This window comes from Massiliimalia timonensis, from assembly GCF_900186585.1.
Taxonomy (GTDB): domain Bacteria; phylum Bacillota; class Clostridia; order Oscillospirales; family Ruminococcaceae; genus Massiliimalia; species Massiliimalia timonensis.
Genome location: NZ_FYDD01000003.1, coordinates 346029 through 403699, shown reverse-complemented (window position 1 = coordinate 403699; position 57671 = coordinate 346029). Strand labels below are relative to the sequence as shown.

Genomic DNA, 57671 nt, shown 5'->3' with positions numbered 1-57671 from the left:
TTTTCTTCCAAAAGGAATGAACTATATTTCCAATCCAAAGCCGCCACTCCGTTTTTCCAATTTGCAGATGCAAGCAACGCCTGTAAAATTTCTGACTGCTTTGGAGAAGTACATTGAATCCTCAGACAAAGCGACTGTATGACATCAGATGGATGGCCTGAAAGTGTTTTTTGAACTGCATAAATCCGATGTTTTTCTTCTTCCAGCGTCAGCCATACTGTTTCTTGTGAAAAATCCGCCGTACCGAAGAGATCGATTTTCCATCTGGTATAAAGTAAGGTAAGATACCCTCCAAACATTTGCCAAAAATCCTCTTCTGCAAATACAATATCATCATACCGTACATAAACTGTATCGGTTTGGGGATGCCCGCGGCGATATATGAAAGGTTCGGCCTGAATCCATTCACTGATCTCATACAAGAATGCAAAAAGATTCTGTGCCGTTACTGCTGTTTCACCGTTTGGAGATGAAATTTCAAGCTGCTTCGCTTTTTGAAATATGTGCATCTCCATCATAGTAAACAACCTCCTCTAAATTATAAAATCCCCATGCTTTGCGCAATTTCAATGTTTACTTCCAGTACATTGACTCTATCTTCACCAAAAATGCCCCAAACCTTTCCCTGCGTATGGTTTTCCACGATCTGACGCACTTCGTCCTCGCTCAGACCAGAAGCTTTTGCAATTCTAGGGACCTGTACTTCAGCGGATTCCGGGGTGATATGAGGATCCAAACCGGATCCAGACGCAGTTAATAAATCCGTGGGGATATCTTCCCGTTTTACATCAGGATTCTTCTCTAAAAATGCTTCAATGTCTGCTTCCACACGTTCAGTCAGCGCAGGATTGGATGGCGCATAGTTATTGGAGCCAGAACCAATTCCAGGGAACTCCGTTCCATCGTTATAATATTGATTTCCGTTTTCATCTTCGGTATAGACATTATAATGGTAAGCGGAAGGACGGCTCCACATATAGTAATCTTCGGTAAATTCCTGTCCTACATGTTTTGCACCAACTGTTTGGCCGTTTACGGTAATAAGGCTTCCGCCCGCTTGATCTGGAAAAATCAAAGCGGACAATCCAGTTAATAAGCAGGGAAATAAGAGCCCACAAATTAACATTAACACAACTGTGACTAACACTGCCTGACGCGTACCGTGCAGCAAATGTTTCACTGATTCTTTCATAGTACAAGCATCCTTTCTTAAAACCCAAGTCCCAGTCCCATCAAAGACAGAAGAGGCGCAATTATCATATCTATGATTTTAATTCCGATAAAGGGAGTGATCACGCCGCCCAATCCATAGATAAGCATATTTCTTGCGAGAAGCTTTCCAGAAGACATAGGGCGGTATTTTACACCTTTCATAGCCAACGGGATCAGGCAGGGGATGATAATGGCGTTAAAGATCAGCGCGGACAAAATAGCACTGTACGGTGTTGTCAGATTCATGATATTCAAAATTTTCAGCTGTGGAATAGCCATCATGAACATGGCAGGAATGATCGCAAAATATTTCGCAATATCATTGGCAATGGAAAACGTAGTAAGGCTTCCGCGTGTAATGAGCAGCTGCTTCCCGATTTCTACAACCTCCAAAATCTTTGTAGGATCGGAATCCAGATCTACCATGTTGGCAGCTTCTTTTGCAGCTGTTGTCCCACTGTTCATCGCCAATCCAACATTTGCTTGGGCCAGCGCCGGGGCATCGTTTGTACCGTCCCCAGTCATGGCCACAATTTTCCCCTCAGACTGCTCTTTCTTGATCACGTCTATTTTGTCTTCCGGCTTGCATTCTGCAATGAACCCGTCTACACCTGCTTCTTTGGCAATAGTAGCTGCTGTTAACGGGTTATCGCCGGTACACATGATCGTTTTGATCCCAATAGCACGAAGCCGTTCAAACCGCTCTACCATGCCGGGTTTTACGGTATCTTTTAGATAAATCACACCTAAGATCCGGTCATCCTCGCAAACAGTCAGCGGGGTACCGCCTAAGCTGGAAATTTTTTCGACCTGTTCATGAAGATCTTCGGGGATCATGCCGCCAAGTGATCTCACATACTGTTCAATAGCTTCTGCGGCGCCCTTACGGATCTTTGTCCCATCGGGAAGATCAACACCGCTCATCCGGGTTTGGGCAGTAAATTCAATAAACTCTGAACCTGAAATGTCTTTGCTATTATCTCCCAAACGACGAGCAAGTTCCAGCGTGGATTTTCCTTCAGGGGTCTCATCATGCAGGCTGGTCAAAGCCGCACAGCGGATCAGATCGCTGCGGTTTGCGCCGCCTACCGGGAAGAAATCAGCCGCGAGTCGATTTCCGTATGTAATCGTACCAGTTTTGTCAAGGATCATTGTATCCACATCGCCGCAGGCTTCCACAGCCTTACCGGACGTGGCAATGACATTGAAACGGGTGACGCGGTCCATACCGGCAATACCAATAGCAGAAAGCAGTCCGCCAATCGTGGTAGGAATCAAACAAACAGCCAGTGCGATCAATGTAGAAGTCTGCAGCTGTACGCCGGAATAAATTCCGATAGGATATAAGGTGACGATCACGATCAGGAAAATGATGGTCAAAGACACCAGCAAAGTGCTCAGCGCAATTTCATTCGGGGTCTTTTTACGAGAAGCGCCCTCAACCAATGCGATCATACGATCCAGAAAGCTATTGCCGGCATCTGAAGTAATTTGAATCTTCAACCAGTCGGATACGATCGTAGTACCGCCCGTTACTGAGCAGAAATCCCCGCCGGATTCACGTACTACCGGAGCAGATTCACCAGTAATAGCAGACTCATCTACAGAAGCGATCCCTTCAATAACTTCGCCGTCACCGGGGATAATTTCGCCAGCGGAGACCATAACGATATCTCCCTTTTTCAGCTCGCTGGACAGAACGATCTTTTCTGTACCGTCCTCCATAAGCAGGCGGGCTTTGGTATCCTTCTGCGTTTTTTTCAGGCTTGCCGCCTGCGCCTTGCCGCGGCCTTCTGCAACAGATTCGGCAAAGTTCGCAAATAAAACTGTAATAAACAAAACTATGCAGACAATGATATTGTAAAGTCTCAAATTGGTCCCTTGGCTGACATCTCCGAACAGTCCCGGGAAAAAGGAAAGGATCAGGGTAATAAAACAGCCAATCTCCACCACAAACATGACAGGATTTTTCATCATGTAGACGGGATTTAGTTTGGTAAAGGAACCGATAATTGCCTGACGAAATATTTCAGGCGTAATCAGCTTCTGATTTTTTTTGCTCATATATGTTCCTCCTTATGCCCAAAGGGTTAAATGTTCCGCGATGGGGCCAAGCGCAAGTACCGGGAAAAATGTCAGCGCTGCAAAGATATAAACAACAAACACCAGAATCACCGCAAAGCTGAAACTATCAGTATGCAGAGTGCCGGCAGATTCATTCACAAAACGCTTTTTCATTAAAGAACCTGCGATCGCCAGCTGAATTACAATGGAAAGATAACGCCCGAAGAACATAGCAAGTCCTGCAGTGATATTCCAGAATAAAGTGTTATCCGCAAGTCCTTCAAATCCGGAACCATTGTTTGCAGCAGAAGAAGCGTACTCATAAAGCACCTGAGAAAGCCCATGGAAATCTGGGTTTGTGATCCCTGCTAATCCAGCCTGCGTTCCAACCGCCAAAGCAGAGAACGCCAAGATCAATAGCGGATGAATGATGATACAAAGGGCGGTCAGCTTCATTTCCCGGCCTTCGATTTTTTTACCCAGATATTCTGGGGTACGGCCTATCATCAAGCCGCAGATAAATACCGCTAAAATTGCATACATGATCATGTTCATAAGGCCTACGCCCTTGCCGCCGAACACAACGTTCAGCATCATATGCAGTAAGGGGATCATACCGCCCAATGGGGTCAAGGTATCATGCATGTTATTTACGGTACCGGTGGTAAAGGAGGTTGTGGTGGTTGTGAACATTGCAGACTGCGCAATGCCAAAGCGCACTTCCTTTCCTTCCATGCTCCCCATGGATTGACTTAATCCGACATCAGCAAGTGCGGGATTGCCTTGGCTTTCGGACCAGAAGCAAACACTCAGGCCGATGACAAAGATGATCCCCATTGCCGCAAAGATACTACGGCCCTCACGGCCGTACATCCAAACGGTAAAGCTTCTGCGTACTTTCCCCATCCCTGCAAGTTCGGATTCTGCTTCACCGCCGTTTTTCGCTGCTGCGATCTCGCGTTTACGGTCTCTGACCATTTTACCAAAGGTAATTACGCACGCTCCTGGCAGCAGCATCATGGAATAAAGCTCTATCAAATTTGAAATAATGGTTGGGTTTTCAATTGGAGTACTGGAGTTCGCGCCTAAAAATCCACCGCCGTTTGTTCCAAGGTGTTTGATGATTTCCAGCGCTGCAACAGGACCCATCGCAATGACTTGTTTTACGCCTTCGATGGTGTCCACAACAACATTTCCCGAAAAATTCTGCGGAACGCCCTGCCAAACCAGCAGCAATCCGCCGATAATAGAAAATGGGAGCAATACACGCGTTGTAATGCGAACAAGGTCAGCGAAAAAGTTCCCGACATTATCTTTGGTTTTCCCGGCCAATCCACGGATGAACGCAACGCAAGCCGCATATCCGCTGGCAGCGGAAACGAACATCATAAACGTAATGACTAACATTTGGGATAAATAGGATAACCCAGATTCGCCGGAGTAATGCTGGAGGTTCGTATTCGTCATAAAACTGATGATCGTATTAAACGAAAGGGATTCCTCCATATTTCCGATCCCGTTGGGATTAAAAAGGGCAATACTTTGGATCCGCAGAATTATGTATCCCAAGAGGATCATAACGGCATTGGTCCCAAGCAGCGCCAATGCGTATTTTTTCCAGTTCATCCCGTTTTGCGGCTTAATACCGCTGATCTTGTAAATGACGCCGTCTACACGGTCAAATACCGGATCCGCAAATGTATGTTTTCCGGCTGCGATATGGTAAACATAAATACCTACCGGAATTACCATTATCAGATACAGGATAATGGTTACTATAATTTGTAGCATGATAAATTCCTCCTGCTGGTTTTAAAATTTTTCCGGGTGTACCAATGCATAAACCAGATACGCACCCAGCAGTAAAACAATAATTCCAAGAACAACCATGTTCTTTCCTCCTTATTCATTTCGATCTACTTGCTTCTGGCACCAGCTGATCAGCAAAAAAACAAGCCCAACACAGCCTGCCAGAATTGCTATCATGATAAAATCCATCATAACGATACCCTCCTCTTCGGTTTTACATGAAATATTGTAGCAGGTTTACCGTGAATTTGGTCTTAGCGTTTTTTATATCAGATAAAGATTGCATTAAGAAAGCGCCGGACTCCAATGCGTTCGGCGCTTTCAGCCTTTAAGGGCAGTCACTTATTTAAGATTCGCAGTGCCATCTCATAGATCCCCCGCCGATATAAAACAAGGAGGACTTGTATTTCCGGATGTCTTTCTTCAAATTTTTGTATTGCCTGCCCGGCAATGCCAATAGATTCAGCACGGGGCATATGGCAGACGCCGGAAAAAATCAACGGGACCGCAATGCTTTTGCATCCGATCAGCCAGCCTTTCTGCAAAGCATTCAGATAACACTGTTCCATTAACATTCTTTCCCTTTTTTTCCCGCCATACCATCCTGCGCCTGCTACATGAATGATATATTTCGCTGAAAGCCCGCACGAGGAGGTCGCCACCGCGTGCCCGATCCTGCAATGTCCGATCCTTTTACAAAGCATTTTAAGTAATTCACCGTCTGCCGCCGCGTAAATAGCGCTGCTTATTCCCGGCTGTGGCATCAAATCAGCAGAAGCGGCGTTGACAATGGCATCCGCCTTTATTTTTGTAATATCGCCAAGTATTATTTTCATATAAAGTTCTCCCATAAGGTCACATTAGAAAACCACACGCCAAATAGCCTGTCGCTGCAAATCCCGCGGCACACATTGCATACGGAAGCTGTGAAAGCGCATGATCCATATTGTTCATTTTACAGCAGCTAGAAGTTAACACTGTTGCGTCAGAATAAAAACAGGCATGGCTTCCCAATGTGGCTCCCGAAACGATCGCGCCCATGATCAACAAAGGGTTTGCTCCAATGGAAAAGGCCAGCGGAATAATGATGGGGCTAACGATCGCGGGGATCCCCCATGCGCTGCCCGTACCAAAGTTAAGCACAGCAACAAGCAAAAACGTAATGACAGGCAGCAACGGCGCGCTAATAAGCGGCTGTACGGCATGAACGACATAATCTGCGATTCCAATATCACTCATCCCCTCCTGCATCAAAAACACAAAAAAGATAATGGCAACGGTTGGGATCATATTACAGAAACCGTGCATGGCTAAATCGCAAAAATGAGAAATTGTCATCTTTTTGCGAGGAATATACAAAAGGAAACAAACCGCTATTGATGCGATCAAAGCTAAAAACAATTCGCCAAGGATAATAGTCAGCGCGATCAATACGCCTATTGGGAATATGAAATCCCAAACATTCCCCTTTATGTTAATATCCTCCGCTTCTTCTTCGTCTAAGTTCAGATCTTTGCTCTCGGAGGAATATACTTTTCCAGTGTCCTTTACCCGCTCATATGCTTTGCGCATTTTTCCCCATTTAGGAAACATTCCAAACCCAAACAACGGAACAATAAGCACAGCTGCTATGGCGTAAAAGATAAAAGGAATGATATGATAAAAAGTATCGATCGCACTGCCATAGCCTAATTCTGGGATCCCTGCCTCCGCATAGAATAAACCCGCAAAGAATACCGCCCATGTAGAAAAAGGAAGAAGGGCACAGACCGGCGCCCCTGTAGAATCAATAACATAGGAAAGGGCTTCGCGGGGAACCTTATGTTTATCGGTCAGCTTTCTCATACACGTGCTCAAGGTCATGATATTCAGATAATCATCCACGAAAATCAGAACACCCATGATCCATGTTACAAGCATTGTCGACTTTTGTCCCCGGCAGAGTCTTCCAAGCAGTTTTGAAAAACCAAGCGTTCCATGAGATGCTCCCAGCAGGGCGATCAGGCTGCCGAACAAAGCGCACACTAGTATCACCCACTGATGGTCTCGATTCGTCGCTACCCGGAAGAACGCCTCCATCCATCCTGATGCAAAATCAAACCCATCAACGATGATATAAGTGATAAATGTTCCAATGATAAGTGACTCCAAAATCCTTTTGGTAATAAGAGACAACCCAATAACGACCATGATCGGAAACAATGTTAAAATACCATATTCCATATGATTTCCTCAGTTCTATGAAAATCTGCCCCTATTATATCTCTAATAGAATTAGAGGGAGATAAAGCTCTGCTTACAGGCATTAAAATTCCATTAGCAGAATGGTGGTCCCTATTTCCGGCGGCTCTCAACTGCTTTGCATCATAAAAATAACACTGCTCACCTATAAAAAGGTGAGCAGTGTTATTTAGAGGGATCTATAGATTTCTTTCTCTTATTGGCGTATCATGCGATACCCCACGCCAATGTGGGTCTGGATATACTTGGGCATAGAAGGATTTTGTTCGATTTTTTTTCGCAGAGTCGCCATAAATACCCGCAAGGATGGCGTGTCAGACGCGGCGGCATTTCCCCATACCTCTTTTAAAATATAATTGTGTGTCAAGACCTTCCCGGTATTTTTGGCAAGAACACAAAGCAACTTGTATTCAATGGGAGTTAAATGAATTTCCTTTTCATTCATATAAGCACAGCCAGCGGCAAAGTCAATGGTTAAGTCACCATTATGGTAGACACTGGCCTGCGCCTGGGAAACAGTTTCATCCGTCCTGCTTCTGCGCAACGCGGCACGGAGACGGGCCAAAAGCTCATCAATGCTGAAAGGCTTGGTCAAATAGTCGTCTGCCCCGGCATCCAAGGCTTCTACTTTATCCTGATCCTCGCTTCTTGCGCTTACCACAATAATGGGCACATTGCTCCAGCCCCGGACTTTTTGGATAATTTCCACTCCATCCATATCCGGAAGTCCCAAATCCAAAATAATTACATCCGCATTGTAGGAAACTGCATCCAAAAGTGCACCCGTCCCGTTTTTCGCAGTATGATACTGGTAATTCTGTGTATCCAGCGTTGTCCGTATTAGGTTTGTGATCGCAGGGTCATCCTCTATCACAAGAATTTTAGGTTTATACATGATCAAAATTCACTTCCTCTAAAGGTAATGTAAAGGAGAATACCGCGCCATGCGGCTGATTATCACTGACTGAAATTTCCCCTCCATGAGCGTCTACAATGGATTTGCATAAGCTTAAGCCCAGTCCCAGCCCACGACGGCTGTCTGCTTTGCCAATATCCGCTGTGTAAAACATATCAAATAGATGCAACTTGGCTTCATCTGAAATACCCGGTCCGTCGTCCGCAATGCGGATCTGCACCATATTGTTCTGCTTTTGGGCTGATAAACAGATACAGGAGCCCTCCGGCGTGTATTTAATGGCGTTATTTATAATATTGATCATGACCTGAACGATCAAACGCACATCCATTTTTGCCATCAAAAGATCATCGGCAAGCTCTACCGATATTTTATGCTCCGAGGCCTTCCGATCCACATGAGAGATCGCCTCTCGAAACACATCGTCGATCAGCTCTGCATTCATCCGGAGGTGCATCGTTCCATTTTCGATTCTTGTAATGGACAGAAGATTCTCTGTCAGGTTTACAAGCCACATAGAATCGTCATAGATAGAACTGTATATCTCCTGTTTTTTGCTTTCATCTAATAAAATACTTTTTTCCATTAAGACCCCGGCATTCCCGCTGATACTGGTCAACGGCGTGCGAAGGTCATGGGAGATCGCCCGCAGCAGATTAGAACGAAGACGCTCTCGCTGTGTTTCCATTTCAATTTCCTGCTTTTCAGCCCGAAGCCTTCGGCGTTCCAAGATCAATCCGCATTCATTTAAAAGGGCGATCAGCAAATTTTTCTCAAACACATCCAACGGCGGATAATATTTTGCCGGAATCCCTATTACCCCCATAACTTCCTGATTTCCTCTGACAGACAGGTATAAATTCTGCGCATGAGAGAGCGTATTGGTGGTTGCTCCTGCGTGCTTATTGTTTTTTACCACCCAGTCCGCAACACCTATTTCCTCCGCATTCATCGTCCCGATCAATTTATTCGTTTCTGTATAGGGACAAACCTGAAACTCCAAATCTTTTCCTTTCATTGCTAAAGAATATAAAATAGGTCGGTCCAGAAGCGCCCTTACCTGTTCTGCCGCAAGAGCGATAATTTCCTGCTCGTCACGTCCCTGCTGCATTTTCTGGCTGCTGTTCATCAAAAGTTCCATATAATAAGCTCTTTGGGCAGATTGGCGCGCCTGTTTTTTTACACGGGTAGCCAACGTGCTGGAAATAATACTTGCGGCCAGCATGATCAGAAACGTAACCGGATAATCGGGATCTGTAGCCTCTAATGTAAACCTTGGAGCCGTGAAAAAGAAATTAAATGAGATAACACTGAGCAGTGAGGCCAGCGCCCCATACAAATGGCCGTGTGTCCAGATCGCAGTGAGTAAGACCCCCAAAATATATACAGTAATAATATTTGCTTCCCGAAAGCCGGCCATATAGAATCCAAAACTGATAACAGTTACCGATAGAGTGATCAGCAGTACCTTCAAAAGATCAGTCCATCTAAATTTCTGATCTTCTTTTCGCAGCAAATTAAATTTTTTCTTGTAAAAGGGCTGGGCATCCGGAATGATATAAATATCAATATCACCGGCCAATTTAGTCAGCTTATCCGCTAGTGTCTTGCTCCTTAAAAATATTGTGGATTTATGATTCGTCCTCCCCAAAACAATTTTAGTAATACCGCTTACCTTAGCATATTCAGCAATTTGTACAGCCGGGTCATCTCCGTAAACAGTTGCAATTTGAGCGCCTAGTTGTTCTGCCAGACGAAGATTATCCCTTAACCGTTTTAAGCTGTCGCCTTTCAGCTCCTTGGTTTCGGGTGTTTCAACAAATAAGGCTGTAAACCCGCTGTGAAAGGCCTCTGCCATGCGGGCGGCAGTCCGGACGACCTTAGCATTGGACGGAGAACTTGAAAGGCAAATCAAAATATGCTCCCCTGCTTTAGCCGCAGTTTCATTTCCGCTTTTCTGAGCGTTCCGGCTTAATCTGTCTGCAGTACGGCGTAAGGCAATTTCACGAAGCGCAGCTAAATTATCCTTTGTAAAAAAATGATCGAGCGCTCGGGAAGCCTGGTTTTCGCGATATACCTTTCCCGATTGCAAACGTGCAATCAAGTCATCCGGCTCTATATCCACCAGTTCGACCTGATCTGCAGAGTCAAATACAGAATCGGGAATTCGTTCACTGACAGCGATTTTGGTAATAGAGGCCACTAAGTTATTGAGAGATTCCAAATGCTGAACATTAACCGTTGTATAAACGTCGATCCCTGCCCGCAGAAGCTCTTCCACATCCTGATACCGCTTGGCATGCCGGCAGCCCGCCGCATTGCTGTGGGCCAATTCATCCACAAGTATTATTTGCGGATGGCGCTTAAGCGCAGCGTCCAAATCAAATTCTTTTAGCTTGATCCCTTTATAATCAATCTCTTTATTCGGAAGTTTTTCTAATCCTTCAAGCAGCGCAAGGGTATCTGGCCTGATATGTCGTTCAACATACCCAACTACAATATCGATCCCTTGTTTTTTTGCCTGATGCGCAGCTTCAAGCATTGCATAGGTTTTGCCAACGCCTGCCGCATAGCCAAAGAAGATTTTCAAGTTCCCTTGTTTTTGACGATTTTCCTGTGCATAGTAAGCAGTTTCCCTATTTTCCAATGTTGTATCACCCAATCTTTTTACTCTTTTTTATTATACCATATTCTATCTTTTTATGATGTAAAGAAGGTATCCGTTACATTAAGATTGTATTAAGAATATAGATCTTAACCTCTTGTTAATGGCGCTTAATATCCTCTAACACCATCTTTTCATGATCTATGCTATACTGCGAAACAGAAAAAGTTGATAAAGAGGTAATTGAAATGATAACCAAACAGTTACACAGTATACATCACTGCAGCAAAAGCAGTTTTTTTGATAACCGGCTGATTTTTCCATCAAAAAGTAAGCAGGTAAAATTTGAGGAAAAGCTGGAAACCTATTTCATCAACCATCCGCTTGCATTTTGGATCGCTGCTATTATTGGCTTCCCGATCGGAATGCTACTAGCTGTTGGGCTTGTGGCCGCAGTACTTGGGCTGATATTTTTAGGGGTCTCTTCTTTCATGTGACCCCAAGATCCTCCCCTGCGATACGATTAGATCTCATGATAGTATCACCAAGCGCATTCGCTGATAAACGAATGCGCTTTTATTTTTATTATTTTCAGGTCTACAGTCCATTTTTTGTATCCTGTGGAAAAAACAAAGTCACAGTTCATATTTAACAGACAGTACAGGCCATTGCTTACAGTACAAAAACTATTCCTGCAATTAGAGCATATATGCCTGCAAAAACAGGCGGCATCGGGGATTTCGATCCTGATGCCGCCTGTTTTCATATCACAGCTTGAAGATAGCTGTTAAATACAGCCAAACTTATCCGCAATTTCTAAAATATAGTAGGAGGTTTCAATCAGCCTGCCAATACAGGGTAGCCATTTTGACAGGCAGGCCTTTACATTCCCCATATTTTTTGCTTCTACTGCCTTTTCCGCTTCCAAAGCAAATTGTTTGACAGACGCATCAGAACTGCTGCTTAAAGCATGAAGCTCTTGCTCAAGCTTGTTCCAATCAAGCTGCTTCCCACTGTCCGCAGCGTTATGAACGATCTTATTTTCGGCATAGCCGCCTGTGCTGATAATTCCATCATTTTGCTGTACATTTATATACATCTTTGCCTCCTGGTCAGCTCCTGTTTACAGTGTTCTTGGTATGGTCTCCCAAGCTGACTACCCCTTCGTTTGTTTCCACTTCAATATGATTGTCCACCATATTGAATGTCACTGTTTCCCGCAAAACATCGGATTTATTGATCTGGTCGCGCAAGGATCTCAAAGCATCTCTCCCCATATCGTCAACAGCGGTAAAAACAACAGAATTTCCGGAATTCAGTTCAATAAATAGGCCGTGTGTATCCGGAAAAGGTTCCTTTTGCGGGGGCTCTTGTTTATATGCCGTGTTCTTTCTGGAAAAGATCACAGCGAAAATCAAAAAAATACACGCTGCCACGATCAAGCTAGTGCCAGTAAATTGAGGAAACGAAATGATCTTTTGATAAGGGATAACAACTGCTGCCAGCAAGCAGACGACCGCAAGAACAATACATCCGATCACACGATTCCTTTTTTTCTGCTTTTCATTATCTTCATGCCACTTTTTATGGTATTCGTACCGGCTCAATGCCTCGTTATATTGATGCTTTTTCTCATTATAAAATTTTGTGATGTACATTCTGGAGATATTTGAAATTTTGATAATATCGTCATGGTAACGAACACAATTTTTTTCAATGTAAATCCTATCATCCTGCATATCAAAAAAGCCCCCGATCCTGCAAACGGAAAAATTTTCCTGATTTATCTAAATTATAGTATAATCAGACAAAATATTCAACTATTACAGTTTTTATCAAACTCTGTGATCAGGCGGTGTCTTTTCTGTCAGCCCAAGGTCATTTTTACAAAATTGTTTTTTCTCCCATTTCAAATAACAGGTCGTCCAATTCTTGGATGGAAAGCTCCTTTTTCAGACCGAAAAGGATGATACTGTCTCGCTTCAGCCTTGGGTAAAGCTCGCTGACCCCGCCGATACGCAGCAGGCGCTGTGCGTCCTCCAGGCAAAGCGGAAACCCGAAAACCAGTGCGATCAGCTTATCCCGCGACGGCTTTTTGGTCCCGGCAAAGATCTGATAGGCATAGATCTGATTTAGCCCAGAACGGGATACCACCTCGTTTTTCATGGCCTGATATTGAACTAAAAGCTGATTCAGATATGCCTCCAGCGAAAAATCCAGCAGTTCATCCTTGTTTGCCGTCCAATAGCCCTCCAGCGTTTCTTCGGTATTGAGTATCTTCATCAATTCGTCTGTCCGTTTATTCATATCATATCCTCCTGCAAAAAGACACTTGCTATTGAAAAGTCTACCATGATATACTATCCTATACAAAGTTTTTTTGCAAGGGGGACTTTTCCTTTGAATTGGAGTGAACGGTACCAAATCCTTTCTCCTCTTAATGAGAGCTTTAAAGGTGCCCTGTTTCTGGCGCAAAACCAGCAGACGCTTCAAACCGTTGTGTGCCGGGTTTTGTACCATACAACAGCGGAATATTATCAAACGCTTCAGCATCTTTCCAGTCCTCATGTGCCGCAAATTTTTGAGGTAATACAGGATCAAGAGGATACGATCATTATCGAAGAATACATCCATGGCGAAACTCTGGCCAGCTATTTGGAAAGAGGCGGTATATTTTCCCTGCAGGATACTGTTTCTGTCCTGTTGCAGCTTTGTGAAGCACTAGAAGCGATCCATTCCTGCGGGATCATCCACCGCGACATTAAACCCGCCAACATCCTGTTAAATAACGGCCGTGTCGTACTGATCGACTTTGACGCCGCCAGGCAGTACCAGCAAAACAGGCAGAAAGACACCGTTTATATGGGAACAGAAGGATATGCCGCACCGGAACAATACGGATTTTCCCAAACCGACAGCCGTTCCGACATCTATTCTTTAGGAGTGGTCCTCAGGGAATTATGCGGCGATGACCCCCAGCATCCCCTAGCGCCAATTATTTTTCGGTGCACGGCCTTTGATCCGGCAAACCGTTATGGAGCCGCCCGGGAAATCATAAGCGATTTAGAACGCGCCGGCCTGATCGTTCTAAAATCCGCCCCGGCTGCGCAGCGGCAATCTGTCCCTGCACAGACTCCAAATAATCCCTCCTCGGCCCAGCCCAAGGGTTGGAAAACAGTTCTTAAAATTGTACTGGGTACATTTTTTGCCTTAGAAACAGTTATATTGCTGATCCGTTACCCCCATGAGATCACCGCCCTGGATTATCTCCTTTCCAAACTGGTCTATCTCCAGCTTGTGATCTTTCCTGCAATTATCCTCTTTAACCTGCTGCACATCTGGAAATGGCTTCCTTTGCTCCGTTCCTCTAACAAGTCGCTGCAGGTTCTGGGTGTTTTTCTGTATTCCCTCCTCTTCCTCGTTATGATTATCCTATTAAATATTTTAGCATACACGTTTTATTCTCCGGAAGCTTTGGAAATTCTGCAAGCCAGCACTGTTTAATCAAAAAATATCAAATTAAGCTGACAGCATAATACAAAATCGGTGGTGCATGTTATAATAGCAATAACCGCTTGAAGAAAGAATATATTTCGGCGGAGCTATTATGAGAGGAAGGTTTGTTTAGATATGGAACAAGTAAAAACAAAAAAACCGATTTATAAAAAATGGTGGTTTTGGCTCATCATCATTGTAGCCATCGGAGTAATTGGCGCTGCCGCCGGGGCAAGCGGTGGAGACGATAAAGGAACTGACTCTTCCAAGGCGTCTGTTTCCAGTACTGCTTCGGAAGAAAACACCCCAGAGGAAGAAAAACCAATCGAGGTTAAAGCTGCCGACCTGATCTCCGCCTACGATGAAAATGAGGTATCCGCAGACAGTACATACAAAGATAAAACCTTAACCATCACTGGAAGCATTTCCAGTATCGGTGTAGACGTTGCCGACCGCGCTTATATCATGCTGAATGATGAAAATGACGAATATGCTATTTTAGGTGTACAGTGCTATTTTGAAGACGATCAAAAAGATTCCCTTGCCAAATTAAAAGAAGGGAATACCGTTACTGTTACTGGAACCTGTGAAGGAGAGGTCGTCAGTGTATCGGTTAAAAAATGCCAGATCGTTGGATAAATCGTTTGTTAAGAGCAATGCCGTATTTTTGTATGGCATTGCTTTTTGTTTCTATTGCACCATAGACACAAAAAGCAATGATTTTAAAGTATAAGCCTCCTAAAATCATACAAACTATGTAAAGAAAGGAGTGTGTTAAAATGTTTAAACATGAAAAACAGTTGTTCCACCCTGTTGAGATCGAACAGCCAAACCCTCAGTATGCGGCATTGCTTCAGGAGCAGTTAGGCGGTGCAAACGGAGAATTAAAGGCAGCGCTGCAATATATGTCGCAAAGTTTCCGAATCAAGGATCCGGAGATCAAGGATCTGTTTTTAGATATTGCAGCAGAAGAATTAAGCCATTTGGAAATGGTTTCTCAAACTATCAATCTGTTAAATGGACATGATGTTGATGCCGCTCAGGTCCCTGCCGGGGAGATCCAGTCCCATGTATTACTAGGGTTAAACCCAGGGCTGATCAATGCTTCCGGATATTCCTGGACCGGAGACTATGTAACCGTAACTGGTGATCTATGTGCAGATCTGCTATCCAACATCGCTTCCGAACAAAGAGCCAAAGTGGTTTACGAGTATTTGTACCGTCAGATCAGTGACAAAAAGGTACGGGAAACCATCGACTTTTTATTAAACAGGGAAGAAGCTCATAACGCCATGTTCCGGGAAGCATTTAATAAGGTTCAAGATACGGGTTCAAACCGGGATTTTGGAACCACAAAAGCAGCAAAAATGTATTTTAGTATGTCCAATCCTTCTCCGCAGTCCGATCTTCAAAATGTTAAATCCAAGCCCGTTTCCTTTCAATAATATTCGCAGATAAAAGGATTCCCCTGATTTTTCAGGGGAATCCTTTTATCTGGATTTAATTTGAATCTGGATCCTGTCGATCGCCGTTCCATCTGCATTCCCGGCATAACCATCCATACCGTCTTTTTGGCTGGTATCCTCCTGCCAGTCAAAATATTCTTTGCCCAATTCAGACACCCGGTAAAACGCTTGTTGGTGGGGACGGATGCTATCCGGCGTGTAAAAATAAACCTGAACTGCATCCACAGGATTACCTTCACCGTTTCCAGCATAGCCTTTATAAAAATCTTTTATATCATATCCGGTGATCCAGTTTAACCAGCGGCCTTTGGTATGAACACGGTATTTTACCGACCCTTTGCTTACCTTGACCGCAAGATCAGTGATTGCCTGCCCCTTATTTCCTGCATAGCTTTTCAGGTCTGTCACCTCTGGCAGCCACTTTCCGTTTGCACGGACCCGGTAAGTGACAGTCACCTTTGCTTTTTCATCCTCTTTTTGAAAGCCGTTGAATCCGCCTTTTTTGATAATAGCAGGATAATCAACATAGCTCCAGTTCATGTCAATATTCCCAACAGCACCCTCGATCGTTCCTTTTGAGGTGTATTGCCACATCTGGATCTCCCCGTCTAAAGTTACTTCATTGTTATATTGCGCCAGCCAGATCTGATATTTTTTGGCCAGGGTCTTATAATCCAGATAATTGACAAACCAGTTTTTATTGCTGTATACCCCTACATAATATCCTTTTTTCTCCAACTCATCGCAGAAAGCTTCGCACAGGTCGGTTAGCAGAGCCTTTCCCAAATCTGTCTGGGAAGGATCTTCTATATCAAAAAAGACCGGGTATTCAAACTGCTTTCCCTCGAGCACCTTCGCGCAAACTTCAGCCTCCTGTTTTGCCTGCTCGACAGTCTTTGCATAGGAATACCAGTAAGCACCCACCGCTACCCCCGCTGATTTTGCATTTTTATAATGTGTTTCAAACATCTCATCCTTTTGTTTTTCATACCTGCCAAAGCCGGCGCGCAGCATTGCGAAAATAACGCCATCCTTTTTTGCCTTTTGAAAATCCACATTTTTTTGAAATGTAGATACATCTATCCCCTTGATCTTTGTGCTCATAACGTGTTCCTTTCATAAATGATAAAATTTAGAGCAGATGAACTTTCGTCCAGCCTGTTCTATTTTATGATATGTTATCTCACGCCATTTTGCTGACAAGGGCATTTTTCTCCTGTTTTATTCTATATATCTGTTCCAGCAGCATGGCAAGCCCACGGCTGCAGCTCCCAAATATCCTACGAATACGATCGCCATGGCTCTTTTTCCTTCCCTCCCGATGCTCCTTTCCAATTTTTGTGTTCATACTATCACATAAAAAGAAGAAAAGCAATTTAAAATAATAAGAAGCTATCGAAATGATTCGATAGCTTCTTATTATTTTAATATCTTAGCAGCGCCGTCTTCTACAACAGAAAAATTGTGCTTTGGAACCCGTTGTTCCTCTGGCGGGAGCTGCATATAGTCACTATAAATTCGGGATAATAGTACCTCTGCCTGCGCAGGGACTGGCAGTAAGCGGCCTTCAAACTCTACAAGCCTTGGTTCGCCATAAACTTCAGCCTGTACCAACTGCCGTTCAGCCGGATATAAGCTTCCGAAATTCACCAAGTAATCACAGCTTTCATCTTCCGCATGGGTCTTCATCAAGTTTGTAATCTGCTTTTGCAAGCGCCGAGTAGAAACAAAATACCCCAGCCCCTTAGCAATATGCCATTTTAATCTTCTCTGCGGTTTAGAATAGCCCAGCTTGTTCCACAAAATGCGCCGCAGCCGGGCGATCTTCCAATCTAGCCTTGACACATAAGCTAAATCTCCCGGCACTTGATCCAAAGGAAAAATATCAATGCTTGGGCCATTATGTAACCCCAGTTTTCCTACTTTATAGGATACAAACCGGGTCTGTCTAACCATCTGCACCTTTGCAGCGATTGTCCAGTGATTGGGATTCGTTTCAAAGCAGTCCAAGTCGTACCCATCGGGCAGCCCCTGTTTCTGAACAAGTGCAATAAAACGTTCATATTCAGTACGCGGCATCAGCAAGTCAATATCATCATCCCATGGAATAAAGCCGTGATGCCGGATCGCTCCCAACAGGCTTCCCTCTCCCAGATAATACGTGATCTGGTTTTCGTTGCAAAACTGATCTACAGCCAATAAAATTTCTAGAGCGTATTCCTGAAGCTCACGAATCTCGCTCATCCTTGAAAGTCCTCCAAATAACGTTTTCCAGCTTCAGCCCTCGCCTTTACCTGTTCATCAGGTAGCTTTTTGAAAACTCGCTGGTAAATGCCTTTGATCTTGTCTTCCGTCAGATGGATCGGGAAATTCTTTAAACGCACCGGATTGACAGAACAAACCAGCTTGTCCATTTCTTCCGGAGTAACTGTTTTTTCTTCTAAAGCGCTTTCCGAGGACAGGTACACAGTCGGAAGCATCCCCATAAAGCAAAGCAGATCCAGCAACACTTCCGGCGCCGTCCTGCCATCTGGAACCCGAAAATAGCAGTGAAGCTCTTGCGCCGCCTCGGCTAAGTATGTCTCCCCGCGCGGGTCGATGCATTCCTCCAAATGATTTAACAGATATTCCCAAACCGGTACTAAGCAGACCGCCACAGCATGACCGTGCGGCATCCGGTACAGGGAGGTGACTTTGTAGCTCATTGCATGCGCCGCGGTCGTCTGGGTGATATTGATCGCGCGCCCTGCCAAATTTGCTCCCAAGGCGATCGGCTCGGCCGCTTGCGGGTCATTTTCCAGATACCGCTTCAGGTTCTTTAAGATCAAGGAGATCGCTTCTTTTGAAAACTGTTTGCTGGTATCATTGGAATTGACTGACCAGTAAGATTCTACAGCCTGTCCTAACGCATCTAAGACTGTCGCTTTTTTCTGGTACAGGGGAAGTGTTACCAAAAATTCTGGTTCCAGGATCACATGGTCCGGGATACAGTCCACACTGTTGATCGACTGTTTTTCCCCTTCGTAATAAATGACCGCAAACCGGGTAGATTCGCTGCCCGTTCCAGCCGTAGTAGGAATACATAAATGGGGTACTGCAACGCCTTTTAATTCCTGTTTCAGGTAGTTTTCGCCGGAGTCCAGCACAGCATACAAATTGATGCACTTTGCTACGTCAATAGAACTGCCGCCCCCAATGGACAAAATGCAGTCACAGTGCTCCCGCCTTAAAACATCGACGCCTTCTGCCACCGATTCATAAAGCGGGTTGGGCTGAAAATCATCAAATAATACATACGGGACTCCCAAATCCAGCCTTTTTTCTGTAAAAAAGCTTTGGAAAGGATCGGTACACACGACCAAGACCTTGGTCGTCCCCATTTCTTTCAGCATATCAGAAAGCGTTTTAATCGCTCCGGCGCCATATACGATCACCTGATTATCATGGTGAATTGTCTGCATATAAATTCCCCCTAACACGTTCATTTTCAGAAAAAGGAAAAGGCAGTGCCCCTGCCTTTTCCATTCCTATCATTTTATCCGATTATATCGTCTTCGGCCTCCCACCAAACTGTGTACGGATGGTTTGGTTTTCGGTCTTCTTCTGGAGGCAGCTCCATATAATCTCCATAAAGCTGCCGTAAGTACTGGTCGTAGTTTTCCGGCGCATGAACGGTAATCCCTTCATAGGACAGTTCATGATAAGGCAGGTATTCCTCCTTGCGCACGATCTCCTTCGGGCCGTACACCCCAAAGGTGATGCCAATTTCCTCCGCCTGTTCAAACGGGTATTTGGCAGCCTCTTTTTCCACCATGAAAAACAGCCTTTCCCTGCCAATCAACCGGCAAGGCAGTGCGGCCAATGTTTTTAAAAGAGCCCGCAGCTTCGTGCTTCCACGCATCAGCTGTGTCTGCGTATAGGAAAACATCTTTTTCAGGATGAAAAGCTTTCTAAAATATCGTTTCCGCTTTTTCGTATCAGCCGGCACTCCGTCAAGCGGGAACACATCGATCCCAATGCTCATCTGATAACGGTCAGAATAATAAAAATGCTTAGCTGTTGTGCGGGTGTCTACCACTTTCATGAAAAGCCGGGAATGTTCCTTACAGTTTTTTACGGACGTGACACGATAAACTGAGGAAATTTCCCCGCCCGAAACCTCTAAAAGCCGGTCATAGTCTGGCCGCGGCATGGCAACATCAATATCATCGTCCCACGGGATAAATCCCCCGTGACGGACAGCGCCCAAAAGCGTACCGCCTACGATATAATATCTCAGGCTGTGTTCGTCACAAAACTTCGCAAATTCTTTCAGGATATTTAATTGCACCAATTTTAATTCGTCTAACGATAATTCCTTCATCCGCTGCGATACCTCTAGTTCCGAGAGATCATGCCCTTTGCGTTCCTCTTCCGGAGGCAATGCCATATAGTCCCCGAAATAATCTGTCAAATGCTGTTTTAAGTTGCTAGGACATCTAGCAGATATCCCGGCAAAATCAATTTCTTCCAAACAGGTGATCTGCTGGGTTTTCATGCATAATTTTGGGGTCAACGCATAGGAAAAATACCCAGTATCTTTCCCATGAAAAGCCTGTATCCTCCGGTCCAGCCGTTGGTAAAGCCACCCTTTAGAAAAGGGGCGCAGCACGACATACAAGCCCTTCCGCACCGCCCGTTTGAGCAAACCGGACAATCCGATTTGCCTAGTACTGGACCCGGATACAAAGCGCGACACATACACCTTATCCCAAAAAGCGCAACGGGAAAAATACTGTTCCCGGGATTTCGGGTCAGCGGGAACCGGGTCAAACGGAAAAATGTCCATCCCAATCCCATGATGCATCGGCAGTTTTTTTAAATAAGCCTCTACAAACCTAGTTCCATTTTTACGAAGCTTGGTAAAATAGAACGGAGCGGCCGGATCAGTATCGTGATTTTGCAGAAAATAAGCAGAATCTAATTTTTCAGGCGCTATCTGCAAAAAGCGTTCATAATCCTGCCGTTTCATCCCGATGTCAAAGTCGTCATCCCAGGGAATAAAGCCACCGTGGCGGACTGCCCCCAGTGCCGTTCCTGCAATAATAAAATACGGAATGTCTTCTTCCCGGCAAATTCGGTCTACCTCAGAAAACAGTTCTAACAACGTTTGCTGTACAAGCATTAGCTTGTCCGCTTCCATATCAATTCCCTGCCTTATTTCGCTTCCGGGATCAGGGTCAGGATCTGCTTGATCGGCATTACTTCCTTATCCGCTTCCATGCAACGGCCGTTTTGCAGGATCAATTCAGCAGTGTGCTGCATTGCCGGAAAAGCGCTGCGGATCAGGTGGTTCGCATAGATTACGATATTCACACCGTGTTCCGCAAATTCAGCTTCTGTCACCATATTAAAGGTAGTAGGAACAACGATCAGCGGAGTAACCTGATCCTTTTCGCGGAAAATACGGCAGAATTCAAAGATCTCGTCCGGAGATTTCTGACGGGAGTGGATCATGATCCCATCTGCCCCAGCTTTTACATAGGCGCGGGCGCGGGCGATCGCATCTTCCATTCCCTGTTCCAGGATCAAGCTTTCGATCCGGGCAATGACCATAAAGTCCTGAGTAGTCAATGCCTCTTTCCCAGCCTTAATTTTTTCACACATCGTTTCAATGCTGCACTGGGTCTGGCTTACCTCTGTGCCAAACAGGGAATTTTTCTTCAAGCCTTCTTTATCCTCGATAATAACCGCGGAAACGCCCATTCTTTCCAGTGTTTTCACCAAGAACACAAAGTGTTCGACCAATCCGCCGGAATCCCCATCCAGAATGATCGGTTTGGTGGTCACTTCCATGATCTGGTCGATCGTATTCAAACGGGAAGTATTGTCTACCAGTTCGATATCCGGTTTCCCCTTTGCAGTGGAATCGCACAGACTGGACACCCACATTCCATCAAACTGGATGATTTCCCCGTTTTTCTCGATCTTGGTATTTTCAACGATCAAGCCGGTCAAACCATTGTGCGCTTCCAGAATAGTAACTGGCTTTTTCATCTTCAAAAGCTGTTTCAAACGGCTGCGCCGTTGTTCCGGCATAGAGAGGATCCTTCTTGCATCCGCTTCCATGGCATCCTCCATGGGATTGATGGTATAAGGAAATTCTACCAGTTCCCCGCCGTAGCTTTCCAAAACTTTCAACACCTTCGCACGAACCGGCGCCTGTGTCCCAGTCACCCAGTCATCACCGTGTACCACGATATCAGGCTTATATTTCAAAAGATTCTTTTCATAATCAATACTGTCCTGCGGAACAACTGCCGAAACGCCCTTTAAACTGCTTACCAGCTCACAGCGTTCTTCGTAGCTGACAGTTGGAAAGCGTTTAAAACGCGCAATCGCTTCGTCTGTCAAAACGCCTATGGTCAATTCGCCAAGCTCTGCCGCACGGGAAATGATCTTAATATGGCCATTATGGATCACATCGCTGCTCAAACTCAAATATACTTTCTTCATGCCAATCTCTCCTTATTTTTTCAACAATTCATAGTGTGAACGGAATCGCTCCAAATCTTCCAGGTTGTCAACCTCTGCACAAAATTTTCCTTTTAAATCCAGCATCTTAACATTTAACTGGGCTGAGATCTCATTGAAAGCATTTTCCGCATATACAGAAGTTGTCCCTACTTCACAGAACGCGATGATATTCTCCAGCCATGTGTTCCAATCCTCTTTTGTCAGATGGTATAAAGGCTGTGCCGCCACAGCGCTGTCAAAAAATTCTATTCCTACTTTGACCACGCGCTCCCCTTCATAAACCGCCTTAAAATCCTTCTCAGGCAGGGGCAAGATGCTGTCCACAGTCATCACACTGGTTTGACTATGGAGCACAGTTTCCAAAACGTCTGTTTCAAAGGCAAGGTCCCCATGCATGGAAACTAGCTCCTGATCCTTCAAAACCTCTCTCGCTAAATAAATAGAATAAATATAGTTGGTCTTATCGTAAATCGGGTTGTTCACAAATGTAAACCTTGCCTGTGGAAAGCGTTCTGTTAAATGGCCTTCCAGAAGTTCGGAAAACGGCCCAGTCGTCATAATGATATCGCTGATCCCGCATTTTAACAACTTTTCGATCTGCAGATCCACTGTAGAAACTCCCGGCACGATTTCAACCATACACTTAGGACGGGAAGCCGTCAACTCCCCCATCCGTTTTCCCAAACCGGAATTTAAAATTAAAGCTTTCATTCGTCTTTATTCCCCCGCAACAAAGCCCATAAAGGCTTCTTTATTTTGGATCGGCGTCGTGGTCGGTCTTCCAAGGTCCGCGCGAGAAAACAAGTTGGTGTGGATCTCGATCAAAATCGGGCCCTCTTCCCCGCAATGAGAAAGGGCTTCTAAGATCTCCTGCTCATTCTGCGCGGTAAAGGCCTGCTTATACCCAAATGCCTTGGCGGCAGCCGGCAGATCAATGCTTGCAGACACGGTAGGAACTCCGCCAACCGTTTCATGCGCGCCATTGTTGATGACGACATGGTACAAGTTTTTCGGCTCGTTGGCGCCAAGCACCGCCATGCTTCCCATGTGCATCAACGCCGCGCCATCACCGTCTAAACAAAATACCCTGCGGTCCTTTTTCTGCTGAGCGATCCCCAACGCGATCATAGAACTGTGACCCATGGAGCCAACTGTCAGGAAATCCTTTTCATGCCCTTCACCGCGTGCTTCTCTTGCTTCAAACAATTCTCTGGAAAGCTTCCCGGTGGTGGAAACAAAAATATCATCTGGTTTTGCCTGACTGATGATCAGCTTTACTACATCCTCCCGGCTCATTGGATAGTCATTTTCATAGACCATCTTCTTATCGTTTTTCAAAGCGCCCTTTTTCACAACAACCGCATAGCATTTTCCTGAAGCAAAGGTCTTCGCAGCTTCGTCCATAGCGCTTTTGAATTCTTCCTCTGTTGTTTCGGGGGTCAATACAAAATGCGCAATATCCAGACAGGAAAGCATCTCGCAGGTCACTTCTCCCTGGAAGATATGCTGCGGTTCGTCATGGACGCCCGGCTCTCCTCTCCATCCCACTACGAACAGTACTGGAATCGCATAAACTTTATCATTCAGCAAAGAACAGATCGGGTTGACAGCATTGCCGATCCCACTGTTCTGCATATAAACCATAGCTGGTTTTCCTGTAGCCAGAAAATGTCCTGCAGCCAATCCTGTCGCGGCGCCTTCATTTGCCGCAACAACATGGTTTTCGCAGATCCCAAAACGGTCCATCAAATGATCGCAGAGTGCTTTTAACTGAGAATCCGGAACCCCGGTGTAATAATCGATCCCCAGTTTTTGAACTTCTGTCATAAAATCTGTAATTTTCATTTCTAACCCTTCCAATCCCTTTATTTCATGAACTCTTCGTATTCTGCTAAAACTTCAGAGGCCTTTCCAATTTTTCGTACTTCGCCGTCATGAAGCCATAAAATACTGGTACACAGCTTTCTCAGTGTATCACTGCTGTGGGAAACGATCAATACCGTGCGGTTCTGATCATTGATGAGCGACTTCATTTTCGCATAACTTTTCTTTTTAAACTTGGCGTCCCCAACACTGAGCACCTCGTCGATCATCATAATATCTGTTTCTAAAATTGCAGTAATCGAAAAGGCCAGTTTAGAGTACATCCCGCTGGAATAAGACTTGACCGGCATATCAATAAACTTTCCAAGCTCTGAAAATTCGATGATTTCTGCTTCCTTTTGACGGATAAATGCCTCGTCAAATCCCAACAGCATCCCAGAAAGCATAATGTTTTCCCGCCCAGTCATCTCCCTTTGAAAGCCAACGCCAATCGACAGCAGAGAAACAGAATTTCCCTTTGTATCGATCGTTCCGGAATCCGGTGAAAAGATACCCGCAAGGGTCTTTAATAAGGTGGATTTTCCCGAACCATTCCGTCCCACGATCCCAAGGATCTCCCCCTTTTCCACGGTAAAGGATACATTTTTAACCGCTTCAAACATCTCCACCTTTTTCCGCTTAAAGGTAAAAAAATTGCGGCGAATCGAATATTTCTGCAATCCCCGGTAATTGACACAAAGATTTTTTACTTCAATCGCACATTCACTCATTATATCACCTTAACATAGCTGTTTTCATTTTTATAGATGGTATGAATCCCTAACATACATATCAAAATCCCTACAACAAACCAAATACCAAGCCAAAGCCAGTCCACCGTTTCCTGATAAAGCAGCGCCTTACGCATAGAGGTCATTAAAAAGGCAACTGGATTGAGCTTTTCCAGATAATCGCTGTACGGTGCCGGAATCCTTGTTTCTAAATTATAAAAAATACCAGTCATATAAAAGACGAGCCGCAGTCCGATCTGTACAACATTACGAAGATCCTGTACAAATACGCCGAAATGAAGCAGGAACGTAGAAAAGCCAAAGCTGATCACAAAAAACGTAATTAAGATCGGTACAAGACAAAGAACGTTCCATGTGACAGGTACCCGGTAAAAGATCATCATGATAATAACGATCAAAAATGAGATTCCCATCTTAAAGGCTTCTACTCCCATTTTTTCAATCAACAGAATATGCTTGGGCAGGTATACCTTAGAAACGATAGCTTTGTTGTTCTTTACAATTTTAATACTAGAAAGCATCAATCGGTTAAAGAAGTTCCACATTGTCAACCCAATAAAGATAAATATGGGGAAGTAGAGCTCGGCCGCTTTAAAAATCACTCCAAAAATCAACGTATAAATCAGCATAAAACAAATCGGATCTAAAATCCACCATAACCAGTTAAGGTAAGAACCGGCTACTTCTGATTTTAAGTCCGACTTTGAGGCATAAATAGTATAATTCTTGTATTTATGTAAGTCTTTAAAAAAACGATTCATGATAATACCCCTATTATTTTTGAAACTGACAGTATCCAAGCCGTCAAAGCCTGTTCATAATCATAGTTGAGCATCCTAAATGATACACTTTTTTTCCCTGTTTGTCAAATAAAGGCAATGGTGATTTACAATTTGTTCAGGAAATTTGTCACATGTCCACAGGACTGGTATCAGTATCCCCCGAAATTTGTATTTTATACAAATACAATCGGACTTCAAATCTCTTAATAAACCGCTTTTTATGGAAAAACTTCCTGCCTGTATGAGGCAGGAAGTTTTTCTGTATCTGCTCCATTTTAGCGGAGTACGACCTTATGATAGACCTTTTTCCCTTTTTTGATGATCAGGGAACCGTCTTTAAAATCATCTTTGGAAATATTCCGGGTCGGGTCTGAGACCTTTTCGTCATTGACTGCCACGCCTCCCTGCTGAACAAGCCGGCGCGCCTCCCCTTTCGATGGGCAAAGCTTGGTTTTCACCATCAGATCCAGGATCCCGATCGTTCCATCCGTCAAATCTCCGTCGCCAAGTTCAGTTGTCGGCATATCGTCGGTATTTCCCTTCGAGGTAAAGAGCGCCCGGGAAGCTTCCAACGCCTTTTGGGCTTCCTCTTCCCCGTGTACCATCTTGGTCAGTTCAAAGGCAAGCTGTTCCTTGACTGGATTGAGCTCGCTTCCGGTCAAATGTTCTTTGGCCTCGATCTCTTCGATCGGCACAAAAGTCAGCAGCTTCATGCAGTTGATAACATCGCCGTCATTGACGTTTCTCCAGTATTGGAAGAACTCATAAGGAGATGTCTTTTCCGGATCGAGCCACAAAGCTCCCTTCTCCGTTTTTCCCATCTTCTTCCCTTCCCGGGTAGTCAGCAGGGTAAAGGTCATACCGTATACTTCCTCGCCTTCTACGCGGCGCACCAGATCAACCCCATTGATGATGTTTGACCACTGGTCGTCGCCGCCCAGCTCCAGCTTACAGCCCAGCGTACGGTAGAGGTGCAGAAAGTCATAGCTTTGGAGCAGCATGTAGTTGAATTCCAAAAAGCTCAATCCGCGTTCCATCCGGGATTTGAAACATTCCGCGGTCAGCATCTTATTGACGGAGAAATGGATCCCCACTTCCCGCAAAAATTCCATATAGTTGAACTTCAGCAGCCAGTCGCCGTTCTGCACCATCAAGGCTTTCCCGTCTTCAAAATCCACGAAGCGGGACATCTGGCGCTTAAAGCATTCTGCGTTATGGTTGATCTCTTCGGGGGTAAGCATCTTGCGCATATCGCTTTTCCCGGTCGGGTCGCCGATCATGGTCGTTCCGGTGCCCAGCAACGCGATGGGACGGTGCCCGGCTTTTTGGAGGCGCGACATTACCACCAGCTGCAAAAAATGCCCAACATGAAGGCTGTCCGCTGTCGCGTCAAAGCCAACATAAAAGGTCACCTTTTCGTTATTAAATAATTCTTCGATCTTGTCCAGATGGGTCGCCTGAGCGATCAGGCCACGGCGTTTGAGTTCTTCAAATACAGTCATACATAACTTCCTTTCTTGCTTTACCATTTTCACACTTTCCATTGAGCAAATAAAAAAGCCCTCTATCCCCAAATATGGGATAGAGGGCGGAAGATCCGCGGTACCACCTCTGTTGCCGCCAAACCAGACGGCCGCTCGCCGGGCACGCTTTCGATGCCCCTGCCGCTTTAACGGGCGGACCCGACTTGTCTACTAGGGAAATTTCCCGTTCCACCTTGTAGCTCCGAGAGGTATTCATCCAGTCCCTTGCTGTACCCTTTCACCACCCGGGTACTCTCTGAAAGCCTTAGGAAAGGACTACTTGTTCTCTTCACCGCTTTTTTACTATAGGTACAACATATCACAAAAAAAAGATTCTGTCAACTAAAAACCGGATTTTTTCCCCGTTCCACCATTTCTTTGGCATTTTGCAGGGTCAATTCACTGATCTGATCTGTGCCGATGATCCGGGCGATCTCTTCTATTCGTTCCTGTTCGGAAAGGGCGCTTACTCGGGTAAAGGTGCGTTCTCCTTCGGTTTCTTTCCGGATCAGGAAATGGTTTTGCGCCAACGCCGCTACCTGCGCCGAATGGGTCACGCACAGCACCTGCCGGTGCTGCGCCGCCTCCCGCAGCTTTAAGCCGATCTTCTGGGAGGACTTCCCGCTGACGCCGGTATCGATCTCATCAAAAATCAGCGTGTCGATCGAATCTTTTTGAGCCAGCACGCTTTTGATCGCCAGCATGATTCGGCTCAACTCCCCGCCCGACGCGATCTTTCCAAGCGGGCGCAGTTCCTCGCCGCGGTTGGTGGAAAACAAAAATTCCACCGCGTCGCATCCACGCGCGCCGTACTTCGCCTTTTCGATCTGCACCTTCATGGATACGTTGGGCATATCCAAAAAGACAAGCTGTTCAGAAATGCGTTCCACAAACTGCCGGGCCGCCTCATGGCGTGCTTTGGAAAGCGCGTTCCCCTCTGTCATGACCCGTTTTTTCTGTATTTCCAGCTCCCCAGTCAGTTCCTGGCGCCGTTCTTCCGATAATTCGATCTGTGAAAGCTCGGTTTCAGCCTTTTTGTAAAATTCCAGCACCTCGCCGATCGTAGTGCCGTATTTCCGTTTCAGCTGACGCAGTTCATCCAAGCGCTGTTCCAGCCCATCCAGTTCGTTGGGATCGAACTCAAACCGTTCCAGAAAACGGGACACCTTTTCCGCAGCGTCTTCCGCCTCATACTGGACATTGCGCAGCTGTTCGGCAATCTCCTCCACAGCGCGGTGGTATTCTCCCGCCTCTTCCAAAGAATCCGCGCTCTGCCGCAGCAGGTCGCAGGCGCCGCTTTCTTCGTCTGAACCAAAAAGCAGGTTATATGCCCCGGAAAGCTGCTCCACGATCTTCGCGGAATGGCGGATCATCTGAAGCTTTTCTTCCAAAGCCTCTTCTTCCCCCTCTTTAGGGGAAATTTCTGAAATTTCCGCAATTTGGTAACGCAGCAGATCCAGCCGCCGGGCTTTCTCCGCCTCGTCCATGCTTACCTTCCGCCACTCGTTTTTCAGCGAGGTATATTTTTTGTATTCTTCCTGATACCGGGTAAACAGTTCCCCCGTCCCGGCATAAAGATCCAAAATATCCAGATGGTTTTCGCTGTTTAATAGGACCTGGTTGTCGTGCTGCCCGTGGATATTGATGAGCATTGCCCCCAGCTCCCGCAAAATGGACACCGTGACCGGCCGCCCCATCAGGCGGGCAGAGCCTTTTCCGTCCGCATGGATCTCCCGGGAAACCAAAAGTTCCCCCTGCTCGCTTTCATACCCATATTCTGCAAGCTTTCTCTCTGCTTCTTCCGGCACATTGGAAATAACAGCCGTAACAACCGCCTTTTGAGCGCCGGTACGCACGATTTCTTTATTGGCCCGCTGTCCCAAAATCAGGTTGATTGCGTCGATCAAAATAGATTTCCCTGCGCCGGTTTCCCCGGTAAACACAGTAAAGCCTTCCGAAAACAAAAGGCACATCTGCTCGATCACTGCCAGATTTTCAATATAAAGCTCTTTGAGCATAAGCTAGCCACCTACCTGTTAATCAGTTCCCGGATCGTTTCCACGACATATTCCGCCTGTGTTGGGGAGCGCATCAAGGCAAAAATGGTGTCATCCCCTGCAATGGTTCCGACGATCCCCTCCAGATTCATGGTATCCAGCGCGGCGCAGGCAGCGTTTGCAAATCCTACGTGGCATTTGATCACCACAATGTTCATGGCGCTGTCCACTTCCCGGATCGCGTCTGCAAAAACAGACTGGTATTTTACCGGACTGGCAGACTGCGTATGCTCCGTATGGCAGATATACTTATATTTCCCGGACGGGGTCATCACCTTAATTAGATTCAGCTTTTTGATGTCCCGCGAAACAGTGGCCTGCGTCACCGAAAACCCAGCTTCCCGCAGCTTTTCCAATATTCCTTCCTGCGTGTAAATTTCTTCATTCCGGATGATCTCCAGAATTTTCTGGTGCCTGCTTTCTTTCACATCCATTCCTCCAACTAAGATTTTGCTCTGGTCAAGAATTTTTCATGCAACACTTCATAAAACGGCTTTTCCGATAAGTCGATCAGCGAAACAGAGGTCGCGCTTTTTTCCACGATCAGCTCGTCGCCTTGTTCAATTTCGATCGCCAGTTCCCCATCTACCGTAAAATAAATATCCGTGTCATTATTTTCCCCCGGACGGATCGTCAGGCGGTTATTATCGGCAAACACGATCGGACGGTCAAACAGCGAATGCGGAGAGATCGGGGTCAAGGTGATGCAGTTCATATTCGGCTCAATGATCGGCCCGCCCGCGCTCAGGGAATAAGCCGTGGAGCCGGTAGGCGTGGATAGAATGATCCCGTCCGCACGGTAAGAGCTGACAAACCGACCCATGCAAAAAACATCCAGATCAATGACCCGGGACACCGCGCCCTTTGAGATGACCACATCATTCAGCGCTTGATATTCCGTCACATTCCCCCTGTGGCAATGCCGTACCCGCAGCATCATCCTGCTTTGAATCCGGTACTCGCCGACCGCCAGTTTTTTTAACGCGGACAATTCGTTTTGTTCCAAGCTGGCTAAAAACCCAAGCCTGCCGGCATTTACACCGAACACCGGCTTTTCATATTCCACCGCGTGCTTAGCCGCGTGTAAAATAGTGCCGTCCCCCCCGATCGCGACCAGGGCGTCTGCACGCTCCAAAGCCTTATAAAAAGGCGCATATTCCACAAAACCACGGTCGTAGTTTTCCTTTGCCGTATCAGGCATCAAAATAGCGACGCCTAATTCATAAAGGCACGTACACACATTTTCCGTACAGGATAAGGCGTTGCTTCGGCTGAAATTCGCCATCACCATTATGTTTTTCATCAATCGCTCCACTCTCCCGCCTCAAGACAGAACCTCGTGAGATTTTTTCACCACTTCATCAATTTCTTCCTCTTCTGCCGAAACAGCAGAAGTTGATTTTTGAAGATAAAATAAGTATTCAATATTCCCTTCCGGACCTTTGATCGGGGAAAAGGTCATCGCTTTTACACAAAAACCATGCTCGGTGCAGAAACGATAGATCTTTTGGCACACTTCCCGGTGGATCTCCGGCTCCCGCACCACGCCCTTTTTCCCAACTTTTCCTTTTCCGGCTTCAAACTGGGGTTTCACCAAACAAACGCATTCTCCCCCATCTTTCAGAAAACGATACAGCACCGGCAATACTAGCGTTAAAGAGATAAACGAAACGTCGATCGAAGCAAAATCAATCTGCTCCGGCACCTGCTCTTCGGTAATATAGCGGATATTTGTCCGTTCCAGATTCACAACGCTGGGATTTGTGCGCAAGCTCCAGGCAAGCTGCCCGTACCCCACGTCGATCGCGTAAACCCTAGCAGCGCCGTTTTGGAGCATGCAATCGGTGAATCCCCCGGTAGAAGCCCCAATATCCATACACACCTTTTTATCCAGTGCAAAGCCGTAAAGCTCCATTGCCTTTTCAAGCTTCAAGCCGCCCCGGCTCACATATTTTAACCCGCTGCCCCGCACCTCGATCTGCGCGTCCTCTTTCATCATATCGCCGGCCTTATCGCATTTTTCACCGTCTACGAACACAATACCGGACATGATCAGCGCCTTTGCCTTTTCCCGGCTGGGTGCAAAACCCTGTTCTGTTAATGCAACGTCCAATCTAATTTTTTTGATTTTCCCGCTCACAGTTTCCCCCACATTCTATCGTTTCACGGATGGAAGCCGCGTCCAGCCCGTATCTGCAAAACACCTTTTCCACCGCGCCTTGGCGGATAAATTCTCCTTCTATTGCAGTCACCTGAAAACGGCCTTGAAATCCCTGTTCATAGAGTTTACACATCATCTGCTGGCCGATCCCGCCGTTTTTCATCCCCTCTTCAAAGAAGAAGATCTGTTCATACTCCATCGCGGTTTGCAGCGCTTGTTCCGGCAGCGGCGTGATCCGGATCAGCTTCATCACAGATACATTCGGCAGGTCTTCCGCCGCGCGGCAGACCTGCTCGGTCAGCCTTCCATAAGTAATCACCAGTGTTTTACCGGGTTTCTTTTCAAACACCAAATTCCCTTTATCTTTGCAGACAAGCCGATGAGAGATCTTTTCCGATCCTCTTGGGTAGCGCACCGCTACCACGCCATCATGGTCATAAAGCGCCTTTTGCAGGCTCATTTCCAGCTCTGCATAGCTTTCGGGAGAATAAATGGTAATGTTTGGGATCGTGCTCAAAAACGAAACGTCAAACACACCCTGATGCGTTTCTCCGTCATCCCCAACAATCCCCGCCCGGTCGATCCCCAGCACAATATGCTGCGGCTCAATGGAAGCGTCATGGATGATCTGGTCATATCCCCGCTGCAAAAAGGAGGAATACACTGCAAAAACAGGTTTCATTCCTTGGCTTGCCAGCCCGCATGCAAACGTCACAGCGTGCTGTTCAGCAATCCCCACATCAAAAAAACGGGAACGGTACCGGGAAGCAAAATGCTGCAATCCCGTCCCGTATTTCATAGCTGCCGTGATCGCACAAATGCTCTGGTCGGTCCCCGCAAACCGGGACAGCGCCCTGCCAAACACATTGGAGTAGCTGTCCTGCGCGGCAACGTCCGGATTCCCGGTTTCCACATCAAAACAACTGATTCCATGGTAAGCTCCCGGATTTTCCTCCGCATAGCAGTATCCTTTTCCCTTGGTGGTATCCACATGCACCAGCACCGGCCCTTCCATCATTTTAGCGGTAGCAAGTGCCTCCATCAGGGTGGGCAGATCGTGCCCGTCTACCGGGCCAAGATAGGAAAAGCCCATCTTTTCAAAAAAGGTGGAGTTATACAGCACATTCTTCAGGACAGATTTGGAAGAACGGATCGAATTTTTCAAATGTTTGCCGATAATCGGCGTATGGTCCAGCGTCTTTTCAACGCTCTTTTTAAAATCATGGTATCCCTGCTTCATCCGGATCGAAGTCAGGTATTTTGCAAAAGCCCCCACATTTTTGGAGATAGACATATTATTCTGATTTAAAATGACGATCAGGTTATTTTTACTCTGGCCGGCATTGTTCATTGCCTCGTATACCATTCCCCCAGTATAGGAGCCGTCGCCGATCACGGCGACCACATGATGGCTGTCGCCTTTTAAAGACATCGCTTTTGCCATTCCATAGCCTGCGGAGATCGAAGTGGAGCTGTGCCCCCCAATAAATGCGTCGTGAATGCTCTCCTTCGGTTTGGGAAAGCCGCACAGCCCATCCTCCTGACGCAGGGTATCAAACCGTTCTTTCCGCCCGGTCAGGATCTTATGCACATAGCTTTGATGCCCAACATCCCAGATGATCTTATCATACGGCGACCGAAAAATCCGGTGGATCGCCAAGGTCAGCTCTACGACTCCCAGATTTGAAGACAGATGTCCCCCTGTCTTAGAAATAGATTTTATTAAAAATTCCCGGATCTCTTTGGCAAGAAGCTGTAAATCAGATTCTGACAGCCGATCCAAATCCCGCGGGGAATGGATGATGTCCAGTATTCTGTGTTCCATGATTCCTTATCACCTTACTCAAATTTCCATGTCTTAAAAGACAGGGATCACCAATGCAATGATCACGCCTAACAGGCCGCCTCCCAAAACCTGACGGGTAGTGTGGCCCAGCAGCTCTTTCAAATCCTTTTCCTGATCAATGTCTTCGATCTTCATTTTCTTCATCAGGACGTTAATGATCCTCGCATGCTTTCCGGCTTCCAGCCGTACGCCCATTGCGTCATGCATGACAATTGCAGCCAGCACAAATGCCACTGCAAATACAGGTGAGGAAACCCCATAACACTTTGCTAGCGCCACAACTACGCTACACACTGTGGAAGAGTGGGAACTGGGCATCCCGCCCGAGCCGATCATCCGTTCCCACTTTACTTCTTTTGTTTCTATCAAGACCAAGATCACCTTAATGAGCTGTGCAGCAGCCCAAGAGATCAAAGCGACCATCAGTACATAATTATGAAAAAAATCATCAATTAATTTCAAAATCTGATTCATGGAGTTGCCCCTTTCTAAACATAGGCCAGTCCTATTTCCTTCTGACAAGCAGCGCCTGGATTAATTCCTCCAAAAAACCTCCATCCGGGAGACTTTTCGCAACCTCAAGCGCGTTATTTGTATACTCCTGCGCCATCTGTTCCGCCTGTTCCATGCCAAACAGGGTAATAAAGGTTACCTTCTCATTTTCTAAATCGCTGTTCACCGGTTTGCCCAGTTCCGATTCATCAGCAGTCAAATCCAAAATATCATCTACAATCTGAAAAGCAAGGCCCAGATTGTCCCCATATTGTTCCGCTTTCAAAAGGTCTTCTTCCGTGCCGCCAGCGCAGATCACGCCCATTTTGCAGGCCGCTTTGATGATCGCGCTGGTCTTCATCCGGTGCATCTGCTGCAAAAGCTGTGGAGAAACCTTTTTCCCCTCGATGGCAAGGTCGATCACCTGACCGCCTACCATGCCCGCATCTCCGGCAAAATAAGCCATCTGCCGGATCGCCTGTAACGCCGCCGCGGGGTCTTTTTTCCCCAGTTCGGAATGGGACATCACTTCAAACGCCTTGGTCAAAAGCGCGTCCCCGGCAAGCAGAGCCGTCGCCTCGCCAAACTGCTTGTGACAGGACGGTTTCCCACGGCGCAGGTCATCATCGTCCATACAGGGCAGATCGTCGTGGATCAAAGAATAGCAGTGGATCATCTCAACCCCACAGGCAAACGGCAGGGCAAGCGCGACCTCCCCGCCAAGCACACGGCAAAACTCCAGCGTTAAAACGGGACGGATACGTTTCCCCGCATTCATCACCGAATAACGCATCGCCTCGATCACCGAATCATAGGAAGCATCAGCCAGCGGAAGCGCTTCGGAAAGCGCCCGGTTGATCAGGGTAAGATATGCCTCCATTTTCTGCTCATACTGTTTCATCTTTTTTTCCTGCTTTCAGTTCTTCCATTTTCAGCTGCGCCGTCTGCAATTCCTTTGCGCAAATTCTTGTCAGGGACACGCCCTGCTCATATAGCTTCAAAGATTCTTCCAGGCTTAAATCGCCCTGCTCCATCTTTGCAATGATCTGTTCCAATTCCGCCGCGGCTTCTTCAAAGCCGGGCTGTTTTTTCTTTCCAGCCATATCCTATTCTTTCCCTTCCAGCGTCGTTTTCATCACAGTACTGTAAATTTCCCCGTCTGTCAAACGCGTCCTCACAGTATCGCCCGCTTGTACCTGTTTGGCCGAACGAATCAGCGTTTCGCCGACATAGGCCGCCGAATATCCCCTGCCAAATACCTTTAACGGGCTAAGCGCTTCCAGCATCCCCATCGCTCGGGCCGCCTGTTCCTGCTTTTGCTCTAAAAGGCGCTGCTGCGCCCGCTCCAAACGGTCTGATAAATGGTTCAACCGTTCCTGTGAATGCTCCAGCACCCGCTGAGGGGAAAAACGTTCCAGCCGTCCCGCCTGTACGGTAAAGGCTTCGGAACACTGCTGAAGCTTCTGCTTCATTTGGTAGTCCAGTTTTTCTTTGACAGCGCCCAATCCCGCGATCAGATCCCGGATGTCAGGCGCGCAAAGCTCCGCAGCGGCAGAAGGGGTGGGAGCGCGCAGATCCGCTACAAAATCCGCGATCGTGAAGTCGATCTCATGCCCCACCGCGGAGATCACCGGAACGGTGCACTGATAAATAGCGCGCGCCACACATTCTTCGTTAAAGCACCACAGATCCTCGATCGAACCGCCGCCCCGCCCAACGATCAGAACGTCGAGCTCTGCCTCTTCGGCAAGCGCGATCCCCTCGCAGACCGAAGCCGCGGCGTTTTCTCCCTGTACTAAAGCGGGGATCAGCACCACCGTGGCTACCGGATACCGCCGGGATAGGATATTTAAAATATCCTGAAGCGCCGCTCCCGTTTTAGAGGTGACAACGCCGATCCTTTTGGGATATACCGGAATCGGTTTTTTGTGCTCCTGCGCGAACAGCCCCTCTTTAGCAAGCCGTTCTTTCAGTTGTTCAAAGGCCAGTGTAAGCGCGCCGATCCCGTCCGGTTCCATCCGTTCGCAGTAAAACTGCAGGGCGCCGTCCCGTTCAAATACACGCACCGACCCGGTCAGCACCACGCCCATCCCGTTTTCCGGCCGGAACCGGACCTGATGCGCATAGGTGCGGAACATCACCGCCTTGATCGAGCAGTTCTGATCCTTTAACGAAAAATAGAAGTGACCTGTTTTCAAGTGGTTGGTGAAGTTGGACAATTCCCCTTTGATCGTGATCTGTTTCAAAAAACCGTCTGAATCTATCACATCTTTCAGATAGCGGTTTAATTGCGACACCGAATATACTGTATCAAAGTAATCTAGCATGGTTGTAATGACTCTCCTTGCGCCGCCATAGAGGCCAGCACCGCAACCCCGGCGCTGTTGTCCGAGGAAAACTGGGGCTGTGCAAACACCCCGCCAAACTTTTGGGATAATGACTGCCGGATCAGGGAATTTGACATGACCCCGCCGGCATATAACAGCGGCTTTTTCCCATAAGCATGATAAATTTCCTGTGTCATTCCGGCAACCGCCGCCTCCACACAGGAAAGACAATATTTCGCGATATATTCCTTTTCCGCACCCTTTTGAAACAGCGCCTCACACTGGTTCTGGATTCCGGACAAACAGCAGTCCGCCCCTTTCAAGGAAACCTTTCCTGTTACTGGCTTTTCCCATTGCAGTGCCAGATCCTCCAGCTGTTTTCCACACGGGAACGAACACCCCAGCATGACCCCTACCCGGTCAATAGCCTGACCGGCGTTCAGATCCAGCGTTTTTCCCAGCAGGGTAACGGCAAGCTCCGCTCCCTCAGAGCGCACCAAAAGCGCCTCTGTCGTACCGCCGGACACATGAAAGGCGTAAAAAGGCTCTTTCAGCCAGTCCAGCTTACCTGCCGAGTACAGTGCGGAAACGATATGCCCTTCCTGATGGGAAAACGCGTACCGCGGCACCTGTCCGCTGGCGGACAAAGACCGGGAAACCAGATCCCCCACCAAAAAGCAGGGCATATAAGAGCCTTTTACCCGGCGCGGAAAGGCAGAATACCCGATCCCGGACAAGGTTACCCTGCCGGCTTCCGAAAAAAGCTCTTCGATCAGGCCGCCAAGCTGTTTTACGTGGTGGAATACCGCGTCGCTTTGGCGCAGGCCGCATTCCTTTTCTTTGACCGGAAGCAGCTTTTTCTTCATCAATACCTGCCCGGTCGTCTCATCATACAGAGCGGCGGAGGTGGTGTAATTGCTGGTATCCAGCCCCAAATAAACGCCCATCACGCCCTCGAAACAGATGCCAGCACGCCGTTGACAAAGGTGACGTCGTCCTTGAGCGTGTAGGTCTGGGCGATTTTTACCGCCTCGCTGATCGCGATTTCATCTGAGATGTCGTCGCAGTATTTCATCTCGTATACTGCGATCCGCAGCACAGCCAGGGATACTTTAGAGATCCTTCCGATCGACCAGTTTTTCAGGTGTTTTGCAATGATCCCATCCAGTTCTTCCCGGTGCTCGTCCACCCCGCGGAACAGGGCGATGGCCTGATCGTTTATTTCAAAGCTGTCGCATTCTTTTGCGGTATCCACAATTTCTTCCACGGAATCCGTTGTAAAAATGCGTTCAAAGGTCAGCATAAATGCCGCCTCTCTCATCTGATGTCTTGTCATAATCCTTTTACCCTCTCAATATTCCTCATAACCATAAATCTGCCTATTGAAGCAACAGGCAGATCTCATTTACTCTTTTCCCACGCAGACGTCCTGAACATAGACATTGACCTTGGATACCGCGATCGAAGTCATGTTTTGAACCGCTTCCTTCACATAGTTCTGGATCTCTTCCGCCACGGTTTTGATCCGGTATCCCTGCTTTATCTTTACATAAATATCCAGCTCCGCGACCCCGGCGTTCATCCTTGTCAAAATGGATCGATTGCGTTGTGAACGCAGCACGATATCACGCATCCGGGACGGCGACGGCGCCATGCTGTAAACCCCTTCCACATCGCGAACAACTAACTGCGCGATCCTTCCGATCACTGCTTCGGATATATTGAGCCTTCCACTTTTACTCTGTGCGCTGACATCCATGACATGACCTCCATTTGCTTAGGTATATTTATTCAAATTTGCCTTTTTTCCATTCAACTTTAGGTATCATTATTATATCATACTATCCCGTAAAAAAAAAGTTTGTTTGCAAAAATTTCAAAAATTTCCCCGCAAATGCTAAAAAACAGAGAGCAAAACAGCCTGCTCTCTGTTTTTATCACCGTTTTTCGCCTATTCGGCGACCTCTTGTATCGTAATGTTCTCCGCTTTAATGTCTTTTTCTGACAAGACGATGTTTTTGATCTGCGCCGCCTGTTCTACCGCAAGCCCGGAAGTCTGTACCACAACATTGGCGCTTTCATCATCCAAGTATACCACGCAGTTTTCAAATCCCTTTGCCTTGATCAGGGTCTCGATCTTGCTTTCATCCTCGATCTGCTGAGAGATCTCCACGATCTTATTGGTAGCGTCCGCCACCTCCTCGGCGCTGGCGTCTGAGTTTTCCAATACGGATTTTACCGTTTCCACTGCTTCATCGCGGGATTTCGTGCGTTCCAGCTGCGCCTGTTTAAAATATTCGGAAGCGGAAATTTCCCCGCTTACCAGTTGTGCATCCCCGTAATTTTTCCCTTCCAGCCGTTCCCCATCGGTCGTGGCGGAAGTGATGTCGTTTCCGGTTTCCAGGGCGCTTTCACTCTGGGAGGTCTGGTTTAAGACGTCAGTGACCAGATAATCTTTGTCCTTATCCGCGTAGAGATAGTTGACATACACTGCGCCGCCCAGCACGACCACTAAAGCCGCCAGAATGATCTGCTTTTTTCCAATGACAAAATTTGCTTTCATAATAGCCTTACCTTACTTTCCTCAAAAATTTTCATCATCAGCGGATTACCCGCCCGACGACGCTGCTTTCGCTACACTGACACGGGCGGACGAAATGCCAAACGCCGTCGTCAGAACATCGACAATCTGTGCCTGTACCTCGATCCGGTCCGCACCATCGCAAACCACCACGATCCCCTGTACCTTAGGGGTCAGCTCGGTCCGGATCAACGCCTGTTTTTCGCCATTATCACCCTCCACCATCACTATGGTCTGTTCACTGTCTTCCCTTTGCTGCACCGCTGTCCCTGATTCCCCGGTCTGGTCGGAGGAACGCTTCGTTTCCGATTGGTAGACATACTCGGAACTGCTTTCCAACGTCAGCATCACCTGCGGAGTCCCTACCCCGTCAATTCCCGAAAGCAGATTCTTCACTTTGTCCTCCAACTGGGCGACATACGTTTCCTCAGAGATTTGAGAAACCGGCTGTGTTTTTTCCTTTCGGTCTTCCTTGCCTCCCCAAAAGGTAGAAAGAAAGATGATCCCGATCAGGACCGCCCCGGCAAGGAGTACCAATTTTCGTTTTTTGCTGTCCTGCATCACGGAATCCAAAAAGCCTTTCCAGTGTTTTCCTTCCATTTATCCGTCTCCTTCCAGCATGATTTTTGGCTCTATCTGGAACCCGTCTTTAATGACCTGACCCGCCAGCGGGAAGTTTAACACCTCTTCCTTTGGCAAGACAATGAGTATCTCAGTAATAGTTATGCTGTTGTCCCCGTCAATATGTACTGTAACTGAAACTTGTTTTGCAGTGATCCCCTCGGCCCCCAGCAAAGCCTTAGCCTGATCACATAACTGTTCCTGCGTCAGTTCTATCATATTCTGTTCCACCGTCTGCTCCAGATCAGGCAGAGACACCTCCTCCCGGGTGGACTGCACGGACATAAACCCTTTCCAGTCCCCGTTTGCGATCGGCAGAACAATGCTTGCCAGGAAAAACAGCCCCACTGCCATTTGTACTGTTTTTTCCATCGCTTTCCCCGGAATCAAAATAGAAAATATCCCGGTAACGATCATCGTGATACAGACAGAGGCACCGATCGAACGTATCGTTTCCATATCTATCACCATCGCTTTCGCATCACAAAAGTATTCTGTCCTTGTAGAATTAAGGATGGTTTCCCCGATTTCAGCTTCCGTTTGTCATCATCAGCATCAAAGAGATCGCGATCACCAGCATCACCGCAAAGCAAATCAGTACCGCCAGCAGCAGGGATAGCACGAACCCTGTCGATCCCAACAGCCCGCTTACCTCTGACGTTCCCAGAGAATCGCTTGCCGCCTGGGAAATTTTCAGCGCGATATTCAGAAAAAACAGGTTGATGACCGCCGGAAGAAAAGTCAGCACGATCACCAAAATCCCAAAAGCGCCCACGCTGGACCGTATCACCCCTAAGGAACCCTGTACTACCGTCATAGCGTCGCTGACAGCATTCCCCACGATCGGCACGAGGGAACCCACCAAAAATTTCCCGGTCCGGAAGGTAACGCTGTCTGCCGCCCCGGCCACAAATCCCTTAATGGTCAGCAAGCTGACAAAGACGGTTAAAAATAATCCCAAACACCAAACCACTGCGGAACGGATCGCATTTGCGATCCCGCCCACCTTGATTTTATGGGTCGCCGCACTGCTTACACTCAGCGCTAGATACAGGCAGATCAGCGGAATCAGAATATTGGTGGTCAAAAATGAGATCACCTGAATCACCGTGACCAGCACACCCTGATAGGCAAATGCTGACAATGGCTTGCCGGAAGCCGCCACCACTCCCGCGTAAACCGGTACAAAGCCTGTAATGAATTCCCCGATCTGCGAGATCATCGCCGTAATGTCCTGAATAACCTGGACCAGCGGCGAAACGATGATCCCGCTGACCCCCAGCACCACGACGACCGAAAAAACGCTTTGCGTCCCCTCCCCGGTCGTGGATTGCATGATCCCCATCATGGAGGCGATCAGCACCATGCCTAAAGTCAGCACCAAAATTTTAACGGGCTGAGCCAGCCTGTCCGCCAACTCCCCTAGCAGGGCATCCCACAGGCTTCCCGCATCCAAAGCCAGCAGCTCCTCGCTGTCCAAGGAAGCGATCCCGCTTTCCTCCAACAGATCTTGGGTTTCCTCCGGCGCCATGCCAAACAGTTCATTGGCACCGCTGCTCTCGAAATATTCCGCATAATCCTCCGAAAGCCCCTGCGCGCTTGCCGGCACGCCAAACCCACACAGGAAAAAAAGCAATATCCCGGCGACAAGCCCCCTTACTTTTATCCGCATCCTTTCACTTCCCTTTTATAGATCGATCAAGCTTAACGCCAATTCCAGCAGATTTTGGAATAATGGCAGTGCAATGACTACCACTGCCGCTTTCCCGCCTAGCTCCACCTTGCCCGCCAAGGCGCTTTGACCGGCATCCCGGCAGGTGTCCGCCGCCAGCTGCACCACATAACAGATCCCCAGCGCTTTGATAACAGCCTTTGCATAGGCGCTGTTGACCTGTACCCGTTCCATCATTTCTGTCACCGTTTCAAATACCGGCTTTAAATTGAGCAGCACCATGCCAAACAGCAAAATCCCGCATGCAAGCGCGGTCATCATCGCATATTCCGGCTTGTACTGACGGAATAGGATGCACAGCGCCGCCCCCACCAAAGCAATCCCAATGAACGGAAAGATCTCCATAACTGTTCCTGCCTTTCTTTCCGTCAATACAGCCCAAACAAGGATTTGATGGTATCAAAAAGATCCTGTATCTGGTAAACCATCATCATCAGTACCACGATCAGCCCGGCCAACGTGGTCATCATTGCCTGCTCCTCCCGCCCGGAGCGGATCAAAAGCTGATTGAGCACCGCAACGATGATCCCGATTGCCGCGATTTTAAAGATCAGATCAATTTCCATATGCCGTTTCCTTTCCGCCTACCATATCAGGATCGCCAGCCCGATCCCTCCAAGGATCCCCAAGGAATGGTACAGCTTTCCTTTTTCATTTCGTTCTTTTTCCGCCTCTTTCTGGCACTGGGTCATGAATTCCCGCAGCATGGAGAGGGTGCTGATCTGGTTCTGTGCGTCAGTGCTCCCCAATATCTCCCCTACCTGCCGCAGGATCTGCTTTTCCTCTTCTGTGTAACCGGCTAGCTTGACAGAATCGCTCCACGCCTTGGGAAACGGATTTCCTTCCTCCATGCTTTTGCAACAGACGCCCAGATGAGGCAGGGCGGCAAGGCTGTCCAGCCGGGAAATAGTTTCGATCAGCTGTGCTGTTGTCAGCCGTTCGTACCGCAGGCAGGACTGGATTTTATCCACCATTACGATCATCGCTTTCGCCCGGGATACCTTTATCCCCAACAGGGAAGCCCGCCAAAACCCCAAGGCCGCACAGGAGATGACCAGTATCATAGCCATCGTCAGCTTTCCCATGTTCCCGCCTCCCTCAGTGAAATGATCTCGGCCACTGTTCCGGGAGCCTTGGTGCCGGAAAGAACTGCCGCCGCGTCAAAAACGCCTGCCTTTAACAGGACAGACAGTTTTCCCCGTCGGCTCACCTCGGCCAAGCTGCCGCCGTGTATCGTTGCCAGAACTTTCGCGCCGGCATTCATGCTTTGCAGTAAAACTTCGATATCGTCCTCGGTGCTGATCTCGTCGCAGGCAATGATCTGCGGCGACATAGTTCTCAGCGCCATACTCATTCCAATATGTTTTGGATACAAATGATACACATCCGCGTTGTATCCCAGTTGGTTTTGGCTGACACCGTGGTAGCTTGCCGAAAGCTCGCCCCGCTCGTCGATGACAGCCACTTTATAACTCGTCCCATTCTTCCCGTCAGACAGCTGGCGGATCAAGTCCCGCAGCACCGTTGTTTTCCCGCTGCCAGCCTGCCCAATCAGCAGAACAGACTTTGCCTCCCCTGAAAAAAGCTTGGAATACAAAAAGTCGGCGCTGCCCAGCATTTGCCGCGCGATCCTTAAATTGATGGAGCTGATCTCCTTTAATCCTATGACCTGTCCATGGTCGAGCAGGCAGGTCCCGCACAGCCCGGCGCGATGTCCGCCCTTTAAGGTCACAAATCCCTGCTTGATCTCTTCCTGAAAGCTATGGACCGAATATTCGCAGACTGCCCGGAACGTAGCCTCCAGCTCCTGCCGGGAAAAGAGATAGGCACGTCCGTTTCTTTGAGCTCCTATCCTGCCATCCTGCTCTAACAGGTAGGCTGTTTTCCCATCAAACAGGGCTACAGGCTGTCCCGCCCGCAGGCGTATCTCATGGATCTGCGCCCCAAAGCCCGGCGGTAGTTTTTTTAAGATCATCTGTAAAGCCGGCGGAAGATAAGCAGCCGCCTGCGCTAACTGAAAATCCATTTCCTGCATCTTTCTCTCTCCTTTGTTTGCTACCCGATATACTGCTGATACAATATCCATATGAAAAAGGCTGTCCTCTTAGAACTGAAAAAAATCTTGACAAGAAGATCAATCAGGTATATGATAAAAATTGTAAATGTGGTCGTAAGGATCACAAAATTATTTCTGGAGTTTTTGTACCATGTCTATTGCCAACGTAGCAAAATCTTACTTTTTCTACTTTAGCAGCCAAATCTTCGCCTTTAGAAGCTTTGGTTATTTTTGCTGTGGAAAAATGAATTTTGCCGGATTGAGTCAATAGGATGTTTGCTGGAATCATCAGAAGCGATGCAAATAAAAGATCTGTGGCTTTGTGTGGCAAAGTTACAGGTCTTTTTCTTTTGCAGTGATACAAAAATCCAAACAAGGAGAGTATAAAGCTATGATCATTATTCTGAAAAACGGACAGTCACCCGAACAAATCAACGAGCTTCACGATTACCTGAAACAATACAATGTCAAGATCTCTGAAATCCAGGGGGAACAGACGACCATTTGGGGATTGGTCGGCGATACCACGAAAATTGACATCGCGACTATTCAAGCCAAGGACGTTGTAGAAGATATCCGCCGCGTATCTGAACCGTACAAGATCGCGAACCGGAAATTTCATCCGGACGATACTGTATTGGAAATCGGCGGCAATACAGTGGGGGGCGGCCACTTTAATGTCATTGCCGGCCCCTGCTCGGTAGAAAGCGAAGAACAGGTCATCGCTGTCGCAAAGGAAGTGAAAAAAAGCGGCGCAAAATTCCTGCGCGGAGGCGCATTCAAACCGCGTACCTCCCCCTACGCATTCCAAGGCCTGCATGACGAAGGTTTAAAATACCTCTTAGAAGCCAAAAAGGAAACCGGGCTTCCGATCGTTACCGAGATCATGAGCCTGGCGCATCTGGACCTGTTCAACGACGTTGACGTGATCCAGGTCGGCGCCCGGAACATGCAAAATTTCGAGCTGCTCAAGGAGCTGGGACACTGTGACAAGCCGATTTTATTAAAACGCGGCCTTGCAAACACTCTGGAAGAATTCTTGATGAGCGCGGAATATATTATGGCTGGCGGGAATACACAGGTGATTTTCTGCGAACGCGGCATCCGTACCTTTGAGACCATGACCAGAAACACGCTGGATCTCTCTGCAATCCCGCTGTTAAAGCACTATTCCCATCTGCCGGTTATCGTAGACCCAAGCCACGCAACAGGTATCCCGTGGCTGGTAGAGCCTCTTTCTTTGGCGGCAATCGCCTGCGGCGCGGACGGCCTGATGATCGAAGTCCATAACAACCCCAAGCTGGCGTTGTGCGACGGCGCGCAGTCCCTGACCCCCGCGCAGTTTGACGCAGTGATGAAGAAAGTGACTGCGCAGGCTGAATTTTCCGGGAAGACATTATAACAAGCAGAAAGGTTGTTTGAACCTATGATCCAAACTATCCCAATCCAGACCAACTCCCCTTATGACGTTACCATCGGGCAGGATATTCTTGAACGCGCTTATGAAATCGCCCGTCCTCTTTCCAAGTTCCAAACGGTGCTGATCGTATCGGACGATAACGTCGCCCCGCTGTATCTGGAACAGGTCAAGCGCAGTTTCCCCGCCCATATCCAAATTCACACCTTTATCATCCCGCACGGCGAACAGTCAAAAAATGCGCAGAATCTGTTAAAGCTGATGGATCTCTGCGCAGAAAACTCCATGACCCGCTCCGATTTAATGATCGCGCTGGGCGGCGGTGTTGTCGGGGATCTAACAGGATTTGCGGCTTCTATTTATCTGCGCGGCATCCCTTATCTGCAAATCCCGACCAGCCTGCTGGCGCAGGTGGATTCTTCGGTCGGCGGAAAAACTGCGATCGATATTTCCGCAGGCAAAAACCTAGTCGGCACCTTTTACCAGCCCGCTGCCGTTTTATGCGACACCAAGGTGCTTTCCACCCTGCCGGACGAAGTGTTCCACGACGGGGTGGCCGAGATCATCAAATACGGCTGTATCTATGATGAAGCGCTGTTTGAGGAGATCCCCAAAATCTGGGAGCCGGAGCATCTTCTTTCTATCATCAAGCGCTGTATTGAGATCAAGGCCGAAGTCGTTTGCCAGGATGAACTGGACAAGGGGTTGCGCATGATCTTAAACTTTGGACATACCATCGGCCATGCAGTTGAAAAATACTATCATTATAAAACTTATACCCACGGGCAGGGCGTTGCGATCGGCATGGCTTTTTTGACCGCTATCTCTGAACGTGCCGGGCTTACCAAACAAGGCACCACCCTGCGCCTGCTAAAGCTGATCCAGCAGTTTGGCCTGCCGGTCACCTGCAATCTTTCTAATCAGGATCTCATGGAAATCTGCGCACTGGATAAAAAAAATATCGGCGGCGGGTTAAACCTGATCCTATTGTCTGAGATTGGGCACGCGTTTGTCCACCGGGTCACGAACGATGAATTGGAACAGCTTTTATCTCTTCGGGAGCCGGAGCTTCCGGAAAATGTAGAACTGCTCCCCACCCATCTGCGGGGCGAGGTCACCATCCCTCCCTCTAAAAGCATTCTGCACCGGGCGTTGATCTGCGCCTCTCTGGCAAAGGGGAGCAGTACGATCCATCATGTGGTTTTTTCGGAGGACATCCGGGCCACCATGGAGTGCATGAAGCAGTTTGGCGCCTCTTTTGAAGTCCACGATGATGCTATTACGGTACATGGAGTTGAATCTGTCCCGCAGAAGGCCTCGTTCTCCTGTCAGGAATCAGGTTCTACCCTTAGGTTTTTGATCCCTATCGCCTCTGCTTTTGGGATTGACGCCTTTTTCACCGGAAAAAACCGTTTAGTCACTCGGCCGTTAGATTTGTATGAATCAGCGCTTTCCTCCCACGGGGTGACCGTCCAGTACGCAGGGCAGCTCCCCTTTGCAGTAAAAGGACAGCTTTGCTCCGGTGTCTATCAAATTAAAGGGAATGTCAGCTCCCAGTTTATTACAGGCTTGCTGTTCGCTCTGCCTCTCCTCCCGGAAGAAAGTATCATCGAGGTGCTTCCCCCCTTTGAATCAAAGAGTTATGTAAAAATCACGTTACAGGTGTTAAAACAATTCGGGATCGAAGTGTTCGCCGAGGGGGATCGATACCGGATCCCCGGCGGGCAGCAGTATAAGCCCTGTGATTTTTCTGTGGAAAGCGACTTTTCTCAGGCCGCATTTTTCTTGGTGGCCGACGCGCTTGGCGCGTCAGTGACCTTGCGTCAGTTTGACCTTCGTTCCATCCAGGGCGACCGGGCCGTACTGGACGTCTTGCAAAAAGCTGGATGCCGGATCATCTGCCGGGAGGGAGCGCTCACCTGCAAGCCTGCTCAGCTTACCGCCTTTGAAATCGACGGTTCCGATATTCCTGACCTTGTTCCGATCCTTTGTGTGCTGGCCTGTTTCTGCAAAGGTACCAGCAGGATCAAACAGGTAAAGCGTTTGCGCATCAAGGAAAGCGACCGTATTGCTTCCACAATGGAGCTCATTCAAAAAATGGGAGGTTATGCTCATTACGATGAGGAAAACGACTGCCTGACCGTAGAGGGCGAAAAACAGCTTCACGGTGCAGAGATCCAAAGCTACAACGATCACCGGATCGCTATGTGCGCGGCAGTGGCCGCCGCTGTGGCAGAAGGTGTAACCAGTATAAAAAATGCCGCCTGTGTAAAAAAATCTTACCCGGCATTTTTCCACGATTATCGGAATTTAGGAGGGATCTGTCATGGCTTCCATCTGGAATAACGGAATCTCACTTTCCATTTTTGGGGAGTCCCATTCTGCGGCGATCGGGGTCGTGATCGACAACCTGCCGCCGGGGAAAAAAATCAATATGGACCGCGTCATCAGCTTTATGAAACGGCGGCAGGCAAAATCCGACGGTACGACCACCTCAAGGATCGAGCCGGATATTCCCGAAATCCAGTCGGGGCTTGTGAACGGCGTCACTACCGGCACTCCCCTTGCATTTTTGATCCATAATACCAATGTGCGTTCCCAGGATTACCAGAATGTTCAGACGACCGTCCGCCCCGGACATGCCGATTATACAGGGAACGTCCGGTATCAGGGCGCCAATGACATTCGAGGAGGAGGACATTTTTCCGGGAGGCTCACTGCTTGTATGGCGGCGGCCGGAGCTGTCTGCGGGCAGATTTTAGAAGAATACGGGGTGTATGTGGCCGCCCACCTGCTTTCAGTATATGACATCCATTGCAACAGCTTGGATACGATGTCCCTGACAAAAGAAAAGCTTGCTGAAATACGCGCTCTTCCCTTTCCTGTGATCAACGAAGTCAAACGGCTTCAGATCATTGACCGGATCAATCAGGCAAGGCTGGCGCAAAATTCGGTAGGCGGTGTTGTGGAATGCGCTGCGATCGGGATGCCTGCAGGGATCGGTTCCCCGATCTTTGATAATTTGGAAAGCATCATTTCCTCGATCATTTTCAGCATCCCTGGCGTTAAGGGAATTGAATTCGGCGAAGGGTTTCACGCGGCGGAACTGATGGGCAGTGAAAACAATGATTCATTCTATTATGACAAAAATACGGTAAAAACCAAAACAAACCGCCATGGCGGGATTTTGGGCGGGATCTCCTCGGGGATGCCAATCAATTTTCGGGTCGCTATGAAGCCGACCCCTTCTATCTCTTTAGAACAGGACACAATAGATCTTGCACAGAAAAAAGAGGTCAGGCTGGGGATCGTTGGCAGGCACGACCCCTGTATTGCCGCCCGGGCCGTCCCTGTTGTGGAAGCCTGCTGTAATATCGCTTTATTATCCGCGATCATAAAACAAAAAGGAATCTAAATAAAAGGAAACCGCTGTGTAGCAAACAACACAGCGGTTTCCTTTTATTTTGTTTTCATCAATGTTTCCGCGCAGTTCCTTAAATCCTGTTCTGATGTCAAATTTACTCCGGTCTGCTTCATCATCTCTTGGATATGGACCGGTAAGGAGGAAAAATATTCTTCTGCCCGTTTGTTTTCGGCAAAAAGCTGGTTTAAATTGTCGTTCATAATCATCGTTCCTTTCCACGTGGTATACCCTTAGTATGGGAGGAAAAATGCGGAATATACGCCAAAAAGCGGTGAAAGAAACTTTCACCGCTTTTCACTATTAGCATTATGCTTTGATCAAGCTTATGCCATCCATCTCCGCCGGTTTTTCCAAACCAAGAATCTGCAGCATTGTCGGGGCAATATCAGCAAGCTTTCCGCCCTCACGGAGTTCGCAATCCATACCGGCTACGATAAACGGGACCGGATTTGTGGTATGTGCCGTGAACGGTGAGCCGTCCGGTTCATACATCTGGTCGGCATTCCCGTGGTCAGCGGTGATCAGCGCTACGCCGCCTTTCGCAAGGACAGCGTCAACCGTCCTGCCAACGCAGGCATCAACCGCTTCCACCGCCGCTTTGGCAGCGTCAAACACGCCGGTGTGGCCTACCATATCGCAGTTTGCATAGTTTAAGATGATCACGTCATACTTGTCGGATTCGATTCGCTTTACTACTTCGTCACAAACTTCATAAGCGCTCATTTCCGGTTTTAAATCGTAAGTCGCTACTTTCGGGGAATTGATCAGCGCGCGGTCTTCCCCATCAAAGGTAGCTTCAACACCGCCGTTAAAGAAGAACGTAACATGCGCGTATTTTTCAGTTTCCGCAATTCTCAGCTGGGTCAGGCCGTTTTTGCTGATGTATTCGCCAAAGGTGTTTACCAAGGTCTGCGGTTTGAACGCAACGTCAACATTCGGCATGGTAACGTCGTACTGGGTCATGCAGACAAAGCACAGCGGGAATCTGCCGTTACGTCGTTCAAAGCCTTCAAACGCGTCGTCCACCAAAGTACGGGTGATCTCCCTTGCGCGGTCAGGGCGGAAATTAAAGAAGATCACGCTGTCGCCTTCCTTAATTTTTCCATTCGGATCGCAGACAGTCGGAACAACAAATTCATCGGTAACATCTTCCGCATAGGATTTTTCGATCGCGTCTACCGGATTGGTATTCTGCACGCCTTCCCCATAAACCATCGCATCATACGCCTTACCAACACGTTCCCAACGGTTGTCACGGTCCATGGCATAATATCTGCCTATTACTGTAGCAATTTTCCCAACACCGATCTCGTTCATCTTGTTCAGAAGTTCTTCAATAAACTCTTTACCGGAAGTTGGCGGAACATCACGGCCGTCCATAAAGCAGTGAACGTAAACGTCTTCAATCCCAAAACGCTTTGCCAGTTCCAGCAGGCCGTAAAGATGCTCGTTATGGCTGTGAACGCCCCCGTTGGACAAAAGTCCCATCAGGTGCAGGGCTTTATTATTGGCACGGCAGTTATCCATTGCCTTGACCAGCGCCGGGTTTTGAAAAAAGTCGCCGTCCTGAATGGATTTGGTGATCCGGGTCAATTCCTGATACACCACGCGGCCTGCGCCGATATTGGTATGCCCAACTTCAGAATTCCCCATCTGCCCGTCCGGCAAACCGACATTCAGCCCGGAGGCACCAATATAGGTCATTACGCCGTTTTGCATGATCCGGTCTAAATTCGGTTTATTAGCCGCAGTGATCGCATTGCCATAATCCGAATCGTTTCTGCCGTATCCATCCATAATAATCAATGCTAATGGTTTTTTCATGTAAATATCCTCCAAAACAGTTCGCTCAAAGAGCTTACTACACTTCAAGATTAGCCGTTGCTGGCAGCTTTTACGATCACGGAGAAATCCTCAGCCTTCAAGGCAGCACCACCGATCAGACCGCCGTCAACGTCCGGCTGTGCAACCAGTTCTTCTGCATTTTTGGCATTCATGGAACCGCCGTATTGGATCGTCATTGCATCCGCGGCAGCTTGATCATACATCTGCGCAATAACAGAACGGATAATTGCACAAACTTCGTTTGCTTGTTCTGCTGTTGCGGTTTTCCCGGTACCGATCGCCCAAACTGGTTCATAAGCAATGATAACCTGCTTCAATTCTTCTTTGCTCACATCTTTGAGCGCGATCTTGGTCTGCATTGCAACCAGTTCTGCGGTAATGCCGTTTTCACGGTCTTCCAGCATTTCGCCGACACAAAGGATCACGTTTAAGCCGGCTGCGATTGCAGCTTTTGTTCTCTTGTTTACAGTAACGTCTGTTTCCCCAAAGTACTGTCTTCTTTCGCTGTGGCCAATGATCACATATTCCACGCCCATTTCGGTCAGCATATCGGCGGAGATTTCACCGGTAAATGCGCCGGATTTTTCAAAGTGGCAGTTTTCCGCGCCAACTTTAATATTGGTGCCCTCTGTCGCCGCCAAAGCGGTTTCCAGGTTGGTGTACGGCACACAAATCACGACGTCGCAGGAAGCGTCTGCAACCAGTGGCTTTAAATCTGTAATCAGAGCTTTGGCTTCTGCCCTGTTTTTATTCATTTTCCAGTTTCCTGCGATCACAGCTTTTCTTAATGTCTTGTTCATAGCATTTTCTCCTTATTATTTTTAGATACGAGAATAACGGGCAGGCAATGGCTACCTGCCCGTTTGTTCAACTTACTTATCGCTGACGCATTCAATGCCCGGCAAAGCTTTTCCTTCTAAGAATTCCAAGGAAGCGCCGCCGCCTGTAGAGATGTGGGTCATCTTGTCGCCAAATCCCAAAGTATTTACAGCCGCAGCAGAGTCACCGCCACCGATGATGGTGATCGCGTCGGTTTCAGCCAGTGCTTTTGCAACCGCAATCGTACCCTCTGCCAAGGTCGGGTTTTCAAACACGCCCATCGGCCCGTTCCAAACTACCGTTTTTGCAGATTTTACCGCGTCCGCAAACAATTCGCGGGTCTTTGGCCCAATATCAACACCCATCATTTCCGGATCCATTTCCGCATCGTTGCAGACCTTTGTTTCAACCGGAGCGTCGATCGGGTTCGGGAAGTCCTTGATCATCACATTGTCAACCGGAAGCAACAGGGAAACGCCCTTTTCTTCCGCCTTTTTCAGCATATCTTTGCAGTAATCAATCTTGGAATCATCAACCAAAGATTTTCCGACATTATATCCTTTTGCTTTCAGGAAAGTAAATGCCATGCCGCCGCCGATAATGAGGGTATCTGCTTTATTGAGCAGATTTTCAATGACATTCAGCTTGTCCGCAACCTTTGCGCCGCCTAAAATGGTAACAAATGGTCTTGCAGGATCTTCCACTGCATTGCCCAGATATTTGAGCTCTTTCCCCATCAGGTAACCAACGCATGCTTCATCCACATAAGAAGCAACCCCAACGGTGGAGCAGTGCGCGCGGTGCGCAGTACCAAATGCGTCGTTTACAAACACGTCGCACAGGCTGGCCAGTTCTTTGCTGAACGCTTCGCCGTTTTTGGTTTCTTCCGCACGGTATCTGGTGTTCTGAAGCAGAACAACGTCGCCGTCTTTCATCGCGGCGACTGCCGCTTTTGCGTTTTCACCAACAACGTTGTCGTCAGCAGCGAAAACAACTTCTTGTCCCAGCAGTTCAGACAATCTTTTTGCAACTGGAGCCAAAGACAGTTCCGGTTTTGGTTCCCCTTTCGGTTTTCCAAGATGAGAGCAAAGGATCACTTTCGCACCGTCTGCGATCAATTTTTTAATAGTCGGCAGAGCGGCAACGATCCTGTTTTCATCGGTGATCACGCCGTTTTTCAGCGGAACGTTAAAGTCACAACGAGCCAGCACTTTTTTTCCGGCAAAATTAATGTCATCAACAGTCTTTTTGTTCAAAGAAGCCATTTGATTCATCCTTTCAAATGATTAAATTACTTGTTTTTATTCATTCGTAAAACCAAATCATGCTTGGTTAAACTTCTAACAAACTATCATCATTGTACACTAAAAAGGAACTTTTTGCAAGTAAAATGTTTCCTGTCAGCGGCAATATACTTTGGATATTTTGCATATCCGGACAGTCAAAAATTAGTGCTTCTGCGCACCTTTAATTACGATGCCCACCAGATTTGCACCGATATTGATGGAAATCGTTGCCCCGATCTGGACAATGTCTGCGGCGGGGTACCCAATCGCTTTTTCCATTTCCTTGATCAGCTTGTCGCGTTCTTCCATATTATTCCCGTATAAAATGATGTATGGAGTCTTAGGCACGATGTGCTCTTTCGCAAATTTCACCAGTGTCGGAACAACCGCCTTGTCCCCACGCACCTTGGCAGGAGTCGCATTGTCCCCGTCAATAAAGGTGATGACCGGCTTTAAGCCCAGCAACTCCCCAACGAACGCCGCGGTACTGCTGACGCGGCCCGATTTTTTGGCAAATTCCAGAGAATAAGCGGTAGCGTAGATCTCCACGCTGTTGAACCAATCCTCCAAATAGGCTACGATCTCTTTTACCGCCGTACCCTTCTGAGCCTTTTTCGCCGCCTCTACCACAGCGTATCCATACGCGTAGGAATAGGTTTTAGCATCTAAGATATAAATAGTAAAATCCGCCTCCGGATGCGCTTCTTCAAAATGCTTTTTGGCCATCAACGCAGAGTTAAAGGTATTGGAACCTTTGGAGTTGATGCAGACATAGATCAGGTTTTGATACCCTTTCTTCCAGAATTCCTCAAATTTTTCTTCAAATTCCATCTGGGTGATCTGGGCATGGGTCGGTATTTTCGGCTCGCTGTAAAGGCGGGTATAAAAATCCTCTTTTACCGGAAAGTCCACCCGTTCGTAATAGGTTTCTTCCCCGATCGTCAGCGGGAAGCCTAAAATTTCGATCTCATAATCCGCTTCATACTGCGCAGGAATGTCTGAAGCAGAATCTGTCATAATTTTTGTGATTGCCATGAGCTTGTCCCCAATCCTTTCTTCCATTCATCTCAAATTCTACCATTCAAACCGGGTCAGCTGCCCGCTGACCTTCAGTTCCGGAAATCCCCACTGGCGCAGTACCTCGTAGGCCGCCAGGGCCACCGTATTGGAAAGGTTCAGGCTCCGCGCCTGCCCGATCATCGGCACACGCACCGCTGTGTCCGGGTTCTGGTACAGCAATTCTTCCGGAAGCCCGGCGTCTTCCCTGCCAAACACCAGATACGCCCGTTCGGGATACTCCACGTCAGCATAAATATGCTGCCCCTTGGTGGTGAAATAGTAGAATGGGCCTTCATTTTTAGAAAAGAAATCCGCAAGGCTGTCATAATAGGTGATGTCCAGCAAATACCAGTAATCCAGCCCGGCGCGTTTGAGCTTCTTATCATCGATCGTAAAGCCCATCGGTTTGACGATATGCAGCCTGGCGCCTGTCGCGGCGCAGGTCCGTGCGATGTTGCCAGTATTTTGCGGGATCTGTGGCTCCACCAGCACAATGTTCAGTTCTTTCATAGAGCGTCGTCCTTTTATGATTGCATTCTTGTATTATTTTAGCAAATTCACAGAAAAAACACAATAGGATTCCAAAAACATTTACAAAAGGGTCATGATATTCCCTATCATGACCCTTTTGCTTCGAAATACTATTCAAAATCGATCTCTACATCGCCACAGTCTGCCTGTGCGTCAATTTTATTCGCGGCAGATGGACCGCTTTCATAAGCCGGTTTTTCCTCGCCGTCAACCGTTACATCCCCTAAATCCGTGTTGGCCTTTATCATATAATCCTGTCGATTCCCCAAAACAGTCAAATTCAAATCTCCCAGATTTACCTTTGCCTGAATGTCGCCGGAAAGCTTTCCGTGAAGGTCCACACTCCCGGAATCGTTTTCCACCACGATCCCATTAACCGTGAGATCCTGTGCCTTAATATCTCCCAAGTTATCCTGCAATATTTCTACCGTTTCAAAGGTGCAGTGATTCAGGTCAATATCCCCGCAGTCATTGCTGATCCCAGTCACCCGGTCCGCTTCCACCGCATTCATCGAAAGATCCCCTAATTTTAAGGAAACTTCCAATGTTTTAACAAAGCTTTCCTCCAGCGTAATGTCGCCGCAGTCATTCTCCGCTTTTAGTTCCTGTGCAGACAAGCCCTTTAAAGAGAGATCTCCCAAGCTCAGATTTAAAATCATTTCCTGCGCCGTAATCCCCTGCACCGACAGATCGCCACACCCATTATTGACTTCCAGCTTCTCTAAAACGGCCGATTCCGGCAGATAAACGGTCACTGTCGGGGTCTTCTGGGTAAAAAAACCCATCTGGAACAGAAATCCGCTTTCCCTATTTTCGGACTGAATTTGCAGCGTATCCCCGGAAACCTGATATTCCAGCTTGTTGTTTGGTTCATAATAGGTCATCTCAATGCCATAATGGTCGGAGATCCTAAGCGATACGTCTGCCATATTCACATCGATCACAATGCTTTTCAGCTCCTGGCTAATCGTTTCCCTGACTTCCTGCCGGGAATCCTCCGATGGGTCCATCACCTGCAAACGCTCCCCGTCCCAAGCGATCCCATTCCAGCCACCTAACAGATATCCGGCGGTTCCCATGACCAAGCCCGATCCCAATGCAAATGCAAGCGATCGTTAAAACAACTTTTGTAAATTTACTCATTGCCAACTACCCCCTCTTTTGGCGCTGTCTTTTTCTTTTTTAAAACTTTTCCGAATACCCTGGCCACCCCATTGATGGATTTTCTGCCCAGCCAAATGCCAAATCGGCTGATCAATATCCCGATCCCAACTGCGACTAGGCCCACTCCAAAGAAAAACAGAGTTGTTGCAGGGGACTGTGCCAGTACAAAAATACTGCATACTGCACACAAAAGGCCGGTTAATAAAAGGCTGAACCCTGCCAGGAATACGCACAGCATCACCAAAAATGCCGCGATTGCCAAAACCAAAGCGACCGCCGCCAAAGCGACTGCGACCGGGACTGCGATCGGAGATGCAAAGATGGTAATGATCGTGAGCCACACCTTGGAAAACCCTTGTTTCGCATTTTTGGCGGGCTTCTGGTTATCCTTCACTACAAAGTCTGCTAAAATCCCCGCTGCTACCTCTTTTGGGGCGCCCAGTGTATTCGCTGTTTGCTCTTCCAGCTCTGGTCCGGCTTCTTCAAAATATTCCTCATAATACTGGATCGCACTTTCCCGTTCCTCGAACGGAAGACGCTCCAGTTCCTTTCTCAGTTCATATAAAAATTCCTTTTTATTCATTCTGGGTCCCCTCCTCTAAGATCTGGTCTACCTTCTTTTTATAAAGCTTCCATTCTTCCCTTGCTTCCAACAGGTTCTGCCGCCCTGCCTCAGTGATATGATAATATCTGCGGTTTCTGCCTTGGTACGGCTGGTCATATGTTTCCAGATACCCGCCCTTTTGCAGGCGGCGCATCACCGGATACAGCGTTGATTCAGAAATTTCAATCTTTCCTTTTACGCTTTGTGTCAGTACATAGCCGTAAGTATCCCCGCCGCTTAAAACAGCCAGCACACATGCCTCTAACAATGCAGAGCCCAACTGAAACGTCATATTTTCACTCCCCTTTTATATCTTTGATAATATTATATATTGTATAATATTATTTGTCAACAAAAAATCTCTTTCCCAAAGTTTAGGAAAGAGATTTTTTCATATTAACGGAACCGTCTTCTTCTTTTTTTCTTTTTCATCCGATAAGAAATCGTGAATACCAGATACAAAAAGAGCAGCAGTCCCAAAACGATCAGCGCTACCCGTACCCATTTATTGCCCACAAACTGTTGAGCCTGATAAATGATGTACTTCATCGTGCTTCGATTGACGTCGTTTGCAGCAATCAATTTTACAGTGGCGACAGTTTCCCCTTGGATCTGCAGGTCCATCGTGCCCACAACATCCCCTTTTTTGATCGGAGCAAGCACCTCCTCGTTCAAATGCGGCACTTTAGTCATCTCCGTGCTCAGATCCAGGTCCTCCGGCAGAAAATAGAGCACATCCTCGCCCGGCAAAGCCATCACATAGTTATTCCCGGAAGACAGCTCCACCGGAACCTCTGCAACATATTCCTCTAAGTCTACCAGGGAACGCATCGAAAAATCGCTGAATACCCAGTTGTAAAGCTTATTGCTGTCCCGGAATGTGGAATTCTGACGGTTTCCGTCTGCATCCCGGGTCGGCGCGCCCAAAACCACCAGCAGGTAGGTGTTCCCGTCTTTCTGCGCCATCGTCACCAAATTCTGGATATTGGATTTGGAAGCCGTCCCCGTTTTGATCCCCTTCACATACTGGTTGTAATAGGAGGAATTTTTATTCATCATGGAATTGGTATGGGTCCAGTACCGGGTAGAATCATCTTCGCCCCGTTTGTTAGTAGGGGGGAGCTCGTAATAATAAGAGGTCGCGATCTCTTCAAACTTTGGCAGAGAAAGCGCATATTTGGTGATCAAATACATGTCATATGCCGTAGTAAAGGAATCGCCGTCATTCAGCCCATGGGGGTCTGCGAAAACCGTGTCCTTCGCCCCGATCTCTTTCGCCTTGTCGTTCATCATCTTGACAAAGGACGCGGTATCCTCTTGGCAGAAGTAATAAGCAATCGTTCCGGCAGAGTCACAGCCGGATTTCAGCATCAGCCCGTACAGCAGGTCTTCCATCGTCATCTCTTCCCCGGCGCTCATCCCGGCGTTTGAGGCATTTCTGCCATAAAGGTCGTCAAACACAAAAACTGGGGCCGTCACCTTTGTGCTCAGATCCTCACAGTTTTCCAAGGCGATGATCGCCGTCATGATCTTTGTCAGGGAGGCAGGGCAGAACTGCTTGTCTTTATTCTTTTCATAAATGACCGTATCCGTATCCAAATTGACCAGATAGGCTCCTTCGCTCGCGATCTCAAAATCCGGGTTAAAGGTCAAAGCCCTTGCCGGAACACAAGCCACCGTAAAAACGATCATAAATACAGCGACCAGCGAAATCAGTCTTTTTGCTTGTTTCAACGTTATGCTCTTCCTTTCTTTCTCCAAACAGCTAACGCTATTATAACACACTTTTTTTAGAAATCCTATCCCCAAATTCTTAAAAATTCCCTATACTAGGATTTGTTTTTTTCACTTTTAGCTGTTATAATAGAAAATAAATCGAGGATAAAAAGGAGCGTTATTCATGAGTAATTATAAATTTGACACCAAGCTGATCCATTCCGGCTACACGGTAGAGCCTACCTCAAAATCCGTGACTCCGCCAATTTACTTGACTAATGCGTATCAGTTTGACGATTCCCAGCATGCCCAAGATCTTTTTGAGCTGAAGCAGGGCGGGAATATTTACACCCGCCTGCAAAATCCGACCTGCGACGTATTGGAACAGCGCATGGCCGATCTGGACGGCGGTGTGGGCGCTTTATCCTTTGCTTCCGGACACGCCGCGATCTTCAACACTATGATTAACCTCGCAAGCGAAGGGGACGAGATCGTCGCCTCCAACGCCATTTACGGCGGAGCGATCAATATGCTGGGCGTCACCCTAAAGCGTCTGGGTATTACGGTAAAATTTGTCAACCCGGATCACTTGCAGGAGTGGGAGGACGCCATCACCGAAAAAACCAAAGCGCTGTTTTTTGAGATCGTCGGCAACCCGAACGCCAATGTTGTCGATATCGAAGCAGTTT

60 protein-coding genes and 1 other annotated feature (2 of these 61 cut by a window edge) are annotated in these 57671 nt (G+C 47.5%); of the genes, 8 read left to right on the top strand and 52 right to left on the bottom strand.

The features are described from left to right. From CIB36_RS03915 to CIB36_RS03875, 9 genes are all read right to left on the bottom strand, one after another. Positions 1 to 518, bottom strand: partial view of a hypothetical protein gene (locus CIB36_RS03915; protein WP_093988289.1) — the 5' portion only. The gene continues 373 nt to the left of window position 1, outside the view; only the first 518 of its 891 coding nucleotides appear in the window; its start codon is at positions 516 to 518; its stop codon lies beyond the left edge, outside the window. 20 nt (positions 519 to 538) lie between these two features. Further along, positions 539 to 1192, bottom strand: coding sequence for a potassium-transporting ATPase subunit KdpC (gene kdpC / locus CIB36_RS03910; protein WP_093988288.1), 654 nt, complete (start codon positions 1190 to 1192; stop codon positions 539 to 541). 17 nt (positions 1193 to 1209) lie between these two features. Then, entirely contained in the window at positions 1210 to 3276 is a 2067-nt protein-coding gene (gene kdpB, locus CIB36_RS03905; protein WP_093988287.1) for a potassium-transporting ATPase subunit KdpB, read from the bottom strand. A gap of 12 nt (positions 3277 to 3288) precedes the next feature. Then, a complete protein-coding gene (locus tag CIB36_RS03900) occupies positions 3289 to 5067 on the bottom strand; it encodes a potassium-transporting ATPase subunit KdpA (protein ID WP_093988286.1) in 1779 nt (592 codons plus the stop codon). A gap of 21 nt (positions 5068 to 5088) precedes the next feature. Continuing rightward, positions 5089 to 5166, bottom strand: a complete 78-nt coding sequence (gene kdpF, locus CIB36_RS13715; RefSeq protein ID WP_093988975.1) for a K(+)-transporting ATPase subunit F — start codon at positions 5164 to 5166, stop codon at positions 5089 to 5091. A 257-nt stretch (positions 5167 to 5423) separates the two neighbouring features. After that, complete coding sequence (locus tag CIB36_RS03890) at positions 5424 to 5921, bottom strand: macro domain-containing protein (RefSeq protein WP_093988974.1); 498 nt, start codon at positions 5919 to 5921, stop codon at positions 5424 to 5426. A 19-nt stretch (positions 5922 to 5940) separates the two neighbouring features. Beyond that, positions 5941 to 7308 (bottom strand): Na+/H+ antiporter NhaC family protein, encoded by a 1368-nt coding sequence (locus CIB36_RS03885; RefSeq protein WP_093988285.1) that lies wholly within the window; start codon positions 7306 to 7308, stop codon positions 5941 to 5943. 214 nt (positions 7309 to 7522) lie between these two features. Continuing rightward, positions 7523 to 8221: a response regulator gene (locus tag CIB36_RS03880; RefSeq protein ID WP_093988284.1), complete on the bottom strand. Its 699-nt coding sequence runs from the start codon at positions 8219 to 8221 to the stop codon at positions 7523 to 7525. Next, a complete protein-coding gene (locus CIB36_RS03875; protein WP_229408177.1) occupies positions 8214 to 10904 on the bottom strand; it encodes a sensor histidine kinase in 2691 nt (896 codons plus the stop codon). Before CIB36_RS03875 ends, CIB36_RS03880 begins: the two co-directional genes overlap by 8 nt. 191 nt (positions 10905 to 11095) lie before the next feature. Between CIB36_RS03875 and CIB36_RS03870 the strand changes: the two genes are divergently transcribed. Further along, the gene (locus tag CIB36_RS03870) at positions 11096 to 11344 is read left to right on the top strand and encodes a hypothetical protein (RefSeq protein WP_093988283.1); all 249 of its coding nucleotides are present in this window, start codon (positions 11096 to 11098) and stop codon (positions 11342 to 11344) included. Positions 11345 to 11634: 290 nt separating this feature from the next. Here CIB36_RS03870 and CIB36_RS03865 read toward each other — a convergent pair whose 3' ends face one another. The 3 genes from CIB36_RS03865 to CIB36_RS03855 all read right to left on the bottom strand — a co-directional run bounded on the left by CIB36_RS03865 (position 11635) and on the right by CIB36_RS03855 (position 13154). Then, a complete protein-coding gene (locus CIB36_RS03865; RefSeq protein ID WP_093988282.1) occupies positions 11635 to 11946 on the bottom strand; it encodes a hypothetical protein in 312 nt (103 codons plus the stop codon). A 13-nt stretch (positions 11947 to 11959) separates the two neighbouring features. Next, on the bottom strand, positions 11960 to 12586 hold the full coding sequence (locus CIB36_RS03860; RefSeq protein ID WP_093988281.1) for a hypothetical protein: 627 nt from the start codon (positions 12584 to 12586) through the stop codon (positions 11960 to 11962). 145 nt (positions 12587 to 12731) lie between these two features. Continuing rightward, positions 12732 to 13154 (bottom strand): hypothetical protein, encoded by a 423-nt coding sequence (locus CIB36_RS03855; RefSeq protein WP_093988280.1) that lies wholly within the window; start codon positions 13152 to 13154, stop codon positions 12732 to 12734. 93 nt (positions 13155 to 13247) lie between these two features. Here CIB36_RS03855 and CIB36_RS03850 point away from each other — a divergent pair, with 93 nt between their 5' ends. The 3 genes from CIB36_RS03850 (at position 13248) to CIB36_RS03840 (ending at position 15787) form a co-directional block, all read left to right on the top strand. Beyond that, on the top strand, positions 13248 to 14351 hold the full coding sequence (locus CIB36_RS03850) for a serine/threonine-protein kinase (protein ID WP_158662573.1): 1104 nt from the start codon (positions 13248 to 13250) through the stop codon (positions 14349 to 14351). A gap of 126 nt (positions 14352 to 14477) precedes the next feature. After that, positions 14478 to 14981, top strand: coding sequence for an OB-fold protein (locus CIB36_RS03845; RefSeq protein WP_093988278.1), 504 nt, complete (start codon positions 14478 to 14480; stop codon positions 14979 to 14981). A 140-nt stretch (positions 14982 to 15121) separates the two neighbouring features. Further along, the gene (locus CIB36_RS03840; protein ID WP_093988277.1) at positions 15122 to 15787 is read left to right on the top strand and encodes a manganese catalase family protein; all 666 of its coding nucleotides are present in this window, start codon (positions 15122 to 15124) and stop codon (positions 15785 to 15787) included. Positions 15788 to 15832: 45 nt separating this feature from the next. Here CIB36_RS03840 and CIB36_RS03835 read toward each other — a convergent pair whose 3' ends face one another. From CIB36_RS03835 to CIB36_RS03690, 30 genes are all read right to left on the bottom strand, one after another. Continuing rightward, a complete protein-coding gene (locus tag CIB36_RS03835) occupies positions 15833 to 16912 on the bottom strand; it encodes a glycoside hydrolase family 25 protein (protein WP_093988276.1) in 1080 nt (359 codons plus the stop codon). A gap of 315 nt (positions 16913 to 17227) precedes the next feature. Continuing rightward, positions 17228 to 18052: a LicD family protein gene (locus tag CIB36_RS03830; protein WP_093988275.1), complete on the bottom strand. Its 825-nt coding sequence runs from the start codon at positions 18050 to 18052 to the stop codon at positions 17228 to 17230. Next, positions 18049 to 19269, bottom strand: coding sequence for a phosphonoacetaldehyde reductase (locus tag CIB36_RS03825; RefSeq protein WP_158662572.1), 1221 nt, complete (start codon positions 19267 to 19269; stop codon positions 18049 to 18051). Before CIB36_RS03825 ends, CIB36_RS03830 begins: the two co-directional genes overlap by 4 nt. A 74-nt stretch (positions 19270 to 19343) precedes the next feature. Further along, positions 19344 to 20990 (bottom strand): LicD family protein, encoded by a 1647-nt coding sequence (locus tag CIB36_RS03820; RefSeq protein WP_093988273.1) that lies wholly within the window; start codon positions 20988 to 20990, stop codon positions 19344 to 19346. Between the two features lie 14 nt (positions 20991 to 21004). Continuing rightward, on the bottom strand, positions 21005 to 22303 hold the full coding sequence (gene aepX / locus CIB36_RS13410) for a phosphoenolpyruvate mutase (RefSeq protein ID WP_187536172.1): 1299 nt from the start codon (positions 22301 to 22303) through the stop codon (positions 21005 to 21007). A 12-nt stretch (positions 22304 to 22315) separates the two neighbouring features. Next, on the bottom strand, positions 22316 to 23035 hold the full coding sequence (locus tag CIB36_RS13405; protein ID WP_203226425.1) for a phosphocholine cytidylyltransferase family protein: 720 nt from the start codon (positions 23033 to 23035) through the stop codon (positions 22316 to 22318). A 6-nt stretch (positions 23036 to 23041) separates the two neighbouring features. After that, positions 23042 to 24169, bottom strand: coding sequence for a phosphonopyruvate decarboxylase (gene aepY / locus CIB36_RS03810; protein WP_093988272.1), 1128 nt, complete (start codon positions 24167 to 24169; stop codon positions 23042 to 23044). Positions 24170 to 24189: 20 nt separating this feature from the next. After that, positions 24190 to 24918, bottom strand: a complete 729-nt coding sequence (locus CIB36_RS03805; RefSeq protein WP_093988271.1) for an ABC transporter ATP-binding protein — start codon at positions 24916 to 24918, stop codon at positions 24190 to 24192. Next, a complete protein-coding gene (locus CIB36_RS03800; protein ID WP_093988270.1) occupies positions 24918 to 25700 on the bottom strand; it encodes an ABC transporter permease in 783 nt (260 codons plus the stop codon). Before CIB36_RS03800 ends, CIB36_RS03805 begins: the two co-directional genes overlap by 1 nt. Before the next feature lie 296 nt (positions 25701 to 25996). Further along, positions 25997 to 27223, bottom strand: a complete 1227-nt coding sequence (gene tyrS / locus CIB36_RS03795; RefSeq protein ID WP_093988269.1) for a tyrosine--tRNA ligase — start codon at positions 27221 to 27223, stop codon at positions 25997 to 25999. Positions 27224 to 27302: 79 nt separating this feature from the next. Further along, positions 27303 to 27546: a binding site (T-box leader), on the bottom strand. A 36-nt stretch (positions 27547 to 27582) separates the two neighbouring features. Beyond that, entirely contained in the window at positions 27583 to 29262 is a 1680-nt protein-coding gene (gene recN / locus CIB36_RS03785) for a DNA repair protein RecN (protein ID WP_093988267.1), read from the bottom strand. An 11-nt stretch (positions 29263 to 29273) separates the two neighbouring features. Beyond that, positions 29274 to 29729 carry an arginine repressor gene (argR, locus tag CIB36_RS03780; RefSeq protein WP_093988973.1) on the bottom strand — a complete coding sequence of 152 codons (456 nt, stop codon included), beginning with the start codon at positions 29727 to 29729 and terminating at the stop codon, positions 29274 to 29276. A gap of 14 nt (positions 29730 to 29743) precedes the next feature. After that, entirely contained in the window at positions 29744 to 30604 is an 861-nt protein-coding gene (locus CIB36_RS03775) for an NAD(+)/NADH kinase (protein WP_093988266.1), read from the bottom strand. A 21-nt stretch (positions 30605 to 30625) separates the two neighbouring features. After that, positions 30626 to 31441, bottom strand: coding sequence for a TlyA family RNA methyltransferase (locus CIB36_RS03770; protein ID WP_178085680.1), 816 nt, complete (start codon positions 31439 to 31441; stop codon positions 30626 to 30628). Beyond that, positions 31416 to 33287 (bottom strand): 1-deoxy-D-xylulose-5-phosphate synthase, encoded by a 1872-nt coding sequence (gene dxs, locus CIB36_RS03765; RefSeq protein WP_093988265.1) that lies wholly within the window; start codon positions 33285 to 33287, stop codon positions 31416 to 31418. The genes CIB36_RS03770 and dxs overlap by 26 nt, the downstream gene beginning before the upstream one ends. A 33-nt stretch (positions 33288 to 33320) precedes the next feature. After that, the gene (locus tag CIB36_RS03760; protein ID WP_093988264.1) at positions 33321 to 33782 is read right to left on the bottom strand and encodes a divergent PAP2 family protein; all 462 of its coding nucleotides are present in this window, start codon (positions 33780 to 33782) and stop codon (positions 33321 to 33323) included. Between the two features lie 31 nt (positions 33783 to 33813). Further along, entirely contained in the window at positions 33814 to 34701 is an 888-nt protein-coding gene (locus CIB36_RS03755; RefSeq protein ID WP_093988263.1) for a polyprenyl synthetase family protein, read from the bottom strand. After that, positions 34688 to 34903 (bottom strand): exodeoxyribonuclease VII small subunit, encoded by a 216-nt coding sequence (locus tag CIB36_RS03750; protein ID WP_093988262.1) that lies wholly within the window; start codon positions 34901 to 34903, stop codon positions 34688 to 34690. The genes CIB36_RS03755 and CIB36_RS03750 overlap by 14 nt, the downstream gene beginning before the upstream one ends. Positions 34904 to 34906: 3 nt before the next feature. After that, positions 34907 to 36127, bottom strand: coding sequence for an exodeoxyribonuclease VII large subunit (gene xseA / locus CIB36_RS03745; RefSeq protein WP_093988261.1), 1221 nt, complete (start codon positions 36125 to 36127; stop codon positions 34907 to 34909). After that, a complete protein-coding gene (locus tag CIB36_RS03740; protein WP_093988260.1) occupies positions 36121 to 37074 on the bottom strand; it encodes a tRNA (adenosine(37)-N6)-threonylcarbamoyltransferase complex transferase subunit TsaD in 954 nt (317 codons plus the stop codon). Before CIB36_RS03740 ends, xseA begins: the two co-directional genes overlap by 7 nt. Next, positions 37074 to 37463, bottom strand: coding sequence for a transcription antitermination factor NusB (nusB, locus tag CIB36_RS03735; RefSeq protein ID WP_093988259.1), 390 nt, complete (start codon positions 37461 to 37463; stop codon positions 37074 to 37076). Before nusB ends, CIB36_RS03740 begins: the two co-directional genes overlap by 1 nt. Positions 37464 to 37532: 69 nt before the next feature. Further along, positions 37533 to 37886, bottom strand: coding sequence for an Asp23/Gls24 family envelope stress response protein (locus tag CIB36_RS03730; RefSeq protein ID WP_093988258.1), 354 nt, complete (start codon positions 37884 to 37886; stop codon positions 37533 to 37535). A gap of 192 nt (positions 37887 to 38078) precedes the next feature. Continuing rightward, on the bottom strand, positions 38079 to 38690 hold the full coding sequence (locus tag CIB36_RS03725) for a SpoIIIAH-like family protein (protein ID WP_093988257.1): 612 nt from the start codon (positions 38688 to 38690) through the stop codon (positions 38079 to 38081). 45 nt (positions 38691 to 38735) lie between these two features. Beyond that, positions 38736 to 39308, bottom strand: coding sequence for a hypothetical protein (locus CIB36_RS03720; RefSeq protein WP_093988256.1), 573 nt, complete (start codon positions 39306 to 39308; stop codon positions 38736 to 38738). Beyond that, the gene (locus CIB36_RS03715) at positions 39309 to 39788 is read right to left on the bottom strand and encodes a stage III sporulation protein AF (RefSeq protein ID WP_158662571.1); all 480 of its coding nucleotides are present in this window, start codon (positions 39786 to 39788) and stop codon (positions 39309 to 39311) included. It abuts the gene before it with no gap. 70 nt (positions 39789 to 39858) lie between these two features. Continuing rightward, positions 39859 to 41001 carry a stage III sporulation protein AE gene (locus CIB36_RS03710; RefSeq protein ID WP_093988254.1) on the bottom strand — a complete coding sequence of 381 codons (1143 nt, stop codon included), beginning with the start codon at positions 40999 to 41001 and terminating at the stop codon, positions 39859 to 39861. Positions 41002 to 41016: 15 nt separating this feature from the next. Then, a complete protein-coding gene (locus CIB36_RS03705) occupies positions 41017 to 41406 on the bottom strand; it encodes a SpoIIIAC/SpoIIIAD family protein (RefSeq protein ID WP_093988253.1) in 390 nt (129 codons plus the stop codon). 23 nt (positions 41407 to 41429) lie between these two features. Further along, on the bottom strand, positions 41430 to 41627 hold the full coding sequence (gene spoIIIAC, locus CIB36_RS03700) for a stage III sporulation protein AC (RefSeq protein WP_093988252.1): 198 nt from the start codon (positions 41625 to 41627) through the stop codon (positions 41430 to 41432). An 18-nt stretch (positions 41628 to 41645) separates the two neighbouring features. Beyond that, entirely contained in the window at positions 41646 to 42146 is a 501-nt protein-coding gene (locus CIB36_RS03695) for a stage III sporulation protein AB (RefSeq protein WP_093988251.1), read from the bottom strand. Next, positions 42134 to 43096, bottom strand: a complete 963-nt coding sequence (locus CIB36_RS03690; RefSeq protein WP_158662570.1) for an ATPase, T2SS/T4P/T4SS family — start codon at positions 43094 to 43096, stop codon at positions 42134 to 42136. The genes CIB36_RS03695 and CIB36_RS03690 overlap by 13 nt, the downstream gene beginning before the upstream one ends. 412 nt (positions 43097 to 43508) lie before the next feature. Here CIB36_RS03690 and aroF point away from each other — a divergent pair, with 412 nt between their 5' ends. Genes aroF through aroC form a run of 3 tightly spaced genes read left to right on the top strand, consistent with a single transcriptional unit; the run spans position 43509 to position 47949 of the window. Then, a complete protein-coding gene (gene aroF, locus CIB36_RS03685) occupies positions 43509 to 44519 on the top strand; it encodes a 3-deoxy-7-phosphoheptulonate synthase (RefSeq protein ID WP_093988249.1) in 1011 nt (336 codons plus the stop codon). 24 nt (positions 44520 to 44543) lie between these two features. After that, complete coding sequence (gene aroA, locus CIB36_RS03680; RefSeq protein WP_093988248.1) at positions 44544 to 46880, top strand: 3-phosphoshikimate 1-carboxyvinyltransferase; 2337 nt, start codon at positions 44544 to 44546, stop codon at positions 46878 to 46880. Continuing rightward, positions 46861 to 47949: a chorismate synthase gene (gene aroC / locus CIB36_RS03675; RefSeq protein WP_093988247.1), complete on the top strand. Its 1089-nt coding sequence runs from the start codon at positions 46861 to 46863 to the stop codon at positions 47947 to 47949. Before aroA ends, aroC begins: the two co-directional genes overlap by 20 nt. Positions 47950 to 47993: 44 nt before the next feature. On the opposite strand, the gene CIB36_RS13235 is transcribed toward aroC, so the two are convergent. The 10 genes from CIB36_RS13235 to CIB36_RS03630 all read right to left on the bottom strand — a co-directional run bounded on the left by CIB36_RS13235 (position 47994) and on the right by CIB36_RS03630 (position 57000). After that, entirely contained in the window at positions 47994 to 48158 is a 165-nt protein-coding gene (locus tag CIB36_RS13235) for a hypothetical protein (RefSeq protein ID WP_158662569.1), read from the bottom strand. Positions 48159 to 48264: 106 nt separating this feature from the next. Further along, a complete protein-coding gene (gene gpmI, locus CIB36_RS03670; RefSeq protein WP_093988246.1) occupies positions 48265 to 49782 on the bottom strand; it encodes a 2,3-bisphosphoglycerate-independent phosphoglycerate mutase in 1518 nt (505 codons plus the stop codon). A 50-nt stretch (positions 49783 to 49832) separates the two neighbouring features. Next, positions 49833 to 50603, bottom strand: a complete 771-nt coding sequence (gene tpiA, locus CIB36_RS03665) for a triose-phosphate isomerase (RefSeq protein WP_093988245.1) — start codon at positions 50601 to 50603, stop codon at positions 49833 to 49835. A gap of 72 nt (positions 50604 to 50675) precedes the next feature. Further along, a complete protein-coding gene (locus tag CIB36_RS03660; protein ID WP_093988244.1) occupies positions 50676 to 51887 on the bottom strand; it encodes a phosphoglycerate kinase in 1212 nt (403 codons plus the stop codon). Positions 51888 to 52070: 183 nt separating this feature from the next. Continuing rightward, complete coding sequence (locus CIB36_RS03655; protein WP_093988243.1) at positions 52071 to 52943, bottom strand: DegV family protein; 873 nt, start codon at positions 52941 to 52943, stop codon at positions 52071 to 52073. A gap of 39 nt (positions 52944 to 52982) precedes the next feature. Next, on the bottom strand, positions 52983 to 53477 hold the full coding sequence (locus CIB36_RS03650) for a tRNA (cytidine(34)-2'-O)-methyltransferase (protein WP_093988242.1): 495 nt from the start codon (positions 53475 to 53477) through the stop codon (positions 52983 to 52985). Between the two features lie 131 nt (positions 53478 to 53608). Next, the gene (locus tag CIB36_RS03645; RefSeq protein ID WP_093988241.1) at positions 53609 to 54577 is read right to left on the bottom strand and encodes a DUF4097 family beta strand repeat-containing protein; all 969 of its coding nucleotides are present in this window, start codon (positions 54575 to 54577) and stop codon (positions 53609 to 53611) included. A gap of 56 nt (positions 54578 to 54633) precedes the next feature. Then, positions 54634 to 55245 (bottom strand): DUF1700 domain-containing protein, encoded by a 612-nt coding sequence (locus CIB36_RS03640; protein WP_093988240.1) that lies wholly within the window; start codon positions 55243 to 55245, stop codon positions 54634 to 54636. Continuing rightward, the gene (locus CIB36_RS03635; RefSeq protein WP_093988239.1) at positions 55238 to 55558 is read right to left on the bottom strand and encodes a PadR family transcriptional regulator; all 321 of its coding nucleotides are present in this window, start codon (positions 55556 to 55558) and stop codon (positions 55238 to 55240) included. The genes CIB36_RS03640 and CIB36_RS03635 overlap by 8 nt, the downstream gene beginning before the upstream one ends. 104 nt (positions 55559 to 55662) lie before the next feature. Beyond that, a complete protein-coding gene (locus tag CIB36_RS03630; protein ID WP_093988238.1) occupies positions 55663 to 57000 on the bottom strand; it encodes a D-alanyl-D-alanine carboxypeptidase family protein in 1338 nt (445 codons plus the stop codon). 166 nt (positions 57001 to 57166) lie between these two features. On the opposite strand from CIB36_RS03630, the gene CIB36_RS03625 reads away from it, so the two are divergent. Beyond that, a protein-coding gene (locus CIB36_RS03625; RefSeq protein WP_093988237.1) for an O-acetylhomoserine aminocarboxypropyltransferase/cysteine synthase family protein crosses the window boundary here: on the top strand, positions 57167 to 57671 show its 5' end (the start). It continues 776 nt past the right edge of the window; the window shows 505 of its 1281 coding nt (coding positions 1-505); the start codon lies at positions 57167 to 57169; its stop codon lies beyond the right edge, outside the window.

Bases quoted from the DNA above. Each gene is read 5' to 3' on its own strand.
- kdpC (WP_093988288.1), bottom strand. From the start codon at position 1,192: ATGAAAGAATCAGTGAAACATTTGCTGCACGGTACGCGTCAGGCAGTG.
- kdpB (WP_093988287.1), bottom strand. From the start codon at position 3,276: ATGAGCAAAAAAAATCAGAAGCTGATTACGCCTGAAATATTTCGTCAG.
- CIB36_RS03900 (WP_093988286.1), bottom strand. From the start codon at position 5,067: ATGCTACAAATTATAGTAACCATTATCCTGTATCTGATAATGGTAATT.
- kdpF (WP_093988975.1), bottom strand. From the start codon at position 5,166: ATGGTTGTTCTTGGAATTATTGTTTTACTGCTGGGTGCGTATCTGGTT.
- CIB36_RS03890 (WP_093988974.1), bottom strand. From the start codon at position 5,921: ATGAAAATAATACTTGGCGATATTACAAAAATAAAGGCGGATGCCATT.
- CIB36_RS03885 (WP_093988285.1), bottom strand. From the start codon at position 7,308: ATGGAATATGGTATTTTAACATTGTTTCCGATCATGGTCGTTATTGGG.
- CIB36_RS03880 (WP_093988284.1), bottom strand. From the start codon at position 8,221: ATGTATAAACCTAAAATTCTTGTGATAGAGGATGACCCTGCGATCACA.
- CIB36_RS03870 (WP_093988283.1), top strand. From the start codon at position 11,096: ATGATAACCAAACAGTTACACAGTATACATCACTGCAGCAAAAGCAGT.
- CIB36_RS03865 (WP_093988282.1), bottom strand. From the start codon at position 11,946: ATGTATATAAATGTACAGCAAAATGATGGAATTATCAGCACAGGCGGC.
- CIB36_RS03860 (WP_093988281.1), bottom strand. From the start codon at position 12,586: ATGCAGGATGATAGGATTTACATTGAAAAAAATTGTGTTCGTTACCAT.
- CIB36_RS03855 (WP_093988280.1), bottom strand. From the start codon at position 13,154: ATGAATAAACGGACAGACGAATTGATGAAGATACTCAATACCGAAGAA.
- CIB36_RS03845 (WP_093988278.1), top strand. From the start codon at position 14,478: ATGGAACAAGTAAAAACAAAAAAACCGATTTATAAAAAATGGTGGTTT.
- CIB36_RS03840 (WP_093988277.1), top strand. From the start codon at position 15,122: ATGTTTAAACATGAAAAACAGTTGTTCCACCCTGTTGAGATCGAACAG.
- CIB36_RS03835 (WP_093988276.1), bottom strand. From the start codon at position 16,912: ATGAGCACAAAGATCAAGGGGATAGATGTATCTACATTTCAAAAAAAT.
- CIB36_RS03830 (WP_093988275.1), bottom strand. From the start codon at position 18,052: ATGAGCGAGATTCGTGAGCTTCAGGAATACGCTCTAGAAATTTTATTG.
- CIB36_RS03825 (WP_158662572.1), bottom strand. From the start codon at position 19,269: ATGCAGACAATTCACCATGATAATCAGGTGATCGTATATGGCGCCGGA.
- CIB36_RS03820 (WP_093988273.1), bottom strand. From the start codon at position 20,990: ATGGAAGCGGACAAGCTAATGCTTGTACAGCAAACGTTGTTAGAACTG.
- aepX (WP_187536172.1), bottom strand. From the start codon at position 22,303: ATGAAGAAAGTATATTTGAGTTTGAGCAGCGATGTGATCCATAATGGC.
- CIB36_RS13405 (WP_203226425.1), bottom strand. From the start codon at position 23,035: ATGAAAGCTTTAATTTTAAATTCCGGTTTGGGAAAACGGATGGGGGAG.
- aepY (WP_093988272.1), bottom strand. From the start codon at position 24,169: ATGAAAATTACAGATTTTATGACAGAAGTTCAAAAACTGGGGATCGAT.
- CIB36_RS03805 (WP_093988271.1), bottom strand. From the start codon at position 24,918: ATGAGTGAATGTGCGATTGAAGTAAAAAATCTTTGTGTCAATTACCGG.
- CIB36_RS03800 (WP_093988270.1), bottom strand. From the start codon at position 25,700: ATGAATCGTTTTTTTAAAGACTTACATAAATACAAGAATTATACTATT.
- tyrS (WP_093988269.1), bottom strand. From the start codon at position 27,223: ATGACTGTATTTGAAGAACTCAAACGCCGTGGCCTGATCGCTCAGGCG.
- recN (WP_093988267.1), bottom strand. From the start codon at position 29,262: ATGCTCAAAGAGCTTTATATTGAAAATCTGGCAGTGATCGAGCAGATG.
- CIB36_RS03775 (WP_093988266.1), bottom strand. From the start codon at position 30,604: ATGAAAAACATAATGGTGATGGCGAATTTCAGCCGAAGCAACGCCTTA.
- dxs (WP_093988265.1), bottom strand. From the start codon at position 33,287: ATGGAACACAGAATACTGGACATCATCCATTCCCCGCGGGATTTGGAT.
- CIB36_RS03760 (WP_093988264.1), bottom strand. From the start codon at position 33,782: ATGAATCAGATTTTGAAATTAATTGATGATTTTTTTCATAATTATGTA.
- CIB36_RS03755 (WP_093988263.1), bottom strand. From the start codon at position 34,701: ATGAAACAGTATGAGCAGAAAATGGAGGCATATCTTACCCTGATCAAC.
- CIB36_RS03750 (WP_093988262.1), bottom strand. From the start codon at position 34,903: ATGGCTGGAAAGAAAAAACAGCCCGGCTTTGAAGAAGCCGCGGCGGAA.
- xseA (WP_093988261.1), bottom strand. From the start codon at position 36,127: ATGCTAGATTACTTTGATACAGTATATTCGGTGTCGCAATTAAACCGC.
- CIB36_RS03740 (WP_093988260.1), bottom strand. From the start codon at position 37,074: ATGGGCGTTTATTTGGGGCTGGATACCAGCAATTACACCACCTCCGCC.
- nusB (WP_093988259.1), bottom strand. From the start codon at position 37,463: ATGACAAGACATCAGATGAGAGAGGCGGCATTTATGCTGACCTTTGAA.
- CIB36_RS03730 (WP_093988258.1), bottom strand. From the start codon at position 37,886: ATGGATGTCAGCGCACAGAGTAAAAGTGGAAGGCTCAATATATCCGAA.
- CIB36_RS03725 (WP_093988257.1), bottom strand. From the start codon at position 38,690: ATGAAAGCAAATTTTGTCATTGGAAAAAAGCAGATCATTCTGGCGGCT.
- CIB36_RS03720 (WP_093988256.1), bottom strand. From the start codon at position 39,308: ATGGAAGGAAAACACTGGAAAGGCTTTTTGGATTCCGTGATGCAGGAC.
- CIB36_RS03715 (WP_158662571.1), bottom strand. From the start codon at position 39,788: ATGGAAACGATACGTTCGATCGGTGCCTCTGTCTGTATCACGATGATC.
- CIB36_RS03710 (WP_093988254.1), bottom strand. From the start codon at position 41,001: ATGCGGATAAAAGTAAGGGGGCTTGTCGCCGGGATATTGCTTTTTTTC.
- CIB36_RS03705 (WP_093988253.1), bottom strand. From the start codon at position 41,406: ATGGAGATCTTTCCGTTCATTGGGATTGCTTTGGTGGGGGCGGCGCTG.
- spoIIIAC (WP_093988252.1), bottom strand. From the start codon at position 41,627: ATGGAAATTGATCTGATCTTTAAAATCGCGGCAATCGGGATCATCGTT.
- CIB36_RS03695 (WP_093988251.1), bottom strand. From the start codon at position 42,146: ATGGGAAAGCTGACGATGGCTATGATACTGGTCATCTCCTGTGCGGCC.
- CIB36_RS03690 (WP_158662570.1), bottom strand. From the start codon at position 43,096: ATGCAGGAAATGGATTTTCAGTTAGCGCAGGCGGCTGCTTATCTTCCG.
- aroF (WP_093988249.1), top strand. From the start codon at position 43,509: ATGATCATTATTCTGAAAAACGGACAGTCACCCGAACAAATCAACGAG.
- aroA (WP_093988248.1), top strand. From the start codon at position 44,544: ATGATCCAAACTATCCCAATCCAGACCAACTCCCCTTATGACGTTACC.
- aroC (WP_093988247.1), top strand. From the start codon at position 46,861: ATGGCTTCCATCTGGAATAACGGAATCTCACTTTCCATTTTTGGGGAG.
- CIB36_RS13235 (WP_158662569.1), bottom strand. From the start codon at position 48,158: ATGAACGACAATTTAAACCAGCTTTTTGCCGAAAACAAACGGGCAGAA.
- gpmI (WP_093988246.1), bottom strand. From the start codon at position 49,782: ATGAAAAAACCATTAGCATTGATTATTATGGATGGATACGGCAGAAAC.
- tpiA (WP_093988245.1), bottom strand. From the start codon at position 50,603: ATGAACAAGACATTAAGAAAAGCTGTGATCGCAGGAAACTGGAAAATG.
- CIB36_RS03660 (WP_093988244.1), bottom strand. From the start codon at position 51,887: ATGGCTTCTTTGAACAAAAAGACTGTTGATGACATTAATTTTGCCGGA.
- CIB36_RS03655 (WP_093988243.1), bottom strand. From the start codon at position 52,943: ATGGCAATCACAAAAATTATGACAGATTCTGCTTCAGACATTCCTGCG.
- CIB36_RS03650 (WP_093988242.1), bottom strand. From the start codon at position 53,477: ATGAAAGAACTGAACATTGTGCTGGTGGAGCCACAGATCCCGCAAAAT.
- CIB36_RS03645 (WP_093988241.1), bottom strand. From the start codon at position 54,577: ATGGGAACCGCCGGATATCTGTTAGGTGGCTGGAATGGGATCGCTTGG.
- CIB36_RS03640 (WP_093988240.1), bottom strand. From the start codon at position 55,245: ATGAATAAAAAGGAATTTTTATATGAACTGAGAAAGGAACTGGAGCGT.
- CIB36_RS03635 (WP_093988239.1), bottom strand. From the start codon at position 55,558: ATGACGTTTCAGTTGGGCTCTGCATTGTTAGAGGCATGTGTGCTGGCT.